Origin of the sequence: Collinsella aerofaciens ATCC 25986 (genome assembly GCF_964239575.1) — a bacterium.
GTDB classification, from domain to species: domain Bacteria; phylum Actinomycetota; class Coriobacteriia; order Coriobacteriales; family Coriobacteriaceae; genus Collinsella; species Collinsella aerofaciens_BQ.
The window spans coordinates 1-57,671 of sequence record NZ_CAXSQQ010000001.1 but is presented as its reverse complement, the minus strand read 5'-3'; the positions used below and the strand labels follow the sequence as shown (position 1 = coordinate 57,671).

46 protein-coding genes and 1 tRNA gene (1 of these 47 running past the window's edge) are annotated in these 57,671 nt (G+C 60.6%); 30 read left to right on the top strand and 17 right to left on the bottom strand.

Features of this window, described 5'->3' with window-relative positions:
• Positions 1 to 800 carry the end of a DUF2130 domain-containing protein gene (locus ACESUZ_RS00235; protein WP_373197937.1) on the top strand. The gene continues 958 nt to the left of window position 1, outside the view, so 800 of the gene's 1,758 nt are visible here — the last part of the coding sequence; the start codon falls outside the window, past its left edge; it ends in the stop codon at positions 798 to 800.
• Between the two features lie 74 nt (positions 801 to 874).
• Here ACESUZ_RS00235 and ACESUZ_RS00230 read toward each other — a convergent pair whose 3' ends face one another.
• From ACESUZ_RS00230 to ACESUZ_RS00220, 3 genes are all read right to left on the bottom strand, one after another.
• Entirely contained in the window at positions 875 to 3,556 is a 2,682-nt protein-coding gene (locus ACESUZ_RS00230; protein WP_373197936.1) for a DEAD/DEAH box helicase, read from the bottom strand.
• Between the two features lie 310 nt (positions 3,557 to 3,866).
• The gene (gene trmB, locus ACESUZ_RS00225) at positions 3,867 to 4,706 is read right to left on the bottom strand and encodes a tRNA (guanine(46)-N(7))-methyltransferase TrmB (protein WP_373197935.1); all 840 of its coding nucleotides are present in this window, start codon (positions 4,704 to 4,706) and stop codon (positions 3,867 to 3,869) included.
• 120 nt (positions 4,707 to 4,826) lie between these two features.
• On the bottom strand, positions 4,827 to 5,699 hold the full coding sequence (locus ACESUZ_RS00220) for a class I SAM-dependent methyltransferase (RefSeq protein ID WP_373197934.1): 873 nt from the start codon (positions 5,697 to 5,699) through the stop codon (positions 4,827 to 4,829).
• Positions 5,700 to 5,966: 267 nt separating this feature from the next.
• Here ACESUZ_RS00220 and ACESUZ_RS00215 point away from each other — a divergent pair, with 267 nt between their 5' ends.
• The 4 genes from ACESUZ_RS00215 (at position 5,967) to ACESUZ_RS00200 (ending at position 10,473) form a co-directional block, all read left to right on the top strand.
• On the top strand, positions 5,967 to 6,689 hold the full coding sequence (locus ACESUZ_RS00215) for a helix-turn-helix domain-containing protein (RefSeq protein WP_373197933.1): 723 nt from the start codon (positions 5,967 to 5,969) through the stop codon (positions 6,687 to 6,689).
• Positions 6,689 to 7,588: a DUF4097 family beta strand repeat-containing protein gene (locus tag ACESUZ_RS00210; RefSeq protein ID WP_373197932.1), complete on the top strand. Its 900-nt coding sequence runs from the start codon at positions 6,689 to 6,691 to the stop codon at positions 7,586 to 7,588. Before ACESUZ_RS00215 ends, ACESUZ_RS00210 begins: the two co-directional genes overlap by 1 nt.
• 98 nt (positions 7,589 to 7,686) lie before the next feature.
• On the top strand, positions 7,687 to 9,594 hold the full coding sequence (locus ACESUZ_RS00205) for an elongator complex protein 3 (protein WP_373197931.1): 1,908 nt from the start codon (positions 7,687 to 7,689) through the stop codon (positions 9,592 to 9,594).
• Positions 9,595 to 10,473 carry a spermidine synthase gene (locus tag ACESUZ_RS00200; protein ID WP_373197930.1) on the top strand — a complete coding sequence of 293 codons (879 nt, stop codon included), beginning with the start codon at positions 9,595 to 9,597 and terminating at the stop codon, positions 10,471 to 10,473.
• Positions 10,474 to 10,500: 27 nt separating this feature from the next.
• Here ACESUZ_RS00200 and ACESUZ_RS00195 read toward each other — a convergent pair whose 3' ends face one another.
• From ACESUZ_RS00195 to ACESUZ_RS00155, 9 genes are all read right to left on the bottom strand, one after another.
• Complete coding sequence (locus tag ACESUZ_RS00195; RefSeq protein WP_373197929.1) at positions 10,501 to 12,945, bottom strand: DEAD/DEAH box helicase; 2,445 nt, start codon at positions 12,943 to 12,945, stop codon at positions 10,501 to 10,503.
• A 116-nt stretch (positions 12,946 to 13,061) separates the two neighbouring features.
• Positions 13,062 to 14,366, bottom strand: coding sequence for an ATP-binding protein (locus tag ACESUZ_RS00190; protein ID WP_161115338.1), 1,305 nt, complete (start codon positions 14,364 to 14,366; stop codon positions 13,062 to 13,064).
• Positions 14,359 to 16,119 carry a TerB N-terminal domain-containing protein gene (locus tag ACESUZ_RS00185; protein ID WP_373197928.1) on the bottom strand — a complete coding sequence of 587 codons (1,761 nt, stop codon included), beginning with the start codon at positions 16,117 to 16,119 and terminating at the stop codon, positions 14,359 to 14,361. The genes ACESUZ_RS00190 and ACESUZ_RS00185 overlap by 8 nt, the downstream gene beginning before the upstream one ends.
• Before the next feature lie 88 nt (positions 16,120 to 16,207).
• Positions 16,208 to 16,993: a DUF554 domain-containing protein gene (locus tag ACESUZ_RS00180; protein ID WP_373197927.1), complete on the bottom strand. Its 786-nt coding sequence runs from the start codon at positions 16,991 to 16,993 to the stop codon at positions 16,208 to 16,210.
• A gap of 49 nt (positions 16,994 to 17,042) precedes the next feature.
• A complete protein-coding gene (locus ACESUZ_RS00175) occupies positions 17,043 to 18,473 on the bottom strand; it encodes a hypothetical protein (protein WP_373197926.1) in 1,431 nt (476 codons plus the stop codon).
• Between the two features lie 18 nt (positions 18,474 to 18,491).
• Positions 18,492 to 18,773, bottom strand: coding sequence for a hypothetical protein (locus ACESUZ_RS00170; RefSeq protein WP_343001315.1), 282 nt, complete (start codon positions 18,771 to 18,773; stop codon positions 18,492 to 18,494).
• A complete protein-coding gene (locus ACESUZ_RS00165; RefSeq protein WP_373197925.1) occupies positions 18,757 to 19,350 on the bottom strand; it encodes a hypothetical protein in 594 nt (197 codons plus the stop codon). Before ACESUZ_RS00165 ends, ACESUZ_RS00170 begins: the two co-directional genes overlap by 17 nt.
• A 90-nt stretch (positions 19,351 to 19,440) precedes the next feature.
• Entirely contained in the window at positions 19,441 to 19,950 is a 510-nt protein-coding gene (locus tag ACESUZ_RS00160) for a hypothetical protein (RefSeq protein ID WP_342995603.1), read from the bottom strand.
• Entirely contained in the window at positions 19,947 to 20,243 is a 297-nt protein-coding gene (locus ACESUZ_RS00155) for a hypothetical protein (protein ID WP_152068378.1), read from the bottom strand. The genes ACESUZ_RS00160 and ACESUZ_RS00155 overlap by 4 nt, the downstream gene beginning before the upstream one ends.
• A 345-nt stretch (positions 20,244 to 20,588) precedes the next feature.
• Between ACESUZ_RS00155 and ACESUZ_RS00150 the strand changes: the two genes are divergently transcribed.
• The 3 genes from ACESUZ_RS00150 to ACESUZ_RS00140 are packed head-to-tail and all read left to right on the top strand — an operon-like array spanning position 20,589 to position 24,214.
• Positions 20,589 to 22,190 carry an FAD-binding oxidoreductase gene (locus tag ACESUZ_RS00150; RefSeq protein ID WP_373197924.1) on the top strand — a complete coding sequence of 534 codons (1,602 nt, stop codon included), beginning with the start codon at positions 20,589 to 20,591 and terminating at the stop codon, positions 22,188 to 22,190.
• 2 nt (positions 22,191 to 22,192) lie between these two features.
• A complete protein-coding gene (locus ACESUZ_RS00145; protein ID WP_347478248.1) occupies positions 22,193 to 23,008 on the top strand; it encodes an electron transfer flavoprotein subunit beta/FixA family protein in 816 nt (271 codons plus the stop codon).
• Entirely contained in the window at positions 23,009 to 24,214 is a 1,206-nt protein-coding gene (locus ACESUZ_RS00140; protein WP_346976850.1) for an FAD-binding protein, read from the top strand. It begins immediately after the preceding gene.
• On the opposite strand, the gene ACESUZ_RS00135 is transcribed toward ACESUZ_RS00140, so the two are convergent.
• Positions 24,211 to 25,023 carry an HD domain-containing protein gene (locus tag ACESUZ_RS00135; protein ID WP_373197922.1) on the bottom strand — a complete coding sequence of 271 codons (813 nt, stop codon included), beginning with the start codon at positions 25,021 to 25,023 and terminating at the stop codon, positions 24,211 to 24,213. The two genes, ACESUZ_RS00140 and ACESUZ_RS00135, sit on opposite strands and share 4 nt — an antisense overlap.
• Before the next feature lie 126 nt (positions 25,024 to 25,149).
• Between ACESUZ_RS00135 and ACESUZ_RS00130 the strand changes: the two genes are divergently transcribed.
• The 4 genes from ACESUZ_RS00130 to ACESUZ_RS00115 all read left to right on the top strand — a co-directional run bounded on the left by ACESUZ_RS00130 (position 25,150) and on the right by ACESUZ_RS00115 (position 28,660).
• Positions 25,150 to 25,842, top strand: coding sequence for an AzlC family ABC transporter permease (locus ACESUZ_RS00130; protein WP_368239790.1), 693 nt, complete (start codon positions 25,150 to 25,152; stop codon positions 25,840 to 25,842).
• Entirely contained in the window at positions 25,832 to 26,155 is a 324-nt protein-coding gene (locus ACESUZ_RS00125) for an AzlD domain-containing protein (RefSeq protein ID WP_373197920.1), read from the top strand. Before ACESUZ_RS00130 ends, ACESUZ_RS00125 begins: the two co-directional genes overlap by 11 nt.
• Positions 26,156 to 26,305: 150 nt before the next feature.
• Complete coding sequence (locus tag ACESUZ_RS00120) at positions 26,306 to 27,328, top strand: 2-keto-3-deoxygluconate permease (RefSeq protein WP_373197918.1); 1,023 nt, start codon at positions 26,306 to 26,308, stop codon at positions 27,326 to 27,328.
• Positions 27,329 to 27,631: 303 nt separating this feature from the next.
• A complete protein-coding gene (locus ACESUZ_RS00115) occupies positions 27,632 to 28,660 on the top strand; it encodes a GGDEF domain-containing protein (protein WP_373197916.1) in 1,029 nt (342 codons plus the stop codon).
• Between the two features lie 190 nt (positions 28,661 to 28,850).
• Here ACESUZ_RS00115 and ACESUZ_RS00110 read toward each other — a convergent pair whose 3' ends face one another.
• Both ACESUZ_RS00110 and ACESUZ_RS00105 read right to left on the bottom strand, forming a co-directional pair.
• Positions 28,851 to 29,786, bottom strand: coding sequence for a DMT family transporter (locus ACESUZ_RS00110; RefSeq protein WP_373197914.1), 936 nt, complete (start codon positions 29,784 to 29,786; stop codon positions 28,851 to 28,853).
• Positions 29,787 to 29,885: 99 nt separating this feature from the next.
• Complete coding sequence (locus ACESUZ_RS00105) at positions 29,886 to 33,632, bottom strand: phosphoribosylformylglycinamidine synthase (protein WP_373197912.1); 3,747 nt, start codon at positions 33,630 to 33,632, stop codon at positions 29,886 to 29,888.
• A gap of 184 nt (positions 33,633 to 33,816) precedes the next feature.
• Here ACESUZ_RS00105 and ACESUZ_RS00100 point away from each other — a divergent pair, with 184 nt between their 5' ends.
• The gene (locus tag ACESUZ_RS00100; protein WP_373197910.1) at positions 33,817 to 35,379 is read left to right on the top strand and encodes a cation:proton antiporter domain-containing protein; all 1,563 of its coding nucleotides are present in this window, start codon (positions 33,817 to 33,819) and stop codon (positions 35,377 to 35,379) included.
• A 112-nt stretch (positions 35,380 to 35,491) separates the two neighbouring features.
• Here the strand turns inward: ACESUZ_RS00100 and ACESUZ_RS00095 are convergent, their stop codons facing one another.
• Positions 35,492 to 36,835: a homoserine dehydrogenase gene (locus tag ACESUZ_RS00095; RefSeq protein ID WP_373197908.1), complete on the bottom strand. Its 1,344-nt coding sequence runs from the start codon at positions 36,833 to 36,835 to the stop codon at positions 35,492 to 35,494.
• A 250-nt stretch (positions 36,836 to 37,085) separates the two neighbouring features.
• Between ACESUZ_RS00095 and ACESUZ_RS00090 the strand changes: the two genes are divergently transcribed.
• The 8 genes from ACESUZ_RS00090 to ACESUZ_RS00055 all read left to right on the top strand — a co-directional run bounded on the left by ACESUZ_RS00090 (position 37,086) and on the right by ACESUZ_RS00055 (position 45,041).
• On the top strand, positions 37,086 to 38,252 hold the full coding sequence (locus tag ACESUZ_RS00090; RefSeq protein ID WP_373197906.1) for an ABC transporter substrate-binding protein: 1,167 nt from the start codon (positions 37,086 to 37,088) through the stop codon (positions 38,250 to 38,252).
• A 270-nt stretch (positions 38,253 to 38,522) separates the two neighbouring features.
• The gene (locus ACESUZ_RS00085) at positions 38,523 to 39,710 is read left to right on the top strand and encodes an ABC transporter substrate-binding protein (RefSeq protein ID WP_373197905.1); all 1,188 of its coding nucleotides are present in this window, start codon (positions 38,523 to 38,525) and stop codon (positions 39,708 to 39,710) included.
• Positions 39,711 to 39,849: 139 nt separating this feature from the next.
• Positions 39,850 to 40,731 carry a branched-chain amino acid ABC transporter permease gene (locus tag ACESUZ_RS00080; protein WP_099432746.1) on the top strand — a complete coding sequence of 294 codons (882 nt, stop codon included), beginning with the start codon at positions 39,850 to 39,852 and terminating at the stop codon, positions 40,729 to 40,731.
• A gap of 9 nt (positions 40,732 to 40,740) precedes the next feature.
• The gene (locus tag ACESUZ_RS00075; RefSeq protein ID WP_117862433.1) at positions 40,741 to 41,820 is read left to right on the top strand and encodes a branched-chain amino acid ABC transporter permease; all 1,080 of its coding nucleotides are present in this window, start codon (positions 40,741 to 40,743) and stop codon (positions 41,818 to 41,820) included.
• Positions 41,810 to 42,670: an ABC transporter ATP-binding protein gene (locus tag ACESUZ_RS00070; RefSeq protein ID WP_373197902.1), complete on the top strand. Its 861-nt coding sequence runs from the start codon at positions 41,810 to 41,812 to the stop codon at positions 42,668 to 42,670. Before ACESUZ_RS00075 ends, ACESUZ_RS00070 begins: the two co-directional genes overlap by 11 nt.
• Positions 42,671 to 43,384: an ABC transporter ATP-binding protein gene (locus ACESUZ_RS00065; protein ID WP_006234438.1), complete on the top strand. Its 714-nt coding sequence runs from the start codon at positions 42,671 to 42,673 to the stop codon at positions 43,382 to 43,384.
• 175 nt (positions 43,385 to 43,559) lie between these two features.
• Entirely contained in the window at positions 43,560 to 44,237 is a 678-nt protein-coding gene (locus ACESUZ_RS00060) for a copper homeostasis protein CutC (RefSeq protein ID WP_271748967.1), read from the top strand.
• Positions 44,238 to 44,240: 3 nt separating this feature from the next.
• On the top strand, positions 44,241 to 45,041 hold the full coding sequence (locus ACESUZ_RS00055) for a DUF4931 domain-containing protein (RefSeq protein ID WP_271748968.1): 801 nt from the start codon (positions 44,241 to 44,243) through the stop codon (positions 45,039 to 45,041).
• Positions 45,042 to 45,068: 27 nt separating this feature from the next.
• Here the strand turns inward: ACESUZ_RS00055 and ACESUZ_RS00050 are convergent, their stop codons facing one another.
• Positions 45,069 to 46,067, bottom strand: coding sequence for a bile acid:sodium symporter family protein (locus ACESUZ_RS00050; RefSeq protein ID WP_373197900.1), 999 nt, complete (start codon positions 46,065 to 46,067; stop codon positions 45,069 to 45,071).
• A 274-nt stretch (positions 46,068 to 46,341) separates the two neighbouring features.
• Here ACESUZ_RS00050 and recJ point away from each other — a divergent pair, with 274 nt between their 5' ends.
• From recJ to rplT, 9 genes are all read left to right on the top strand, one after another.
• Positions 46,342 to 49,629 carry a single-stranded-DNA-specific exonuclease RecJ gene (gene recJ / locus ACESUZ_RS00045; protein ID WP_373197899.1) on the top strand — a complete coding sequence of 1,096 codons (3,288 nt, stop codon included), beginning with the start codon at positions 46,342 to 46,344 and terminating at the stop codon, positions 49,627 to 49,629.
• 15 nt (positions 49,630 to 49,644) lie between these two features.
• Positions 49,645 to 52,005 carry a RelA/SpoT family protein gene (locus ACESUZ_RS00040; RefSeq protein WP_373197897.1) on the top strand — a complete coding sequence of 787 codons (2,361 nt, stop codon included), beginning with the start codon at positions 49,645 to 49,647 and terminating at the stop codon, positions 52,003 to 52,005.
• A gap of 88 nt (positions 52,006 to 52,093) precedes the next feature.
• Positions 52,094 to 52,777 carry an MBL fold metallo-hydrolase gene (locus tag ACESUZ_RS00035; RefSeq protein ID WP_373197895.1) on the top strand — a complete coding sequence of 228 codons (684 nt, stop codon included), beginning with the start codon at positions 52,094 to 52,096 and terminating at the stop codon, positions 52,775 to 52,777.
• 194 nt (positions 52,778 to 52,971) lie between these two features.
• Positions 52,972 to 53,838, top strand: coding sequence for a class II fructose-1,6-bisphosphate aldolase (gene fba, locus ACESUZ_RS00030; RefSeq protein WP_373197893.1), 867 nt, complete (start codon positions 52,972 to 52,974; stop codon positions 53,836 to 53,838).
• Positions 53,839 to 54,094: 256 nt separating this feature from the next.
• Positions 54,095 to 55,528 (top strand): transglutaminase-like domain-containing protein, encoded by a 1,434-nt coding sequence (locus ACESUZ_RS00025; protein WP_373197892.1) that lies wholly within the window; start codon positions 54,095 to 54,097, stop codon positions 55,526 to 55,528.
• 39 nt (positions 55,529 to 55,567) lie between these two features.
• Positions 55,568 to 55,654 (top strand) — tRNA-Leu (locus tag ACESUZ_RS00020).
• 431 nt (positions 55,655 to 56,085) lie between these two features.
• Positions 56,086 to 56,655 (top strand): translation initiation factor IF-3, encoded by a 570-nt coding sequence (gene infC, locus ACESUZ_RS00015; protein WP_006234423.1) that lies wholly within the window; start codon positions 56,086 to 56,088, stop codon positions 56,653 to 56,655.
• Between the two features lie 32 nt (positions 56,656 to 56,687).
• On the top strand, positions 56,688 to 56,879 hold the full coding sequence (gene rpmI, locus ACESUZ_RS00010) for a 50S ribosomal protein L35 (RefSeq protein WP_006234422.1): 192 nt from the start codon (positions 56,688 to 56,690) through the stop codon (positions 56,877 to 56,879).
• 46 nt (positions 56,880 to 56,925) lie between these two features.
• Positions 56,926 to 57,285 (top strand): 50S ribosomal protein L20, encoded by a 360-nt coding sequence (rplT, locus tag ACESUZ_RS00005; RefSeq protein WP_006234421.1) that lies wholly within the window; start codon positions 56,926 to 56,928, stop codon positions 57,283 to 57,285.
• The last annotated feature ends 386 nt before the right edge of the window (positions 57,286 to 57,671 follow it).

Here is a 57,671-nt window from a genome sequence, read left to right as displayed (position 1 = left end):
CCACCAAGATGGTGGGCGAGTCGCTCGAGCAGCACTGCGAGACCGAGTTTAACCGTCTGCGCATGACGGCGTTTCCTAACGCGTACTTCGAGAAGGATAACGATGCGTCCGAGGGCACCAAGGGCGACTTTATCTTCCGCGAGTGCGACGCAAGCGGTAACGAGGTCATTTCGATTATGTTCGAGATGAAAAACGAGAACGACGAGACCGCGACCAAGCACAAAAACGAGGACTTCTTTAAGAAACTCGATCACGATCGTCGCCAGAAAGGCTGTGAGTACGCGGTGCTCTGCACACTGCTCGAGCCCGAAAGCGAGCTCTATAACGCAGGGATAGTCGACGTGAGTTACCGCTATGAGAAGATGTACGTGATCCGCCCGCAGTTCTTCATTCCCATGATCACGCTGCTGCGCAACGCCGCCATGGGTTCGCTGCGCTATAAGCAGGAGCTGGCGGAGTACAAGCAGCAGAACATCGACGTCACGAACTTCGAGGCCAAGATGGAGAAGTTCAAGAACGACTTCGGCCGCAACTATGAGCTTGCGAGCCGTAAGTTCCAGACGGCGATCGAGGAGATTGACAAGACGATTAGCCATCTGCAGAAAACCAAGGAGGCATTGCTGTCCTCCGAGAACAATTTACGTCTAGCCAACAAGAAGGCCGACGATCTTACCATTCGCAAGCTCACCTGGGGCAACAAGACCATGAAGGCGGCGTTTGACGAGGCGCGCGGGGCTGCGACAGGGGCAAACGATGAGCCCGCCGAGGCGGATTCGTATGAGGTCGAGGATGCCGAGTAGGGGATAGCGTATAGTGCAAAAGCGGGGCCGCTGGCGATACTGCCAACGGCCCCGCTTCGTTCCAGTATGTACGGCTAGTCCTCGAGCAGGTCCTCGATAAAGCCGACGCGGTAGTTTTTGAAGATGACCTCGCCGCCGTCTTGCGTGGCATCCAGGTCGACATCGCCCATGATGCCAAAGTCGTGGTCGCCATCCTCGTCGGCAAAAATCTGGTGCACGTGCCACACGTGATCGGTCTTCTCGTCGCTCCCGTCGATGGTAAACATCGCGGCGCTGCGGGCATCTCCGTCGGTGAGGATTTCCTCGTGCTGCTCATGGTAGGCATCGAGCGCCTTTTGCCAGCGGACCTCGCTCATGCCCCAGTCCTCGTCGAGTTCGCCCAGGTCGCGAACGTGCTCGCGGGCGGCAAGGGTCACGCGGCGGAAGAGTGCGTTGCGCGCCAGCAGCGTGCAGCCGCGACGGTCCGCAACGACCTCGTCGATGCCCTGCGGCGGCGCGGCGTCGAGGGCCGCCGGGTTGCCGGCGTTCTCCCACTCGTCCACCAGGCTCGAGTCGACCGAGCGTACCACAAAGCCGAGCCACGAAATGATGTCGCGCAAGCGCTCATCGCGCTTCTCAATGGGCACGGTGCGATCGAGGGAGCGGTAGGCCTCGGCTAGGTAGCGCAGCAGAATGCCCTCGGAGCGGGCGATGCCGAGCTTTTGGATATAGCCCTTAAAGTCGCTCGCGCTCTCCAACATGTCGCGCAGGACGCTCTTGGGCGAGAGCTGGTAGTCGTTGGCCCAAGGTACTTCCTGGCAGTACTTGTCGAAGGCGGCATCGAGCAAATCCTCGAGCGGCTTTTCGTAGGTGACATCCTGGATGCGCTCCAAGCGTTCCTCATATTCGACGCCGCCGGCTTTCATCTCGGCCATAGCGCGGTCGCGCGCGGCGCGCTCCTGCGCGCGCAGCACCTGCTTGGGATCCTCGAGCGTAGCCTCGACCATTGAGATCAGATCCATGGTATAGGTCTCACTCTCGGGGTCGAGCAGCTCCAGCGCGGCAAGCAAAAACGGCGAGAGCGGCTGGTCGAGCGCAAAATCCTCGGGCAGGTCGACCGTTAGCGCATAGTCGATGTCCGGCGCGGCGTCAGCTGGAGCGTCGGGTGCGGGCGGCACCTCGGTGCGCACGACGACGCCGGAGTCGATGAGCGTGGCGAAGATCTCGTCGGCACGAACCTCGAGCTTTGCCTTTTCCTCAGGGGTCTGCAGGCTTGTTTCGATGAGGTCGTGCACGCGGGCGCGGGCGTCGCCGCCCTGCTCGACCACGCTAATCACCATGGAGTGTGTGATGCGCAGGCGCGGCTTGAGCGTTTCGGGCTGCGTCTCGATCAGGCGCTCAAAGGTCTGCTTGTTCCAGGTGACAAAGCCCTCGGGGGCCTTCTTCTTTTTAATCTTGCGGAGCTTCTTGGGGTCGTCGCCCGCCTTGGCCATGAGCTTGGCGTTCTCGATCTCGTGCTCGGGTGCCTCGGCAATCACCATGCCCTCGGTATCAAAGCCCGAGCGGCCGGCGCGACCGGCAATCTGGTGGAACTCGCGGGCGCGCAGACGACGCATCTTGTAGCCATCGAACTTGGTGAGCGCGGTGAGCACCACGGTGTGGATGGGTACGTTGATGCCGACGCCGAGCGTATCGGTGCCGCAGATGACGGGCAGCAGGCCCTGCTGCGCCAAACGCTCGACCAGCAGACGATAACGCGGCAGCATACCGGCGTGGTGCACGCCGACGCCGCAGCCAAGCAGACGCTTGAGGATCTTGCCGAAGGCCGTCGAGAAGCTCGTGCCCTTGGCCGCCTCCTTGATGGCCTCGCGCTGCTCCTTGCTGGCAATGCCAAAGTTGGCGAGCGACTGTGCCGTCGCAAGGGCGGCATCCTGGCTAAAGTGCACGATATAGAGCGGGGCCTCTCCGCCGCGCATCGCGAGCTCGACGGTGCCCTCGAGGGAGGTCGTCACGTAGTCGTAGCTCAGCGGCACGGGGCGTGGGGCATCGACGACCAAGTCGCAGGTAGCGCCGGTGTGTTCCTCGAGTGAGGCGGCGATGGCAGTGACATCGCCGAGCGTGGCGCTCATGAGCATGAATTGCGTGTGAGGCAGGGTGAGCAGTGGCACCTGCCAGGCCCAGCCGCGGTCGGGGTCGGCAAAATAGTGGAACTCGTCCATGGCGACGCAGCCCACGTCGGCGCCCTCGCCCTCGCGCAGTGCATCGTTGGCAAGGATTTCTGCCGTGCAGCAGATGACGGGCGCCTTGGTGTTGATATGCGTGTCGCCGGTGATCATGCCGACGTTATCGCGGCCGAGCACCTGCACAAGGTCGAAAAACTTTTCGCTGACCAGAGCCTTGATGGGGGCCGTGTAATAACAGCGCTTGCCCTGTGCCATGCCCATAAAGAGCATGCCTAGCGCGACAAGCGACTTGCCCGATCCGGTCGGTGTTCCCAAAATGACATGGTCACCGGCGGCTAGATCCATGAGGGCCTCTTCCTGGTGGTCCCACAGCTCAATACCGCGGTCGCTTGTCCATTCAAAGAAGCGTTCGAAGGCCTGATCGGGCGTGAGCCATGGTTCGGGCTCGCTACCATCCTCGGGCTCCCACCAGGTGGGGGAGAGCGCGCCGAGCGAGCCGAATTCGGCTTCGGTTCCCGTGCCGCCCGAGAACGAGCTGGCGGCGCCGGCGCCAGAAACGGTGCTGGCGGAAGTATCTGTCGTGGTCTGTGCCATGTGGTTGCTTTCTCTCGCCGTTTGTCCGCCAACTATTATGGCGTAGCAGCGGCGCGGGGTGCCAGCGCGCGAGAAAATGCAGGAAATGGGCGTTCTGCCCGGCCGTTTGGTGCGGTTGCCAGCTAAGTGAGTAGACTTTTTGCGATGTCGCGAGCACATGGCTTTTGCACAAGGGCTCTACCTGCGGTTTTATTTTTCGCTACGCGGGTTGTGCTTGGCTATTGCAAAAAAGTCTACTCACTTAGGTTTAAGGGCCGTTCGCTGGCGCCTATTTGCGCTTGTTTGCCGACGCCGCGACCATCAGAAGCCCCTAGGACTCTTGCGGTAGACGCTTCTTGCCCTTGCGGGCACGGTTTCTAAAGTTCTCGACGGCCTCTTCCATGCCCAGAGGCACATAGGCGAGCTCATCGAGGTTATCGGGCAGGTAGCAGGCTAGGCTTTGCTCCTGCGCGCGGCCCGCCGCGAGCTGTTCATCGCTGGGCTGCGCGCCGGGTGTGGCGCAAATGCCATAGACGACGGCACCCATCTCGCGCGTGCGGCATTCATATTCGGTCTCGGGATGCTCGGGATGGTCGCGGCGGACGTCGTCACTTACCCAAAGCGTGTCGTAGCCCGCCGCGGCAAACTGTCCCAGGGCGTAGTCGCGCAATGGCTTGCTGTCGGTGCGCAGCGTGACGGTGGCGCTGGCTGAAAAGAGCGGGCGGTAGAGCATCAGATGGTCGACATGGACGAGTCGTTTTTTGGCGTACTTGGCCTTGGGCTGCGGCGTGGGAAAGTTGATGGTGATGGCATCGAGCTCGCCTGCGGCAAACAGCTGTGGCAGCGATGTGGCGCCTCGGGGCAGGACGAGTGCGTTGGATAGCGCCTGCTCGCAGATTTTCTGCGCGGCATAGGCGATGCAGATGGGCTCCTGGTCCATGCCGATAAAGAGGGTGTTTGGCTCGTGGGCCGCGCGTTCTACAAGGTATGTTCCCTTGCCACAACCGAGATCCAGGTGAAGGTGCTCGAAGGGCTTGCTGCCAACTAGCGCGCAAGCCTCGCGCCAATCTCCGGCATAGGCCTCGGGGTTCGTCTCAATCGCATCGGCGTAGCGCTCCAGGCGCTCTTCGAGCACAAAGTTCTTAGGCGTGCGAACGTGGACGGCTCCCATGAGGCTCCTTGGTCATAAGTGGGGAACGCATAGCTGCGCGTTCCGTCAATGGGTTGAAAAAAGGGGTGGGCATACTATGCCCGAAAGACGCGGTGCGGCTCGACGGCGAGTCGTCGGTGCCTACAGGCGCTTGAGGATCACATAGCGGTTGAGATTGCCGCTGCGACCGTCGGCATGGAAGCGCTCGAGCTCGCGCACGGGGACCTCGCCGCTCTTGTAGAACGTACGGACGCCGCGCACCAGGTCGGTGATCTGCTGATCGTCAAAGTGATGACAATAGCGGTAGGCGTGGCGGTCGTTTTGCCAGCCAATGAGGTGGTCACCGGCTTCAAACTGCGCGGAATCGTAACCCTCAAACGGCGGGGTGAGCTCGGCGCGGGCCTCGGCGCGAACGGCCTTGCGCGCCATGCGCTCGTCGTTCATAAACTCCCAAAAGCTGATGGCGATGATGCCGCCTGGGCGCGTCTGGCGCACCAGAGCGTCGAGCACGCGTACGCGGTACTCGCACGACGGCACGTGGTGCATAAATCCAAAGCAGACCGAGATGTCGGCGAGCGGGGCGTCGAAAAGCACGTCGGGTGTCTCGGCGGGGTTGAGCTTCATAAGGGCATCGAGCGCGTCGAGTTCCTGGAAGTGCAGGTTGGGAATGCGCAGGGCGTGACCATGTGCATCGATGGCCAGGTCTTGGCACGAGTCGACGCCATAGAACTCAAACGGGCAGCTGGCATCTGCCGAAGGATTTGCACCGTCGACGCCCTTGGCGGCAAGTGCGCCGCCGGCGGCAAAGTTCTCGAATCGCATATTGCCGCAGGCAAGGTCGAAGACGCGGACGGGATGCTCGATTGTGGCGACGTCGAGCTGCTCGAGCGCGATATCCATGGTGCGTACCCAGCCGGGCCACGGGGCCTGGCGCGTATCGGAGAAGGAGGCGGAGTGCTCGCGATAGAACGTGTTGTTGAGCTGGATGAGCGATGAGGCGAAATCGCGGTTCACGGCGCGGAACTCCCTCCGTTGGCGGTGCGAAATAAACAGTACGACCATACTACCGTTAACGCCGCAACGGGGACAACCGAGCTAGGTGTCATTGCTTTGTTTGGACACATTTCCGCAGCTCATATGCACCCGCAACCGCCGGTTGTCAAAAATCTCACTAGAATAGGTGGCATGCTCTTGGCGGTGGCGGATAGATTTTTAACTGTGCAAGGCGCCTTAAGAACAAAAACGGTCCGGCGGCACGGCTGGCATCACATAGGAGGAACCATGAATGTAGAAACTGCGCAGCGGCTCGCCGACCTTCGTCGCAGGAAGGGTTTTAGCCAAGAAGGGCTGGCACGAAAGCTGGGACTGTCGCGCCAGGCGGTCAGTAAATGGGAGCGCGCGGAGAGCTCGCCCGATACCGAGAACCTGATCTCGCTCGCCAAGCTCTATGGCGTGAGTTTGGACGAGCTCCTCAATCCGAGCGATGAGATCGAGGACGATATCGAGTTTGAGAACGAGGACCGCGCTCGTCAGCGCGAGGCCGAGGCGGCAGAGCGCGCCCGCACCCATGAGGCGGCGGCACGCGCCACCGAGGCGGCAACGCAGGCGAGTGATGCCGCCGCCAAGGCGGCGCAGGCGGCAAGCTGGAGTGCGCAGGCCGCCAATGCCGCTACGGCACAGGCGACGAGTGGCGGCGCAGTTGGCCCGACTCCGGTGAAGGGCCCGTTCCAGTCGTTCCCGTATTGGGCCGTGTGCTGGCTGCTGTTCTTTTTACTGATGTTCCTGTTTGGTGCCTGCCCCTTTGCTGCGCTGATCTTCTTCACGATTCCCATCTATCACTGGGTGGCGCGTGCACTCGATGGTGATTGGGCGCGTGGGGATATTCAGGTTGGTCCGGCACCGGTGGCGGTCAGGGCCCAGGGGAAGGATACTTCTGCGGAACCTGATGCTGACGTGGCTACCGCGGCCACCGCTGAGCCATGTGCCAAAGAAGGTGACGAATGATGAAGCTTTCGCATGAATCCAAGCTGCGCCTGGGCGTCGGCATCGGAGCGTTTGTACTGATTATCGGGCTTGTTTTTGGCGTTTCGCGGACTTTGATTCATTTTGATGGCCCGTGGGATCTCGACGATGTTATACCCGGCTTGTCCGGTATGGACGATGTGGTTGATGACGACGATTTTATGAACGATGGCGGTAACTATTCCGCTCGGCCTCAGCAGCTTTCGTGTACGACCTTTGATGCCGATGAGTTTCGCTACCTCGATTTCGATATCGATGCGGCTACGGTGGACGTCAAGGTTATTGATGGTAACAAGGCTCGCGTTATCGAGCGGGGACGCGTTGCCAATGGTATGGATGCCTCCAAGGCCGCGACGCAGAACATCGCATCCGTCGAGGACTCGACGCTCAAGGTTTCCCAGTTTGGAAGTGATGACGGTAAGGCAATCGATCGCTCAGTTACGGTCGAGCTGCCGCGCCGTGTTGCCGAACATCTGAAGGGAGTCAACGCGCACGTGGGCTCGGGTGATCTGCAGATTGCCGGTGTCACCTGTGATGGTTTCGACCTTTTCCTGGGTGCGGGAGATGTAGAGTTTGCGGGCAGCGTGACTGATGCGCTCAGTGCTGAGGTCGGTTCGGGCGATGTGACGTTCGAGCTCTACCAGGCCCCCGCGAAGTCGATGGACGTGAGTGTGGACTCGGGCGATGTGGAGATGATGGTTCCGAACTCGACGGGCTTTAAGGCGAGCCTTACCTTGGGCAGCGGCGACTTCGAGAGCGATTTCCTTCCGCTTGGCTACGACGGCGAGACCATTTTGAATCTTGAATTCGATAACGGCGATAAGTCTGCTACGTATCGTTTTGAGGTCGGTTCGGGCGACATGTCATTTGATTCAGAGTGACGGGCGGTTATCGAAGACTTATATACCATAGCTGCGCTGTTTGATGGAGGCGCCGGAGCCGTGACGGGCTCCGGCGCCTTTGCCTTTACAATGGGGTCATGGAACAGATTATCTTGAACATACTCGAGGCTCTGCGTCGCGGCGAGACCGTGGACGACAAAGCGCTCGTCAAACTGATACATGCCGAGGCGCGCCGTGAGGGTGCCGACAAACGCGATTTGGCCAAGCGCCGTCTGCTGCCGTTCTACCAGCGGGTAAAACGTGAGGAGCCGGCTCGTTGGGCTGGGTGGAATGTCGATGCCGAGCTGGAACGTCGACTGCTGCAGGTGCTGCGTATGAAGCCTCGTCGCACGGCTTCGGGCGTGGCGACCATTACCGTTATCACCAAGCCCTGGCCATGCTCGGGCGATTGCCTGTTTTGTCCCAACGATCTGCGCATGCCCAAAAGCTACCTGCACGCCGAGCCGGCGTGCGCCCGTGCGGAGCAAAATTGCTTTGACCCGTATCTGCAGGTGAGCGCTCGTCTGACCGCGCTTTCGCAGATGGGGCACGCAACCGATAAGATTGAGCTCATCGTGCTCGGTGGCACCTGGAGCGACTATCCGCAAGGGTATCAGACGTGGTTTATGTCGGAGCTTTTCCGTGCGCTCAATGACGATGCCGTCGCCGGCGTGGCGGCCAACCCCATGCTGGCGCGTCCGGGCATCAGCCGTGCCGAGGCGGGGCGCCTGCTCGATGACGCTCCCGCCGATGCGCTGCCGCCGGTGGTAACAGAGCGCCGCGAGCGCTATCGGGTTGCCGGCATTGCGACAGACAAGGCTGAGCTTGCTGCTGGCGTTGCCGACGAGCAGGAGCGTGTGGATGCTGCCGTGGGCGGCTACAACCGCGCGGTGCGTCGTCTGTACGGCCCTGGTACGCCGTGGGGTGAGGTTGCCGAGTGGCAGACAGCAACGATGGAGGAGCTTGAGCGTCAGCAGCGCATCAACGAGACGGCGAAGCATCGCGTGGTGGGGCTCGTTATCGAGACGCGCCCCGATGCCGTGACGCCGCAGACCCTCACGCTTATCCGCTGCCTGGGCTGCACCAAGATCCAGATGGGTATTCAGAGTCTCGACCAACATTTGCTCGATATCAACGAGCGTCGTATTTCGGTGGCGCAGATCGAGCGGGCGTTTTCGCTTGCGCGCCTGTTTGGCTTTAAGATCCACGCGCATTTTATGCTCAACTTGCTGGGCGCCACGCCCGAGGGGGACAAGCGCGACTACGAACGCTTTATGACCGAAGGGGCCTTTATGCCCGACGAGGTCAAGGTTTACCCGTGTGCGCTCATCGAGGGCTCGCGTCTGGTGGCCTGCTACGAGCGCGGTGAGTGGCGTCCCTATACTGAGGAAGAGCTGCTCGATGTGCTGGCCGACGACATCGTGGTGACGCCGGCGTTCTGCCGCATCAGTCGCATGATCCGTGACTTTAGTTCCGACGACATCATGGTGGGCAACAAGAAACCCAACCTGCGTCAGCTCGTCGAAAACCGCTTGGCCGCTCGGGGTGACGGTGCGACGGTGCGCGAGATTCGCTATCGCGAGATCAGCACGGCGGGTGCCGACTTGGATGAGCTATCTCTTGATGAGGAGGTGGCGTACGAGACGCCGGTGACGCACGAGCGCTTTTTGCAGTGGGTGACGCCGCAGGGCAAGATCGCGGGCTTTTTGCGGTTGTCGCTGCCCGACCATTCGTTTGTTGCCGCGCATGCGGACGAGTTGCTGACGATGCCGGACGAGGCGATGATTCGCGAGGTACACGTGTATGGCATGGCGGCGCGCGTGGGGTATCAAGGCCAGGCAGCCCAGCACCATGGGTTGGGGCGTCTGCTCGTAGAGCGTGCGTGCGAGATTGCCCGGGATGCGGGTTATACGCGCATCAACGTGATCAGCGCGATTGGTACGCGCGAGTACTATCGCCATTTGGGTTTTTACGATCATGGACTCTATCTGCAAAAGGAGCTCTAGATGAACAAGCCGAGTGTTTCTGCCGGCGTCGTTGCCGGCGTTGCTCTGGGAGCCGCGGCGCTTGGTGCGGCCGCTGTCGCTGTTCGTGCTGCCTGTCTGCAGGTTGCGCGAACCCGCAATGGGTTGGCGCGTGTGAAACGCGTGCACGATGGGGACGGCGATGAGATTCGCGTGTTGGTGCAAGGCGGCGTCTACCAAAGCGCAAGCTACGTTGGTGAGCGTTGGGCGGAGCCCGTCTTTGCGTACTATCGTGCGTTTGACGACGTGTTTGAGTCCGAGGATGCGATGCGCGATGCTTATGGTCACGGCATCAACCGCATGCTTGTGCTGGGTGGCGGCGGGTTTGCCTATCCCAAGTTCGCGCTGATGTCGCACGAGGGCTTGCGCATGGACGTCATCGAGTATGACGGAGAGATTACGCGCCTGGCGCGCCGCTGGTTCTACCTAGACGAGCTGGAGCGCGCGGCGGGCGATCGCCTGCGGGTGATAACCGCTGAGGCTCGCTCGTATTTGGGTGTGACGAGCGTGGGCCATCGTCGCTACGACGTGGTCGTGAGCGATTGCTTTGGCGGTGCCGAGCCCGTACGCGAGCTGGCGACGGTTGAGGCATTGCGTTTGGTGCGGGGCAGCCTAAATGTCGGTGGCGTCTACGTTGCCAATATCGTGAGTGCAAACGAGGGGAGCGATGTGACGTTCCTGCGCGACTGTGCCGCCACGGCGCTTGAGGTGTTCGACCATGCTTGGGTGGTCCCATGTGGCGATGCAGAGTTCGGCGGCGAGGAGAATTATCTGCTCATCGCCAGCGACGGCGACTACGCCTTTGCCGAAGCTGTGCCCTTCGACACCGACTTCCTCGGTACCGTCCTTCACGACAAGTAAGTCTCCCCGTCCCAAAAAAGACTGGTCTTAGGCGTGGTCGCGCCAGCTGAGGACGCGCTGCTTCATACCCTCGATGTCGAGCACGCCTTCGGCAAAGCCTTTGCGCACGAGCTCTTCGGGAACAAACTCGTCGTAGCGGTCAAAGTAAGGCACCTCGCCGGGATAGACGAGCTCGATGGGATCGAAGTCCTTCTCGGCCTCGGCGGCGAGCACCTCAAAGAACGTCTCCTCGTCGGCCTTCATCTTAAACTGCATAAAGTACGGACGTGACGGGTCGAGTCCGCGAAGGCCCAGTTCAGCGGCACACTTAATCTTGAGCATGCGCTCGAGCGCCAAAAAGGCGTAGCTGCCCAGCCAGGGGAAGAGCACCCAGGTGTCGCCACCCAGGTTGATGAGCGGCTTAGTTCCCGCGCCCGAAAGCTTGGCCGTATGACGAGCCTGCGCTAAGCGGGCCCGTGCGTTACCCATGAGGTACGGATATGTCGCGTGCTCGTTGAGCGCCTTGCGCATGCGCTCGAGTACGTGTGTATTGATGTCGCCGGGGCAGTCGCCAAAGTAGGCCGGTACCCGGCCCTTGACCTGCGTGGCAAAGACAGTGTGACGCTTCCAGTCCACTTCCTCGACAATCCAGCAGTGTCCGGCGATGGCGATGCGCTCACCGGGCGGGGGCGGATTAACAATCGTGCCCAGCTCGGCCGATTCGCTGCGAACGGTGAACTCCTCGTTTTCCTGGAACACAGCGTAGAACTTAAAGTTGTTGATGATGCGCTCGCCCGCGAGACCCACGATGAGCCCGCCATCTTCGGTGACCTGGATATGGTCGATCTTAATGAGGTGACGTAGCAGCACATGGTAATCGTCTGCCGAGACACGGTGGAAATAACTGAGCGTGAGCACGCGCTGGGCTAGTTCGGCCGGCGTGAGCTCGCCGGTGCTGGCGAGGGTCGACATAGTCTGGTGATAGAGCAGGCTGTAGGGGAGTCGATCGAGCTCGGGCGGCTCGACCCACTTTTCCTCGCGATAGAGTTGTACGAGCGCGATACCCTGCAGGAGCTTCCACGGAATGGTCTCGGGCATCATCGTGCGCGGCTCGGGCTCCTCCTCGCGCATGACGAACCACATCTCGGGCGGAAGATCGCGGCGTCCCGTGCGGCCCATACGCTGCAAAAAGGAGCTGACGGTAAACGGCGCGTCGATCTGAAACGCACGCTCCAAGCGGCCGATATCAATACCGAGTTCCAGCGTAGAGGTGGTGACGGTTGTCTGCGCCTGCTCCTCATTGCGCATGAGTTCCTCGGCCGTCTCGCGTAGCGATGCCGAGAGGTTGCCATGATGGATAAGGAAGCGGTCGGGCTCGTGCCGGCTCTCGCAGTAGCTGCGCAGCATGGAGCACACGGCCTCTGCCTCCTCGCGCGAGTTAGCAAAGACCAGGCATTTGCGGCCGCGGGTGTGTTCGAAGATATAGCCCATGCCGGGGTCGGCGTTGTCTGGTGCTGTGTCGGTGGGGTTGAGTAATGCCTGTTCGGGTGCTTGGGGGATGTCGACTTCGCCCTCGGGGGCTGAGGAAGTTTGGCGGTCCTTGGGAGCGGCCTTGCCCCGTGCCCGCTCACGACGTCGACGGCGCTCCTCCTGTGTGAGCTGTCCGCTGTGGCGCATGTCTTGGGCGCCGGCGGGCAGCGCCGCAGATGCCGCCGCCTCGATGCGCTCGCACGCGAGTACTTCGGCCTCTTGAGGGCCTGTGCCTATGAATCCCCGCTGCTGCGCCTGGGGGCCCGAGTTGTAGAAGTGCTCCATGGAGATACGCCACACGCGGCGTGGTTCTTCAAAGCGGGGGATAACGCAGTCGCGTCCCGTTCCCTGTGAGAGAAAAGCGCCCGTGCGCTCGGGGTCACCGATGGTAGCCGAAAGGCCAATGCGGCGAGGCTGCACGCCGGCCATGCGCGAGAGTCGCTCGATAAGGCAGAGCGTTTGCCCGCCACGGTCGCCGCGCATGAGCGAGTGGACCTCATCGATGACCACGTAGCGCAGGTCGCAAAACATGCGCGGGATCGCCATGTGCTTGTGGATCAGGAGTGCCTCGAGTGATTCGGGCGTAATCTGTAGGATACCGCTCGGCTTTTTGATGAGCTTAGCCTTGTGCGACTGCGAGACATCGCCGTGCCAGTGCCAGACGGGGATATCGGCCTCTTCGCAGAGGTCGTTGAGACGGACGAACTGATCATTGATGAGCGCTTTGAGGGGGCCGATGTAGAGGGCGCCCACGCTCGCGGGCGGGTTCTCCCAAAACTCGGTCAGGATGGGAAAGAAGGCTGCCTCGGTTTTGCCGGAAGCCGTGGATGCCGTTAGGAGCACATTGTCTTGCGTGTTAAAGATGGCATCTGCTGCCGCAACCTGAATGGAGCGCAGGCTTTCCCAATCGTGGGAGTAGATGAAGTCTTGGATAAACGGGGCGTAGCGGTCAAAGGCGTTCACGGGGCCTCCTTTCAAAAGCGGAACTCTCAACGCGGTGGGCAGTGGCTCGCTACATTACTGTCTCGACGTTTGCCCAGATAAAACCTACCAAAATAAACCTGTCCCTTTTTGGCAGGTTAGATGGTGAATTCGGCGAAGTTACGGTCGCCGCCTGCGGTGCCGGTGTCGCCTGTTGCTGCTGCCGGCACCAGCGCGTCGCCGCCGACGCTTTGCAGCAGCTCGGCTACGTTGGCGTCGGGGTTTTGGCATAGGATGTCGAGCAGCTCGATAAAGTCGCGAATGACTTCACGCGGCGTCAGATGTGTGTCGGCTCCCACACGACCGAACTCGATCTTGAGGAAGTCCACCAAGTCGTTCTCGGTAAGCGTGGGCGTCCAGCCAAAGTAGCCGGCGTGAATTTGCATGAGTTTTTCGATCAGCACCAGCAGCTCCTCGTAGGTGAGTGGCTGCAGACGGATGATGGGCGCGAGCATGTCCTTAAGGTCCTCGCGTGCAAAGCGGCCTTGAGCGAGTCGGCTGCGCAGGGCCTCGTAGGAGAACACGCCGCGGCGGCGGTCTTCGATGGAGGTTGGCGTGCCGCCCATGATCATGCCCAGGTACTGCGCCTTGCCCTGGAGTGTGTCGTTGTACATGGTCAGGATCTTCTCGTAGTTGTACTGGCGCGTGATCGCGTTGGGAATCTTATACAGATTCACGAGCTCGTCGATGAGCACCAACATACCCTTGTAGCCGCTGCAGACCAAAAAACGCGCGATGAGCTTAACGTAGTCGTACCAGTCGTCATCGCTGATGATGGTCGAGGAGCCCAGCTCGGCGCGAGCCTCGCTCTTGGTACGGTATTCGCCGCGGATCCATTTGGTCACGCGGCTCATGGCTTCTTCGTCGCCCTCGGATACGGCCGTGCGATAGCGGCGGAGCATGCGGGTGAAGTCGAAGCCGTGGACCATTTCCTCGAGCGGGGCCAGTTGGGCATTGACGACCGACTCGTCGACGTCGGCGTACGAGGCGACCCAGCGATCAAGAATAAGGTTGAGCGCACCGCCCTCGGGGCGCGTCTTGGTCGATATATTGCGTATGAGCTCGCGGTAGGTGGCAAGGCCCTGCCCCTGCCCGCCCTGCAGACGGCGCTCGGGGGATAAGTCTGCATCGGCGACGACGAATCCCTCACCCATGGCGTGCGTGCGGATGGTCTGGAGCAAAAAGCTCTTGCCGGCGCCGTAACGACCGACCAGAAAGCGGAAGCTCGCACCACCGTCGGCGATGAGACTCAGATCGGTGAGCAGGGCGCGGATCTCGACCTCGCGCCCTACGGTAATGTAGGGAAGGCCGATGCGCGGGACCACGCCGCCCTTGAGCGAGTTGAGAATGACGGCAGCGACGCGCTTGGGCACGCGGGGTGCTGCGGATGCGGTATCACTCATGGTCTAGGTATCCTCTCACGTCTGCTTCGTAGTCCTCAATAATCTGCGGCCCTGCCGCGCTAAATTCAATTACGGTGTCGCCCACTAGGTCAAAGAGCGCCTCGTTGATGGTATCGACGAGCATGTCCTCGCTCTGCCCCGATTGCACTACCGCCGATTCCGCCTGTACTGCGTTTTGCTCGAGCAGTGCGCGAAGGAAGGCATCTGCGGCGGGCGCGAGTTCGTTTGTGGCGTCAGCGGGCGCAGCAGCTGCGAACGCGGGCGTCGGCGCGAGAAGCGGTGCCACGACACCAAACTGTTCGGTGGATATGGTCGGCTCGTCGGTCAAGTCCTGCCGAATGGGTGCCACGACCGGTTCGACAATCGCGTCGGTTACGGGCTCGGCTTCCGGTTGCCCTGAGTCCGCTGCCTCGGCTTCTGCGGATGCGTCGTCCTCGCGTTCCTCATCGATCAAAAGCGCTTCGCGCGTTTGCGCGGCGGCGCTCCGAATGTGCCCCAGCTGGCTCAAATCGATATCGATCTTGATGGGCTGGTGTGCGGCGTCCCACGAAAGCCATGCCATGATCTCGTCATCGACGATCTTGGCCAGATATTTGGGGACCTTCTCCTCCTTCAGGGGGTGGGTGGGGTCTAGGGCCAGGCGTAGGCGTTGGTCGCAGGCGCGCATCATCTCACCAAGCTTGCTGCTTTTTTGCCTGCTGCCGTGAATTCGCATGCATTCCCAAAAGCCGTTTTGGCAGCGGTAGATGTGAATGGGGTCCAGGCGATATTCGCAGTCCTCGTGGCGCTCGGGCGCAAAGAATACGGCCGAGGCAAACATGGTGTAGGGCATGGCCGTCTCCTCCCCAAATAAACTCGCCACGATGCCGGTCTTTCGGTGCGTGTCATAGTAGCGCGCCATGCGGACATACACGGCGCATGCTACGTGGCGCAGATCGCGATGGTGGCTGCGATCGAGCCGCGAGTTATTTAGGTTGTACGTGGAGAGGGCGTTGATGGCGGCCATGAGTCGCTCCTCGCGCACCTCATCGGGCGGAAGGGGGAGCGTGGGCTCGGAGGTTTTGCGACGCTTAGGGGTCTGGCCGGACGGTGCCGGTGCTGGTACAAGGTCTCGTGCCGCGCGTCGCAGCTCGATAAGGGCGTTATCGAACATGACGGTTTTAGAGTCACGAAGCAGCTTGGGGTCGAGCCCGTGGAACACGGCGTAATCCTGCAGCCACACGCGCGCAAACCGGTCGATGCCGGGCTCGAAGGCGCGATAGACATCCCAAAAGGCCTTGATCTTGTTAAAACCTTCGAGCGGATCATCTACGCCAATGCCGCAGATCAGCTCATAGAGATACAGAAAGGCAAAGGACGTAGACGTTTCCTCGACGGTTCCGCGGCGCACTTGGGCACGCCAGGTAAAGTAGCCGCGCAACTGCCGGTCGCTCATGGCGTTGTAGGTGGGAAAGTACGACTTAAAGGTGCCGTTGTAGGGACAGTCGTCCTCAAAGTCGGCCATCAGCAGGCCCTGGCGGTAGAAAAGCTCGGCTTCCGAAAGCCAGCGACCCGCGCCGCCTTTGGGGTCATCCTGCCAGCGCGATATCTCGCGCATCTTGCGGTACTGGTCGGGAAGGAAATTCTGCATCTGACGACCGGTTTTGAGAATCGGCTCGTCAGCATAGACTTCGCTTGAGAAGCGGGCGGACTGATGGGTCCGGGCCTCGGCCATAATGCGCTCGATGAGCATCTTAATGTCCTGGTCGGCCACCGTCTCTCCTCTCCTAACGCAGCTTCGGTGACCTCATATCATAGCACAGCATCAAACAGGTGTTCGAGATACTGCTGCGTAGATAGATTTAGAACAGGAGGGCGTAGATGACGGCGATGACGACGGAGGGGAGCATATTGGCCGTGCGGAAGGTCTGAGGACGGATGAGGTTGACGCCGACGCAGAAGATAAGCATGGAGCCTACGAGCGAAAGGCTGTTGAGGGCTGCTGTGGTCATGATGGGGGAGAGCGCGCCGGCAAACAACGTGATCGTCCCCTGGAACACGGCGACGGGCAGGGCCGAGAAGATGCAGCCGCGTCCGAGCGAGGCCGTCATGGTGCAGACGATGATGCAGTCCAGTGCGCCCTTGAGGGCAAGCGTTGACCAGTCGCCGAGCAGGCCGTCCTGGATCGATCCCACAATGGCCATGGCGCCGATACACACGGTGAGTGAAGTCGAGACAAAAGCGTTGGTGAACTCGTTATCGCCCTCACTGCCAGTCTTGCGCTTGAGCCATTCGCCAAGGTTCTCGATGGCGGCTTCCAAGTTGACGGCCTCGCCGATGAGCGAGCCGAGGGCGAACGAGACAATGAGCATGGTGGTACCGGTGGTCGCCAGCGCCTCCCCATCGATAAGGAGCATCTTTTGCATGGTGCCGCCCAGGCCGATAAACAGGACGCACAGCCCCGATGCTTTCATGAGCGTGTCTTGAATGCGCGGTGTAATGAAGCGGCCGCCCGCTAATCCCAAAAGACCGCCCGCAACTAAAAGCACAACGTTGATGATTGTTCCCAAGCCCGGCATGAGCCCTCCTGTATTGATGCCAACGTGGCAATCGTAGCAGAACGAAATGCGAGGTACATCGCGACTCATCTAATACGTTATATAAGTGGTATTAGGAATGATGCGCGGCATTTAAGCCTCAGGTGGTTGTCGGGACATAGGGATAGTAGTCAAAGCGCAGCGTCATAAGCCGCTGTGGGGATTCAATAGCCGCGGCGATGATATTGGCACCGCGGGCACGATCAAACCCTACGAGTTCGATCTGATACGAGACGTCTTGCATAATGTCCAGACGTCGCCAGGCGAGGAGTGTGTCGCCATCGAATTCCAAGGTCTTGCCTCCGTCTGGGGCAACGGCGTATAGACGCAGCTTGGCGGTGGTTGCAGGTTCGACAACCGTGACCTTTTTAATTTCGTTTCGAGTATTCTTGGCGCCCAACAAGGTGAGCAGTGTTGGGGCCACGACCTCGCCCGATGGCAAAAAGACGACTTCGATGGATTCGGGAAATGCGATGATGGCCGACTTGCGGACGGGCTGATTGGCGGCGGCAACTTCGATGTTCGCAGCGTCGATGACCTCTGTGTGGTCGAGCGCGGCAAGCACGCAGCAGTTACCCTCATCAATTTCTTGAGGATCAGCAAGCCCCAGACTGTCCGCGAGCTCGGGGTCGTTTGGAACGGCAGCGGGCTCATTCGATGCTTCGAAAGAAGCTGGGACGCTGTTTGTCGGCGACGGCGTGTCGCCCGCACCTGCTTCTTTGTCCGCGCTCTCTTCTTGTATGGTTGCGTTGATGGGTTCGTCGTTTGAGGGGAGCGTCTTGGCGTCAAGCGCGGAGGGGAGAATTCCGATGGCTCCGGATCCGCTCCACTCCATTTCGAGAAGCGCCGGGTCGGCAAGAATGCGTTGCCTGCTTTGCGCGTGGACATCGATTTCAATAGGGCCTGCCTCTATCCCTCGTGTAAGGCTGAGTGATCCGGCTGGCTTCTCGAAATGAGCGTCTGTGTCTTTGGTGCTGACGGCGTAGAACAGCAGGGACGCTTCTCCCGCCGCGATGGCATCGGTGTCGGCTTTGGTCAGCCGCAACGATGCCGTGAATGAGAGGGTGGGCTGCGTGTCGTCTGCATTCGCGGCGGCGCAGCCCAGACATATACCGCCTCCTTTCTCAAAAAACGTACCGTCGAAGGCGACCTTCGCTCCGTTCGCCGAGTCATCGATCGAAGCGATGTCGATGCGCAGCTCTAAATTGCATGGATCGCCATCTGCGTCGAGCACAACCGAGCGCCACGTGCAGACGGCGTACCCCGCCTGGGAGCCGTTTGCCTTGTTCGAACGATTGATATCCACGACTATCGAACCGTCCGTATTACGACGAAGGCATCCCGAGGTTGAGATTGCAGCCTGTGCGATCGAAAAACGCTTGCACGCAATGGTACTCGACGGATTTGGGGCGGAACTTAGGGCTGCTGGTAAGGAGTCTGCCATGACGGGAGTCGCCCAAGCGGCGACAGGCGTTCCGGTTGCGAGCGCGCCGCAAAGTGCGACGACGGGCAAAAGGTTCTTCGATGCCATGGGGTCTCCTTAGCTAATTTAGTGCGGCCTGTCCGTGTTTTGTTTCTGGCTGCGTTTGATGTGTAGACCGAGGCCGGCGGTTCCCGCGCCTGCTGCTGTGGCGCCTGCTGCCAAGAGCCATCGTCTGTCGCCTGTCTGCGCCAACGGTTCCTCGCGGTCGCGGCGGTCGAGCTCCGAGAGGTCGACCGTCACTTGTGTGGCGGCCTGCGCCTGTTCTTGCTGGGCAAAGGCCATGGCTGGCCCAAACGCCAAGATGCCGATGGCGGCGGCCAGGGCGACGGCCTTATGCCGTGTGCGCACCGGGCTCGACCGTCCAGGTGATCGTTGCAACCTGATCGCCTTCGCCGGTTACGTGGAAGATGTCGCGCGTGACGCGGGCGACGTTTCCGCTTGTCTTGAGCTTGATTTTGTCCGTGCCGCCGGCAATGCCCTGGTAGCCCATGTCGAAGGCTGCATTCTTGGAAAGATCGAGGCCCGTCCCCTGCATTGCGGCGCTGGCGTTCTGGAGCGCGCCGTCGGGGCCGACCTTAAAGTCGATGGAGTTCTGCGCGGTTCCGGCCTTGGCGTCGGCGGCAATGGTCCAGGTGTTCATGGCGTCGATCTTCATGTTGGTGACATGGATGCCGTAGGCCGAATGATTGTCGATGGTGGTCGCGTCTTCTGAGGGGCCCTGAAGCGTGCCGTCGGCCTTGGCGACGAAGGGAATAACCGTCGGAACTTTGAACTCAACGTTGTCGATCTCGGTCCTGACCATTACTTTCGTGGTTCCAACGCGCCCGGCCGCCATAGCTGGCGTCGGGGCAGCGCCCATTGCGAGCGCGAGCCCTGCGCCCACGACGAGCGCTCTGGCTCCGTTCATGTTCCTGGTGATGTCCATGGTCGTTCCTTTCTATTCGCCGCGGGCCGTCCCCGCGATGATTGGACGAATGCTGGTGAATTGCGTGCGGTGCCGCGTCGGCCGGAAAAGCTAGTTCTCGGCTTGCTCAACCCGCACCTTGACACGTGTCGGATTGCCGTGGCTGTCGAGGGTCTTGGCATCGAGTGCCTGGATCTCGATGTACGCCTCGCCTTCTTTGATGTCGCCAGCGGGGCACGTCTCGATTGTCTTGCCGGTCTCGACCACACCGGATTCGTACATGGTCTCGTCGTTTTGGATGACGCGGAATCGCTGGGGAAATTTATTGTCTTGGACGTTTTGCACGTTGACGCGCAGCTTGCCGTCCTCCTGCAGCTGAGCGACCGGCGCGACCGAAATCGTCATCATGTTGTCGCGGACGATAGCGTCGAGCTCATCTTGGATTTCCTGACGCGTTTTGCCCTCGGCCGTCGTAACCGAAGCGCCCGCCTCGGGTACGGGCTGCGACTGCCAAGCGTATAGTCCTACGGCGACAAGGGCGCAGACGATGGCCAAACAGGCAACGATGAGCTTCTTGCGACGACCCAGGCCTACAAAGTGGGGTGGCCTCTTCGCGCTCATGCGGCATCCTTGGTGGTATAGACGCGCGCAAAGGTGGACGGGTCCGCTCCAAAGAGCATGTGAAGCATCAGACGGCGCGAGTAGACGAGCTCGTCGAAGTCGGGAGGGAGCTCGATGTCGTGGATATGCGCGATGTGGTGGGCGAGCGCCGAGAACGACTCGGGGTCGCAGATCACATCGGTGGTAACGTGGTAGACCGTCGTATCGGGGAATGCCTCTTCGTCGAAAGGTAGGAGATGGGGATCGTCGTCGACTTCGATGGCGATGCCGTACTGGGGCCAGTAATATGCCATGGGAACCTCCCTGCTTCTGGGCCAAAACTTCTATCGGTTTTGGCTGTCGACGCCGACCGTATCAGCCGCTACTTGACCAATTTCTGACCAAATGCTTGACGGATTGGCGTCTCCGCAGGTAGAAGGCGGCAAAAAATACTCCAACTTTTTTCGAGCGGCAATCGCGCGGTCGGCGACGGCGGGGCCATAAGTGTCAAAAGCATCGTCTGCCGAGGAAATCAAGCCGCTCGCCGAATTGCACGAACGTAAAAATCGCCAATTATGGAGACGGTCTCGAACACGTCGACGAAACGATGCGGTAACATCTCCCTGCAAACACTGTAGTTAGCTAAAGGGGGAGTTCGCGTGTCTGCAACCATCAAACCCTTCACCGACGAGTTCGAAGAGTATGGTCGCGATGAGTCTCGCGCATCGGGCGAGGCCTCGAGTATCTCGTTTCCGACAACGGAAGACGAGCTCCGTGCCATTTTGGAAAAGCTCCATGCCGAGCGTGTCCCGGTAACGGTTCAGGGCGCCCGAACCGGCCTTGCCGCCGGTGCCGTGCCCCACGGCGGGCATATCCTCAATACTTCCCGTATGAATCGCTACTTGGGCCTTCGCCGCGATGAACAAGGCCAATTTCTGCTGCGCGTGGAGCCGGGCGTTGTGCTCTCGGAGCTGCGCAAGCAGCTGAGCAAGAAGGTGCTGCCGACTGCTGGTTGGGACCAGGCATCGCTTGAGGCCTACGAGGAGTTCCAAGAGGCCCCCGAGCAGTTCTTTCCCACCGATCCCACCGAGGCATCTGCCTGTCTGGGCGGCATGGCGGCATGTAACGCCTCTGGTGCCCGCAGCTACGCCTACGGTCCCATGCGCCCACATATCACGGGACTCCACGTCGCGCTGGCTGATGGCGATTTGCTTGAGCTTCAGCGCGGCGAGGCTTTTGCCCAGGGCCGCCACCTGTCGCTCGTGACGGCAGTGGGCCGTACGCTCGAGCTCGATCTTCCCGGCTATACCATGCCCAAGACAAAAAATGCCTCAGGCTATTTCGTTGCGGACGAAATGGACGCCATCGACCTCTTTATCGGTGCTTGCGGCACGCTCGGCGTTATCACCGAGCTCGAGATTGCCCTGCAGGCGGCGCCTGCGGTCGTTTGGGGTGTGAGCTGCTTTTTCGATAGCGAAGACAAGGCCGTGTCCTTTACCGATTCCGTGCGTCCCGTCCTGTCCCATGCGGCTGCCATCGAGTACTTCGACGCTGGCGCCCTGGATATTCTACGTCGCCAGCGCGAGCAGTCGACGGCGTTTGCCTCGCTGCCGGCGCTCGACAAAGAGGCCAAGGTCTGTGTGTACGTGGAGCTCGACTGCGATGACGAGGCCCAGGCGACCGAGGAACTGTACCACCTGGGATGGGTGCTCGAGTTTGCGGGTGGCCGCGACGATGCGACATGGGTCGCGCGCACCGAGGTTGATCGCGAGTGCCAGCGGTTCTTCCGCCATGCGGTCCCCGAGAGCGTCAATATGCTTATCGACGAGCGTCGCCGCACGGATCCCACCATCACCAAACTGGGTTCGGACATGTCGGTGCCCAATGCACGCCTTGCCGATGTCGTGGTCCTCTATCGCCGCGCACTGGCCGAAAGCGGGCTTGAATCTGCTGCCTGGGGGCACATCGGTAACAACCATCTGCATGTGAACATCCTGCCGCGCGATGCGCAGGACTACCGTCGCGGTGGCGAGCTGTTTGCCCAGTGGGCTGCGGAGGTAACGGCTATGGGCGGTGCCGTTTCTGCCGAGCACGGCGTCGGCAAGATCAAGGCGGGCTTCTTAGAGACGATGTACGGTCACGAGGCCATGGTCGAGTCGGCGCGGCTCAAGCTCCAGCTCGATCCCGACGGGCAGCTGGGTCGCGGCAACCTGTTTTCGGAGAAGCTCTTGGATGAGCTTGTCCAGAAAGGGGGCGCGTGAAGATGAGCGATTTCCATATGGTGGTGTGCGTCAAGGCCGTGCCGGGCAGCACCGAGGTCAAGATGGACCCCAAGACCAATACCATCGTGCGCGATGGCAAGCAGGCGGTCATTAATCCCTTTGATGCGAGCGCTTTGGAATGCGCGCTGGCGCTGAAAGACGACTTTATCGGCTTTGGCATGGACGTGCGCGTAACGGTGGTGTCGATGGGCATCCCCGCGACCGAGTCGCTGCTGCGCGACTGCATCGCCCGCGGTGCCGACGACGCGCTGCTGCTGACCGATCGCGCCTTTGCAGGTGCCGATACCCTGGCGACCACCTACGCCCTCAAGTGCGGCATCGAGGCGCTCGACGAGGACTTCGACCTGCTCATCTGCGGCAAGATGGCAGTGGATGGCGATACGGCCCAGATTGGTCCCGAGCTTGCCGGCGCCTTTGAGATCCCCTGCGTGACCGACGTGAGCTGTGTGCAGAGCGCGGGCTTTACGACGTGTGGTTCGCTGGCGCTCGTTCACGGTTGCGATGCCGGCGAGGAGACGGTCTATCTGGAGATGCCGTGCGCGATGACGACTGCCAAGGAGATTGGCCAGTTGCGTATGCCGAGTATTGCCGGTATTCGCGCGGCGGAGGAGGCGGACGTGCGCGTGGTCAGTGCCGCCGACGTGAACGCCGACCCCGCGCGTTGCGGCCTTGCCGGGTCGCCGACACAGGTCGTGCGCTCGTTTGTGCCCGACCGTGACCAAACGTGCGAGACCGTTGAGGGGACGGCGTCCGAGCAGGCGGCAAAGCTTGCCAAGATTATCGAGGGGATGGCATAGATGAGCGGACTGATTATCGATAGCGAGGCCTGTATCGGCTGCGGTCGCTGCGTTCGCGCCTGTGCCTCGGGCGGCATCGTAGTGGAAGGCGAGCGACCCAGCCGATGCGCCCGCGTAACCGACGGCTGCATCCTATGCGGTGGGTGCGTCGATGCCTGCCCTGTCAACGCTATCTCGATCGAGCGTGACGAGGCCGCTGGTGCGGTTGACCTCGATGCGTATCGAGACATTTGGGTATTCGTGCAGACCGACGAGCACGATACGGTGACTCCCGTTGCCTATGAGCTTATGGGCAAGGGCCGCGAGCTTGCCGATGCGCGCGGCTGCCGTCTGGTGGCACTGGTCGGTATGGGTCCCGAGGGTTCTCTCGGCGACCTGGAGCATCTGGTTTGCGCGGGCGCCGACGAAGTCCTGGCCTGTCGCGACGAGCGCCTGCGCCAAAACGATGCGGAGGTCTACGCCCGTTTGATCTGCGATTTGGTAGCCGAATGCAAACCCGAGGCCATCCTATACGGTGCGACCGCCTTTGGCCGCGAACTGGCACCCGGCGTTGCCGTGCGCTTGCAGACGGGCCTTACGGCTGACTGCACCGTACTTTCGATGGATACGGAGACGGGACTGCTGCAACAGACGCGTCCGGCGTTTGGCGGCAACCTAATGGCCACCATCGTCTGCCCCAATCATCGTCCCCAGATGGCAACGGTTCGTCCCGGCATCTTTAAGGCGCCCGACTTTGACTACAACCGCTCTGGCACGATCACCCAGATATCGCTTGCGGATGATGCTAAGGCCCGTGTCGAGATCTCGATTCCCGCCGAGGAGTGGGGGCGGCAGGCTTCGATCGCCGATGCCGAGCGCCTGGTCGTGGTGGGTCGCGGCATTGGTTCCAAGAAAAACCTGCCGCTGATGCGAAGGCTCGCCGAGGCTCTGGGAGCCGAGCTTGGTTGCACGCGACCTGTCGTGGAGGCCGGCTGGTTGGAGTATCGCCATCAGATTGGCCAGACCGGCGTATCGGTTTCGCCCAAGCTTCTCGTGAGTATCGGTGTTTCGGGCGCCATCCAGCATCTTGCCGGCATCGGTGGGGCGGAGTGCATTATCGCCATCAATGAGGACCCGGATGCCCCCATTTTCGGCGCTGCCCAGTACAAGGTTGTTGGGGACGCCGTCGAGGTCGTCGAGGAGCTGCTGGCCCAGCTTGAGCGCTAGGCGCGCGCCAGCCAGTCGCGCATCTCGTCCTTTAGGCGGCTCCAGGTTGCCTGCGTGGCGGGGTCGGTAAAGGGCTGTGTAATGCCAAAGGGCGCGTCGAGCAGGCGGTGGATATCACCCTGTTCGCGCGCCAGCGCACGGCTTGCCGGATAGACGAGCTCAAACATAAAGCAGATAAGCCCCACCAAGAAGTCGGCGGGCTCATCGCGCTCATCGCGTGCGACGCAGCGGTGCTCGTCAAAGGCGGCAAGTGTCGGCGACGAGAAACGGCTGCCGAGAAACGTCTTCTCGTCCACCTTGAGGATAGTGTCGACGGTGCTGTCGGCGATGGTGCGCATAATGTCGATCTTGTCACCATCGCGCACGATATCGCAGAAGCTTCGCGTGCGCACGTCGAGCTGCGCGGGTAGACGGAAATCGCTGTGATAGGCAATGCTCGCTCGGATGAGCTCATCTTCTGCCGGGTCATCGATAAAGTCGCGGATGCTCGTTACGGCGGGTGCATCGGCGGGATTCTCGCCAAAGAGGGCCTCGATGCCCAGCGCCGCATGGCTCATGCTCTCGGCGTCCTTAAAGGTGTCCCAGCGTCGCAGCTGCTCAAAGCGGCCCATATCGTGTAGCAGGCCGCAAAGCCATGCCAGGTCAATATCTTCTGACGACCAGCCCTGCTCGCGCGCTACGGCATCGCATGCCTCGGCCACGTGGTACATATGCTCGATTTTAAGCGCGATGCGTGGGTTGGTGGCGTCGTAGGCATCGGTGTAGCTTTTGAAGGCCGCGCGCGCCCGGTCTCGATCGATAGCTGTCATAATGACTTCCTAAAAAGTTGTGTCTTTCGATCCGGTGGCAATTGTAGGTGAACTCGGTTGCTGTCGGATGATGATTCTGCCGTGTCGCTACATGCGGTTCGGAGACCTTGTCAGGATGAGAAGCGTATGGTGCTCAAAATCGTTAGAACCGTCTGGCCAGTGATGCTTACCTATGTTGCAATAGGTGCGCCGTGCGGAATGATCATGGGGCAGACGGGAATGGAGCCCTGGATGGTCTTTGCCCTGAGCAGCACGTTTGTGACGGGCAGCGGGCAGTTTATGATCTGCAACCTGTGGCTGGCGGGTGTGCCTGCAGCATCGATCGTCGCGAGCGTTGCCGCAATCTCCTCGCGCTTTGCGCTTTACTCGGCATCGATCGCACCGCATCTGAGGGGTGCCTCGAAGCGTCAGACGCTGGCTGTTGCCGCGACACTTACCGAGGAGGCATACGGCATCTCGCTTGCCAAGTTGGTTGAAGGGGAGGATTGGGGCCCGCGTGAGTCCTTCGTGCTCAACGTGATCCTTATCGCAACATGGGGCGTTTCGTGTACGACGGGCGCCATCGTCGGCGCCGTTGTCGATGTTCCCACCGCCATTGCAGCCTTTGTCTGCACCTCACTCTTTATCTGCCTGCTCTTTTCGCAACGGCTGTCGCGCGGCAACGTTGTCGCGGCGGTTTCGGGCGCGGTGTCCGTCGCCGTATGCAAGTTCTTGGGCCTCACGAATATTGCCGTGCCGGCAAGCGTCGTGGCCGGCATTGCCATTGCGTTGGCGTGCGATGCTGTATTTGACGGAAGAGGTGCCCGCGATGCCCGTTAACGAGTTCTTGGTTCTGTGGCTGTCGTCGTGGGCTGCTATTGCGTTCTTTCGCATCGCGCCGGCGTTCGCCTTGCGCGGGCGGACCCTGTCGCCCCGCATTACCGAGGCCCTGGGCTATATCCCGCCCGCTGCCTTTGCCGCGCTGGTCGCCAACGACTTGGTGAGTCCCGGCGCGTTCGACGCGGGGCTCTGGCCTGCCTTGGTTCCCTGGATTGCGGCCGCCGGCGTCGCGGTCGTGGCGGTCAAGACAAAATCGATGCTGTGGTGCTGCGTCTCGGGCATCGTACTCTATATCGTCTTGAGCCTTATATAGGGGTGGCGTCGCGGGCGCCGAATCTCGTTCCATCCCAACTTGTCGAATTTTTCACCGAGCTGGTCTATTTCTTCTGGTACCATGGTCAAACTTTACTGTAGCAAAGCGTGACGTGGGCTTTTGTACCCCGTCAGCGGAAATGGGGGTTTCATGGCACAGGAAGCAACCGCCAACGAGCAAAAGAAATTCAGGGTCCCGCGCATCCCGGGCGACATCATGATCTATCCGATGATCGTCGGTCTTTTACTCAACACCTTCTGCCCGCAGGTTTTTGAGATCGGCGGCTTCTTTACGGCTGCCTGCCGCGGTGGCTCCAATACCATCGTTGCCGCGATCCTGCTGTTTGTGGGCGCCGGCATCAGCTTTAAGTCCACGCCGGGCGCCATCAAGACCGGCATCGTCGTGCTGATTCCCAAGCTTGTTGTTGCGGCCGCCCTTGGCTTGGGTGTGGCATATTTCTTTAACGACAACTTCCTGGGCCTGAGCTCCGTGTCTATTATCGGCGGCATCACGTTTTGCAACATGGCGCTTTATACGGGCATCATGGGCGAGTTCGGCAATGAGTCCGAGCAGGGCGCCGTCGGTATCCTGTTCTTTACGGCCGGCCCTGCCGTCACCATGATCATCCTCGGTGTTTCCGGCCTTGCCAACATCCCTGTCGGTACCATCATCGGCTCCATTTTGCCGCTCGTTATCGGCATGGTTCTGGGCAACCTGTTCCCGTTTATCAAGAACCTGCTGGTTCCCGGTGCCAATCCCGCGATTGCCGTCATCGGATTTCAGCTCGGTGCGTCCATGAGCCTGTCGAGCTTTATCACCGGCGGTATTTCCGGCATCTTGCTGGGCCTTGTCACGCTGTTTGTCGTCGGTCCCATCACCTTTGCGTTCGAGCGCCTGTGCGGTGGTAACGGCAAGGCTGCCGTGGCTTGTTCCACCATCGCCGGCACGGCCATGACCACGCCGGTTGCTCTTGCCGAGGTCGCGCCGCGCTACGCTGAGCTTGCGCCCACTGCGTACGCCCAGATCGCCACCGCCGTTATCATCACGGCAATCATGGCTCCGATTCTGACCGGCTGGTTCGACAAGAAGTTCTGCCAGGGCAAGGAGGACCTGTCGCCTGCCGGTGTCGAGGCCATCGAGGAGGCCGTCGCGACCGACATCGATGGCGAGTAACGGCCGTTACCGATAATTGATTCCGGCGTGCAATTCGCGCCGTCCGAGCGCCCGAACAGAAACTGTTTTGCAGTGATGTTCGGGCGCTTTGCTATGATTCCCTTTACCCCTGCGGAGTAAAGGGGTGTTTATTGCCCAGATTCGAATTGGGCGATTCTGGCCACTTGGATATTGAAGGGATGGCGTCTAGTGGTTAAGGCGCTCAAGATTGAGATATTCCTGCTATGCATGATTGTTCTTATCGGGCTTGCCGCGCGAAGTCGTCGCTCCTTGTTCTCGAGTACCCAGCAGCTCTTGTTTAGCATGCTCGGCTACACCTCTGCCGCGTACATATTATTCGATATGATCTGGACGCTTTCGGACGGTGCGAGCGGCACGTTGGGCATTGCTGCCAACTGGATTTCCAACGCGGTTTCGTTTTCACTCTTTGCCATCGCGTGTCTCGTTTGGTTTATCTATTCCGAGACGGTGCAGGGCTCTCGCCTTTTGACCGCGCGCTATAGGGTGGCGCTCGTGACGTTGCCCACGGCTCTGGTGGTCGTGCTGGCGTTTACCAGTTACTGGACCCACGCCTTGTTCTACGTCGATGCTCAGGGTGTGTACCGCCGCGGCGTCGCCTATATGATTCAGCCTATCGTGAGCTACTGCTACATCATATATACGTCCTTACACGCTTTTGTGCATTCCCTACGGGTTGAAAGCCTGCAAAAGAAGGCCATTTATCGAACTCTGGCATTTTTCGCCATTCCGGCCCTGGTGGGCGGTACCTTTCAGATCGTATACTCGGTGCCTGGCCTTTGTGTCGGCATAATGATTAGCATGTTGCTGCTCTATATCATCTGCCAGGAGCAACTGATCTCGACTGACCCGTTGACTGGACTCAACAACCGCAACCGTTTTGAGACCTATATGCTGTCGCTCTTTTCAAATGTGGATCAGGCCGAAGATGTATATCTGCTTATGATGGACGCTGACGGCTTTAAGCAGATTAACGATCGCTATGGACATGTGGAGGGCGACCATGCTCTTCAGGTTGTTGCGACGGCGCTCAAGGATGTCTGCTCGGCGTCTGGTGGCTTTATCGCGCGTTATGGTGGCGATGAGTTCGTGGTGCTCCAAAAGGCAGCGGCGGAACAGGACATCATAGACCTGTGTTCGGCGATTAACGACGAGCTCGCGCGCGCCGAGGTTCCGTATCTGTTGCGGATGTCCATCGGCTACGCACGGGTTGGTGATGGCGTCGATACCTGGCAAGACTTGCTTCGCGCTGCCGACGCGGAACTCTACCGCGTCAAGGCCGAGAAAAAGAAAGCCGGCGCCCAGATACGCTAGAAAAAAGGGCGCACGACCGTTGCGATGGTCGTGCGCCCTTTTTGCGTTTGCGGGGGCCACCGGCCATAACGCCCAGGCGCGGTGCGGCAAGACGAGCGTCTGCCGCTGCGGCTCGGTACGAAATCAACGAGAATCAGTGTGCTCCATTGAGCTAAAGTGTGCGAACGCCCTCTCTAAAAAGGTGAGCTCGCTAGGCTTTTTTGGGTTTGTTGACGATGATGATGCCGCCGCAGACCAACAGCAGGGCAACGATGACGGTAATGGGGCTCGTGCCAGCGCCCTCGCCGAGTAGCAGCGCGCTCAGCAGCACACCAAAGACGGGGTTCATAAACCCAAAGACCGAGACGCGGCTGACGGGGTTGACGGCAAGCAGGCGCGACCACAGCGAGTAGGCGACCGCGGAGATAAGCGCCATGTAGATGATGAGCGCGATGGCGGGGGCAATCGCCGTGGGGGAGAGCGCGCCACCCATCAAAAAGCCGATGGCGGTGAGGACCAGGCCGCCGACCAAGAACTGCCACCCGGCAAGCAAGACGCCGTCGTGCTCGCGCGAGAAGATGCCAATCAGGCAGGTCGAAAGGGCACCCGCGACGGTGGAGGCTAGGATAAAGCCCTCGCCATCGAGCCTGAAGCCAAAGGTGCCATCCGCGCCCGAAAGGTTGACGAGCGCGACGCCGGCAAAGCCCAGCGCACAGCCAAGCACCTTGGCCGTATTGAGCTTCTCGGTGCGAAACGCCAGGGCGGCAAAGAGGATTGCGAGGAAGTTGGCGCTGGCCTCGATGATGGAGCTCGACATGGCGCTGGCGCGCGAGAGGCCCAGATAGAAAAAGAAGTACTGCCCGATAGTCTGGAAGAGCGACAAGACAAAGATGGGCTTGATGTCGCGAGCCTGCGGAATGAGGGGGCGGCGTTGGGCCGCACTCATCCCAACGATAACCAGGGCGCCGGCAAGCGTGAAGCGCAAGCCCGCAAAGAGCAGCTGCGAGGCGCTATCGTGCGCCGGGATACCAAAGAGTGCGTAACCGATCTTGATACAGGGAAAGGCCGATCCCCAGAGTGCACAGCAGACGAGGCAGCCCAGGATGAGTCCGGGCAGGGTGGCGAGATGCGGCTTGCGGCTTTCCATGATGTCCTTCCTGCATGCGCGAAGCAAAAAAGAACCCGCCACCGGATGTGTCGGTGGCGGGTGTTGTTACCCGAAGGGATTGTACCCGATGGGAAAGGTTTAAGCGAAGTAGGCCACGCCGCTCTCAAAGATCGGCATGAACTTATCGCCGGGGACATGCTCGGGCACGTTGCGGTACAGGTTGTCGCCGCGACGCTCGGCATGGCCCATCTTGCCCAGGACGCGGCCGTCGGGGCTCGTGATGCCCTCGATGGCGAGTGCGGAGCCGTTGGGGTTGACGGAGAGATCCATGCTGGGCTTACCGTTCTCGCCCACGTACTGCGTGGCGACCTGGCCGTTGGCGATCAGCTGGGCGAGCACTTCATCGTTGGCGACAAAGCGGCCCTCGCCGTGGCTGATGGCGACGGTGTAGGGGTCGTCCAGGCTGCACTGCGACAGCCACGGGGACAAGTTGGACGAGATGCGGGTGCGCACCAGACGGCTCTGGTGGCGACCGATGGTGTTGAACGTCAACGTGGGCGCATCGGGCGTGGCGTCGACGATGTCGCCGTAGGGCACCAGACCGAGCTTGATCAGGGCCTGGAAGCCGTTGCAGATGCCCAGCATCAGGCCATCGCGGGCCTTGAGCAGGTCGCGGACTGCCTCGGTGACCTCGGGAGCGCGGAAGAACGCTGTGATGAACTTGGCGGAGCCGTCGGGCTCGTCGCCGCCCGAGAAGCCGCCGGGGATCATGACGATCTGGCTTGCGCGGATGCGGCGGGCAAGCTCGTGGGTGCTCTCGGCGACGGCCTCGGGCGTGAGGTTGTTGATCACGAAGGTGTCGGCCTCGGCACCGGCGGCGCGGAAGGCACGGGCGCTATCGTACTCGCAGTTGTTGCCGGGGAACACGGGGATAACCACGCGCGGGCGGGCGATCTTGGCGCCGGCGTACACGTGGATGTCCTTGGCGCGGAAGTCGATGGTCTCGACCTCGGGGGTCTCGTCGGCGCTGCGGTAGGCAAAGACACTCTCGATGCCGCTCTCCCAGGCCTCCTGAAGCTTGGAGAGCTCGATGACCTCGGAGCCAGTATCGATGACGTAACCCTCAACGGTGGTGCCCAGGGGCTCGACGACAACGCCGTCGGCGACCTCGGGCAGCTCGGCGTCATCGGCGAGCTCGACGATAAAGCTGCCGTAGAGCGGGGTGAAGAGGCTCTCCACGTCCACATCCTCGGCAAGCTCGATACCGATCTGGTTGCCGACGCACATCTTAAAGAGGCTCTCGGCGCCGCAGCCGTAGCCGGGCGTGGAGACGGCCAGGGCGTCGCCGGTAGCAGTGAGCGCCTCGACGGCGTCAAACGCGGCGAGCAGCTGCTGGGCGTCGGGACGGTAGTCCTCGCCATAGGTGGCGGGGGCGATGCGGACGACTCGGTGCGTGAGGCCCTTGAACTCGGGCGAGACGGCGCGGGCGGCCTTGCCCACGGCGACGGCGAAGCTGATCAGGGTCGGCGGAACGTTGAGCTCGCCGGTCTCGTCCTCAAACGAACCGCTCATGGAGTCCTTGCCGCCGATGGCGCCGGCACCCAGGTCGACCTGGGCCATGAGGGCACCCAGGACGGCAGCCATGGGCTTGCCCCAACGCTCGGCCTCGGTGCGCAGGCGCTCGAAGTACTCCTGGAAGGAGAGGTAGGCGCGCTTGTGCTCAAAGCCGGCGGCAACGAGCTTGGCGATGGACTCGACCACGGACAGGTAGGCGCCCGCAAACTGGTCGGCCTCCATCAGATAGGGGTTGAAGCCCCATGCCATGGCACTCGCCGTGGTGGTCTCGCCGTCCACGGGGAACTTGGCGACCATGGCCGAGCTTGGGGTAAGCTGCATCTTGCCGCCAAAGGGCATGAGCACGGTCGCGGCGCCGATGGTGGAGTCGAAGCGCTCGGAAAGGCCCTTGTTGGAAGCGACGTTGAGGTCGGTGACGAGCGAGGTCATGCGCTCGGCGAGCGTGGTGCCGGCCCAGCTGGGCTGCCACACGCTGCGGGCACAGACGTGGGCGACCTGGTGCTTGGGCGCACCGTTGGAGTTGAGGAACTCGCGGGACAGATCGACGATGGCGACGCCGTTCCATGCCATGCGCATGCGCGGCTCGGCGGTAACCTCGGCGATAACGGTCGCCTCCAGGTTTTCCTCGGCGGCGTAGCCCATGAACTCATCGACGTCACCGTCGGCGACGGCGCAAGCCATGCGCTCCTGGGACTCGGAGATAGCGAGCTCGGTGCCGTCCAGGCCGTCGTACTTCTTGGTCACGGTGTCCAGGTCCACGTACAGGCCGTCGGCAAGCTCGCCCACGGCGACTGAGACGCCGCCGGCGCCAAAGTCGTTGCAGCGCTTGATCAGGCGGCAGGCGTCGCCGCGGCGGAACAGGCGCTGCAGCTTGCGCTCGACCGGGGCGTTGCCCTTCTGGACCTCGGCACCCGAGGTCTCGATGGACTCGGTGTTCTGGGTCTTGGAGGAGCCGGTGGCGCCACCGATGCCATCGCGGCCGGTGCGGCCGCCCAGCTGGATGATCTTGTCGGTGGGGGCGGGGCACTCGCGGCGCACGTGGTTTGCCGGGGTAGCGCCCACGACGGCGCCGACCTCCATGCGCTTGGCCACGTAGCCGGGGTGATAGAGTTCGTTGACCTGGCCGGTGGCAAGGCCGATCTGGTTGCCGTAGCTGGAGTAGCCGGCGGCGGCAGTGGTCACGAGCTTGCGCTGCGGCAGCTTGCCCTCGAGCGTCTCGGAAACCGGGACGGTGGGGTCGCCGGCGCCGGTGACGCGCATGGCCTGGTACACGTAGCTGCGGCCCGAGAGCGGGTCGCGGATGGCGCCGCCCACGCAGGTGGCGGCACCGCCGAAGGGCTCGATCTCGGTCGGGTGGTTGTGGGTCTCGTTCTTAAACAGGAACAGCCAGTCCTGGTCCTCGCCGTCGACATCGACCTTCACCTTGACGGTGCAGGCGTTGATCTCCTCGGACTCGTCGACATCGGTCATGACGCCGGTCTTCTTAAGGTACTTAGCGCCGATGGTGCCCATGTCCATGAGGCAGACGGGCTTGGCGTCGCGGCCGAGTTCGTGGCGCATCTCCATGTAGCGGTCGAAGGCCTGCTGCACCACGGCGTCGTCGATCGTCACGTCATCCAGGACGGTGCCGAAGGTGGTGTGGCGGCAGTGGTCGGACCAATAGGTGTCGATCACGCGGATTTCGGTGATGGTGGGGTCGCGGTCCTCATCGCGGAAGTACTGCTGGCAGAAGGCGATGTCCGCCTCGTCCATGGCAAGGCCGCGCTCGGAAATAAAGGCGGCAAGGCCGGCCTCGTCGAGCTCGCGGAAGCCGTCGAGCACCTCGACGGGCTGGGGCTCGGGGGTCTCCATGTACAGCGTCTCGGGCAGGTCGAGCGAGGCGATGCGCGCCTCGACGGGGTTCACCACGTAGTGCTTGATGGCATCGATGGCGGCCTCGTCCAGAGCGCCCGAGATCATATAGACCTTGGCGGAGCGCACGGCGGGGCGCTCGCCCTGGCTGATGAGCTGCACGCACTCGCTGGCGGAGTCGGCGCGCTGGTCAAACTGGCCAGGCAGGAATTCGACGGCAAAGACGGCGCCATCGCTTGCGGGGAGTTCGTCGTAGGTCACATCGACCTGGGGCTCGCTAAAGACGGTCGGCACGCAGGAGCGGAAAAGCTCCTCGTCGATGCCCTCGACGTCGTAGCGGTTGATGATCCTCAGGGCCTCGATGCCCTTGATGCCGAGAATTTCGGTCAGCTCGCCCTTGAGCTGCTGAGCCTCGACGTCGAACCCGGGTTTCTTCTCCACGTAGATACGAGAGACCATTGGTTCCTGCCTTCCTGATCGGTTGGGCGTACGGTACGGTATGCGGCAGCGGTCGGTTTGCGGGGCAAGCCTCGCGGTCGCCTTGAGCCACATGTTTGTAAACCTCACTATGATACGACAGCTCGTGGCGCGTTGAGGACGGCGAGGGTGCTACAGTGATGCGCAATCAAGAGAAAGGCATCACATGGCATTCGTTTCGCTCGCCATCATCGCACTCGTGGCCTTTGCAAGCCCCTTCATCGCCTCGGCGATTCCTGGAAAACCCGTTCCCGAGACGGTCTTCTTGCTCGTGCTCGGCGCGGTGCTGGGACCCCATATGCTCGGCGTCATCCATGTAGATGCCGAGGTCTCGCTTGTGTCCGAGCTCGGTCTGGCCTTCTTATTCCTGCTTGCCGGCTTTGAGATCGACCCCAAGAGCATCACGGGCGTCGAGGGGCGCTACGGCTTGGCGACGTGGGTCGTCACGTTTGGTATCGCCTGGCTTGCCGTGCGCTTTACCCCGTGGTTCTCGGTTAGTCATTTCGACGGTATCGCCGTGACGCTTGCCCTCACTTCGACGGCGCTCGGCACGCTCGTGCCCATCATGCGTGAGCGCTCGCTCACTGGCACGCGTGTGGGCGACTCGATTCTCGCGTATGGCACTTGGGGCGAGCTCGGCCCTGTGCTCGCCATGTCGGTGCTGCTGTCTGCCCGCACTGGCATCCAAACGCTCGTAATCCTTGGCTTGTTTGCGGTGGTTTGCGTGTTGCTGGCCGTGGTCCCAAGTCGCTCCAAGCGCGTCGGCAGCCGCTTCTTTGCGTTTGTCGAGGAACGCGCCGATACCACGTCGCAGACCTTCGTGCGCCTGACGGTGCTCATCCTGGTCACACTCGTGGCGTTCTCGGCCGTCTTTGATCTCGACATCGTGTTGGGTTCTTTTGCCGCCGGCTTTGTCTTGCGCTACATCATCCCCGAGGGCAACCATACGCTCGAGACCAAGCTCGACGGCCTGGCCTACGGCTTTTTGATTCCGGTGTTCTTTACTGTATCGGGCGCAAAGATCGACCTGACGGCCGTGGCGTCGCGCCCCGGGCTGCTCGCAGGCTTTATCGTGGCGTTGCTGATCATTCGCGCCGTGCCCATTCTCATCTCTATGAGCATTTGTCCTGCGACGCGCGATGTGTCGGCGTATGGTCGCATTACCGTGGCCCTGTACTGCACCACGGCCCTGCCGATCATCGTTGCCGTGACGAGTGTTGCCGTCAACGCGGGCGCGCTGTCGCAAGATATTGCGTCGGTCATGGTTGCCGCCGGTGCCATCACAGTGTTCTTGATGCCATTGCTCGCGCAGCTCTTCTACCGCGTGGTCGACGCCGCGCCGGTCGCCGCCGTGGCAGAGGTTGCCGAGCATCCATCCGATGCGTTCGACATCCTGCGTGCCCATCACGATTTGGCGAGCCTGCTCGCACGCGAGCACGAGCTGCTGACCTCGCATGGTCACGGTCGCGTATTCGAGGGCCTGCCTACGCTCGATACGATTGCCGAGCGTCTTTCCGCCGAGGCGGCGAGCGGCCACATCGATGCCCGCATCGTGGATGCGGCACATCTTCTTGCCGATAAGACCTATGGAGACGAGGTCGACCCGTCCGAGCTGACTCCGCGCGAGCGTCGCCGCCTGGAGCGCGCCAAGCTCGCCGTGCGCGAATACCGCCGCCGCATGCTGGAGCTCTATGCAAGAGAAGAAGCCGAGGACGACGACGGCAAGTAGCAAGGAATGTCGGGATACGGGTTTCGTCCAAATAATAGAAGGCGCGCTGCCTGCGGTTGATGCAGGCAGCGCGCCTTTTGCGTTGAGCTTCGTTGAGGTTTGAAGTAGTGGACTAGTTGGCCATAACGCCTTCGGTCCAGGCCTCGACGTCCTCGATGCGCAGGACGTTGGCGACCTCGGCCACGCAGTCGACGCTGGCAAGCTCGGCGGCGGCAGCCTGGACGTCCTTCTCGAGCGCGCGGTGCGTCAGGAAGATGACCGAGCAGGCATCGCTAACGCCCGACTTGCCGTCCTCGACCTGGTTGATGAGCGAGATCGAGATGTTGTGCTTGGCAAAGATATCGACCGTCTCGGACAGGGCGCCCACGCGGTCGGCGACCTTCAGGCGCACATAGTACTTGGTCTGGAGCTCGTCCATGGGCTTAAAGGCGAGGTTGTGGCCATAGGGCTCAATCTCGGGCAGCGGAGCCACGCCGCGGCTGATCTGCTCGGAGAGCGACAGGATATCGCCCACGACGGCGCTTGCGGTGGGGAAGGAGCCTGCGCCGGCACCGTAGAACATAGTCTCGCCCACGGCGTCGCCTACCACGTAGACAGCGTTCATGGCGCCGTTGACCTTGGCAAGCATGTGGTCGGCGGGGATCAGCGTGGGATGCACGCGGACGTCGACACCGGCGTCGGTGTTGCGGGCGATACCGAGCAGCTTAATGGTGTAGCCGAGCTCGCGGGCCTGGGCGATGTCCTCGGCGCCGATGGTACGGATACCCTGCTGGTACACGTCGTCGGTGGTAACGCGGGTGCCAAAGCCGATGGAGGCGAGGATGGCCGTCTTGCTGGCGGCGTCGAAGCCGTCGACGTCGGCGGACGGGTCGGCCTCGGCATAGCCCTTGGCCTGCGCGTCGGCAAGCACGTCGGCGTAATCGGCGCCCTCGGCGTCCATGCGCGACAGGATATAGTTGGTGGTACCGTTGAGAATGCCGGCGATGGTCAGGATCTTGTTGCCCACCAGGTCGTGCTCGAGCGTGCTCACGATGGGGATGCCGCCGCCGCAGCTGGCCTCGCACTTAATCTGCACGCCGCACGCGCGCGCCTTCTCGGCAAGCGTCTCGACGTGACGGCCCAGCAGGGCCTTGTTGGCAGAGACGACGTGCTTGCCGTGCTCAAAGGCAGTGGTGAAGATTTCGGTTGCGGGATGCTCGCCACCGATCAGCTCGACGACGATATCGACGGCGGGGTCGGTGACGACGTCGTGCCAGTCGCTCGTAAAGGCCTCGCGCTCAATACCGGCGGCTTCGGCCTGCTCCCAGGCAAGCGCGCAGGCGCGGCTCAGCTTAAGGTCGATGCCGTAGGCGGCCAGGTACTCATCGTGGTGGCTCTTGATCAGACGGGCCACGCCGCCGCCGACGGTTCCCAGACCGATGAGGCCGACGTTCACGGTGCGCAGGGGTTCGCTCATAGATAGCTCCTTCGTGCATCTTAAGGATGGATTAACCGCTTAAAGGTTGAGTGCATTCTAGCGTGAAGTGCGGGCGCGTGCTTGCCTGGCAGCGGGAGCAGCATAAAACGTCACCCCCGAAACGCTGCGGAAACATTGGAAACACGCTCGCTACAAACGAACTTCCGTAACAAACTGTCAACGTTTGCACCATAAGGTTTGCCCTGTACCGCAAGACGGCCGCACCACGGCCAGCGAAAAGGGGGACACCATGTTTAGCATCAACAACGTACTTAACCGCAGGAGTTTCTTGGCTGGCGCTGCGGCGCTCGGTAGCACCGCAGCACTCGCTGGTTGCTCGTCGGGTGGCTCGGACGGCGGCTCCGCCGATGACGGCAAGACCTTCAAGATCGGTGTCATCGGCCCTTTGACCGGCGCCGCGGCAACCTATGGCGTCTCGGCCGAGAAGGGTGCCAAGCTCGCCGCCAAGGATTTCTCGACCAAGGACCTCAAGCTCTCGCTTAAGTCCGAGGATGACGTCGCTGACGGCGAGAAGGCCATCAACGCCTTCAATACCCTGTGCGACTGGGGCATGCAGGCTCTCGTCGGCCCCGTCACGACTGGTGCCGCCGTTGCCGTCTCGGGCGAGATTGCCGACGACATGCTTATGGTCACGCCTTCGGCCTCGTCGCTCGATGTCACCAAGGACAAGACCACGGTTTTCCAGGTTTGCTTCACCGATCCCACCATGGGCGCCAGCGCCGCAAAGTTCTTGGCCGAGAAGTACGCGGATGCCAAGATCGCCCTGTTCTACAACTCCGGCGATACGTATAGCTCGGGCGTTGCCGACGCTTTTGCCGAGCAGGCCAAGGCGTCCAAGCTCGACATCGTCGATACCGAGACCTTTAAGGACGACTCTTCCACGAGCTTTACCAACCAGCTCACCAAGGCCAAGGAGTCCGGCGCCACGCTCATCTTTGCGCCGATCTACTACACGCCGGCGTCCGTTTTGCTCAAGAACGCCAAGGACATGGGCTACGACATGACCCTCATGGGTACCGACGGCATGGACGGCCTGCTCTCTGTGGAAGGCTTCGATACCTCTCTTGCCGAGGGCGTACTGCTCATGACCCCGTTTTCGGCTGACGATGAGAAGAATGCCGACTTCGTCAAGGCCTATAAGGATGCCTACGACGAGACGCCCAACCAGTTTGCCGCCGACGCCTACGATTGCGTCCACGCCATCGCCGAGGCCATCGACAAAGCGGGCATCGACATTACGGCCGACGGCGCCGACATTGCCGGCGACCTTGCCCGTGCCATGCGCAAGATTAAGATCGAGGGCCTGACGGGCGAGCTGACGTGGAATGACAAGGGCCAGGTCGAAAAGCCCGCTACGGCTTATGTGATCCAGGACGGCAAGTACATCGCCGCCTAAGTGCATATACATCGAGACCGGCGGGCCGTTTTATTCAGGGCAAGGACGCCTGTAACAGAACGGAAACATTACTTTCACACAATAAAGTGGCTAAACTGCATAAACCGACAGAAATACGCAGAATTATGGATAAATGGGCAAAACAAAAGAAAAGTTGAAATAATCGCCACTTTTCTCAACTAAAGCGTCTACTATTTTGCGAACGCCGAACACGGCGAAGGATGGCCTGTCGGGTAACCGAAACCCGACGAGATTTGAGAGGAGAGCCGCATGTCGAGCCTCACCGGTAAGTCATTGAACCCTGTTATGAATCGCAGGAGCGTTATCGCGAGCGCAGCAGGTCTGGGGGCGATGTCCATTCTAGCTGGCTGCTCCTCCAACGGCGGCGACAGCGGTTCCGCGTCGGGCGACGCTTCGTTTAAGATCGGCACCATCGGCCCGCTGACCGGCGCCAACGCGTCCTACGGCAAGTCCGTTACACAGGCTGTCGAGCTTGGCTGCAAGGATTTCTCGACTAAGGAGCTGCCGCTTGCCAGCAAGGCCGAGGACGACCAGGCCGATGGCGAGAAGGCCGTCAACGCCTTCAACACCCTGCTCGACTGGGGCATGCAGGCCCTCGTCGGTCCGACCACCACGGGTGCGTCGGTCGCCGTTGCCGCAGAGTGCGGTAACGACCCCGAGACGTTCATGATCACCCCGTCCGCGTCTTCCGAGGACGTTACCAAGGGCAAGGATTGCGTCTTCCAGGTTTGCTTTACCGACCCCAACCAGGGTGTCAACGCTGCCAAGTTCCTGGCGCAGAAGTATGCGGACGAGAAGTTCGTGCTGTTCTATAACTCCGGCGACGCCTATTCTTCGGGCATCGCAGATTCCTTTAAGGCCCAGGCCGCTAAGTCCAAGCTCGAGATTGTCGACGAGGAGACCTTTAAGGACGACTCCGCCACGAGCTTTACCAACCAGCTGACCAAGGCCAAGCAGGCAGGCGCCACCATGATCTTTGCGCCGATCTACTACACGCCGGCGTCCGTCCTGCTCAAGAACGCCAAGGACATGGGCTACGACGTCAAGATGATGGGCTGCGACGGCATGGACGGCATCCTGGGCGTTGAGGGTTTCGACACCTCTCTTGCCGAGGGTCTGCTGCTCATGACCCCGTTCTCCGCCGACGACGAGAAGAACGCCGACTTCGTCAACGCTTACAAAGATAAGTACGGCGATACCCCCGACCAGTTTGCCGCCGACGCCTACGACGGCGTGCATGCGGTGGTCGAGGCCCTCAAGGAGGCCGGCCTGGGTGTCGACGCCGACCCCACCGAGGTTGCCGAGAAGCTTCCCGAGGCTATGCGCAACATTACTGTTGACGGTCTGACTGGCAAGCTCTCCTGGAACGACAAGGGCCAGGTCCAGAAGGACCCGACGGCGTACGTCATTACCGACGGCAAGTACGTACAGGCCTAATAGGCCGCCTTACATAGAGCGGTTTTGATCCCAAGCAGGGGAGGTTTTGGCCTTCCCTGCTTGCTTGGTATCTAGGGACGATGTAACGTCCCTGTTTCATACATCAACTGGAAACCTATTCGAAAGGGGGATGTGGAACATGACGGTCTTTATCCAATACCTGGTCAACGGCCTGTCCATGGGCAGCGTCTACGCCATCATCGCGTTGGGCTACACCATGGTCTACGGTATCGCCAAGATGCTCAACTTCGCTCACGGCGACGTCATCATGGTCGGTGCCTATGTCTCGTTCTGTGCCACGTCGTATCTCGGCCTCCCGGGCTGGGCATCTGTAGTTCTCTCTTGTGTGGTCTGCACGGTTCTCGGTGTTCTCATCGAGGGTCTGGCCTATAAGCCGCTGCGCCAAGCAGGCCCTCTGGCCGTTCTGATCACGGCCATCGGCGTGTCTTACTTCCTGCAGAACGCCGCGCAGCTTCTGTGGGGCGCCACGCCCAAGAACTTCACTTCGCTCGTCACCTTCCAGGTACCGGAGTTCTTGGCCAAGTTCAACGTAAGCGCCGTCTCGCTCGTCACCATCGTCGCCTGCCTGGTTATCATGGCCGGCCTGATGTTCTTTACAGGTAAGACCAAGATGGGCAAAGCCATGCGCGCCGTGTCCGAGGACAAAGCCGCCGCTCAGCTCATGGGTATCAACGTCAACCGCACTATTTCGATGACGTTTGCCATCGGCTCCGCCCTTGCCGCCATCGCCGGTGTGCTCCTGTGCTCCTACTCGCCGGTCCTGCAGCCCACCACGGGCGCCATGCCTGGCATCAAGGCCTTCGACGCTGCCGTTTTCGGCGGCATCGGCTCCATCCCCGGTGCCTTTGTCGGTGGCATTCTCATCGGCATCATCGAGGCGATGGCGCAGGCTTACATTTCCACGAGCCTTGCCAACTCCATCGTCTTTGGTGTTTTGATTATCGTCCTGCTCGTCAAGCCTGCCGGCCTCTTGGGCAAGTACGTCCCCGAGAAGGTGTAGGTGAGCGTTATGAAGTTTCTTAAAGACAAGCAGACGCGTCACGACTTTGTTACGTATGCCATGTGCATCGTGGCATTTGCCATCGTGTTCTTTATGCAGTCTAACCACATGATCCCGCGCATGATCGCCGGTCAGCTGGTTCCCATCACGGCCTATATCGTCATGGCCATTTCCCTTAACCTCGTCGTCGGCATCGCGGGTGACTTGTCGCTGGGCCACGCGGGCTTTATGAGTGTCGGTGCCTATACGGGCATCGTTACCGCGGTCGCGCTGGAGAGCGCCGTCCCGTCCGATCCGATGCGCCTGATCATCAGCATCGTGGTCGGCGCCATCGCCGCTGCCATCCTGGGCTTCTTGATCGGCATCCCGGTCCTTCGCCTGAGCGGCGACTATCTGGCCATCGTGACGCTGGCCTTTGGCGAGATCATCAAAGAGATCGTCACCTGCCTCATTGTGGGCGTCGACTCCCGCGGCCTGCACGTGATCTTTAACATCACGGGCAACTCTACGATCGACGACCTGCACCTGCTCGAGGACGGCACCGCCATCATCAAGGGCGCCCAGGGCGCCTCGGGCGTGTCGACGTACTCGACCTTCCTCGCCGGTGCCATCCTGGTCATGGTCGCACTCGTGATCGTGCTCAACCTGGTTCGCAGCCGTACCGGCCGTGCCATCATGGCCGTGCGCGATAACAAGATTGCAGCCGAGTCCGTAGGCATCTCCGTCACCGAGTACCGCATGATCGCCTTCGTGGTTTCCGCTGCCCTCGCCGGTGCTGCCGGAGCCCTCTTCGGCGGTAACTTCTCGCAGCTCTCCGCCACCAAGTTCGACTTCAACACGTCGATCCTTATTCTGGTGTTCGTGGTCCTGGGCGGCCTGGGTAACATGCGCGGTTCCGTCATCGCGGCGGCGTTGCTCACGGTGCTTCCCGAGCTGCTCCGTCAGTTCTCGGACTACCGCATGCTCATCTACGCCATTGTGCTGATCCTGGTCATGATCTTTACCAACAACCCGCAGCTCAAGGCGTTCTTCGGTCGCGTCAAGGACCGCTTTGCTTCCAAGAAGGAGGTGGCAGCCGATGCCCAATAAATTTGAGTTCAACAAGGGCAAGATGGTCCCGTATCCTTCTGGCGCCATCGTTCCCGATCGAGACCTGGGCGAGCGCCCGGCACTCGAGTGCATCCACCTGGGCATTGAGTTCGGTGGCCTTAAGGCAGTCGACGACTTTAGCTTGACTATCGGCAAGACCGAGATCGCCGGTCTGATCGGCCCCAACGGTGCCGGCAAGACCACGGTCTTCAACCTGCTCACCAAGGTGTATCAGCCCACGCACGGTACCATCCTGCTCGACGGCGAGGACACCTCGGGCAAGTCGGTCTATCAGGTCAACCGTATGGGTATCGCTCGTACCTTCCAGAACATCCGCCTGTTCAACACCATGACGGTGGAGGATAACGTTAAGGTCGGCCTGCACAACCAGGAGCGCTACTCCGGCTTTGAGGGCGTGCTGCGCCTGCCGACGTATTGGAAGCACGAGAAGGCTGCTCACGAGCGCGCCATGGAGCTGCTGTCCATCTTTGATATGGAGCACCTGGCAAACGAGCAGGCCGGATCGCTGCCTTACGGCGCCCAGCGTCGTCTGGAGATCGTCCGCGCGCTTGCCACCAACCCCAAGCTGCTGCTGCTCGATGAGCCTGCCGCCGGCATGAACCCGTCCGAGACCGCGGAGCTTATGGAGAACATCGTCAAGATTCGTGACACCTTCGGCATCGCCATCATGCTTATCGAGCATGATATGTCGCTCGTTATGAACATCTGCGAGGGCATCTGCGTGCTCAACTTTGGCAAGGTCATTGCCAAGGGTACGGCCGAGGAGATCCAGAACAACGACGCCGTTATCGAGGCATATCTGGGCAAGCAGGATAAGGGGGAGAACTAAATGGCAGAGCCGATGCTTTCCGTCTACAACATCAACGTCTGGTACGGCGCCATCCACGCCATCAAGGACATCTCCTTTAACGTCAACGAGGGCGAGATCGTGGCCTTGATTGGTGCCAACGGCGCCGGCAAGTCCACGACGCTTAAGACCGTCTCGGGCCTGCTGCGTTCCAAGACCGGCTCCATCAAGTTTATGGGCGAGGACATTACCCATACGCCTGCCGACAAGCTGGTGGGCAAGGGCCTGGCTCAGGTTCCCGAGGGCCGTCGCGCCTTTTTGCAGATGACGGTCGAGGAGAACCTGGAAATGGGTGCCTATACGCAGCCCAAGTCCACGGTGGCTCCGGGCCTCGAGCGCGTCTACGAGCAGTTCCCGCGCCTAAAGGAGCGCCGTCGCCAGGTCGCCGGCACCCTTTCGGGCGGCGAGCAGCAGATGCTCGTTATGGGCCGCGCCCTTATGAGCAACCCTAAGCTGCTCATGCTCGATGAGCCCTCCATGGGTCTGGCGCCGATTCTGATTGAGCAGATCTTCCAGATCGTCGAGGACCTGCACAAGGCCGGCACCACGGTGCTTCTGGTCGAGCAGAACGCGCAGATGGCGCTCTCGATCGCCACGCGCGGCTACGTGCTCGAGACCGGCAAGATCACCATGACCGGCACGGGCCAAGAGCTCCTGCATGACGACAACGTCCGCAAAGCCTATCTGGGCGGTTAATCCATTCAACAAAGGGGGCGCTGACCAACCCGGTCAGCGCCCCCTTTTAAGTTGCGGTGGAATAGGGACTAAATGGGAGTCTAAGAGGCCAAAACAGTCCCTATTCCACCGCAACTTCATGGGGATGTGTGACAATGCCCGTCGGAAAACATCTGCTGTCTTTGGGGGCCTATCTATGCTGTACGAGTTTTGTGCCGAGAACTTTGAGCGGGTGCCGGCGGCTATCGATGCCGGTGCAAGGCGCATCGAGCTGTGCGATAACCTTGCCGTCGGTGGTACCACGCCCTCGGCCGGCGTTATCAGCGCTACGACCAACTATGCCCACGAACACGATGCACGGGTGATGTGCATGATCCGTCCGCGTGGCGGCGACTTTCACTACAACCAGGATGAGCTGCGCATGATGGAGATGGACTTGGGCCTTGCCGTGAGTGCGGGCGTTGACGGCTTGGTCTTTGGCTGCTGCAAACCCTGCGCTGGCGGATGGGCGCTCGACGAACTTACGCTTGGCGCCCTCGTGATGGCTGCGGGCTGCGCGACCGAGGAATGTAAGCGTGATCCCATCGACATCACCTTCCACATGTCATTTGACCAGCTCTCGCCCGAGGCTCAGCTCGATGCGATTGATACACTTGCCGACTGCGGCGTTACGCGCATCCTCACGCATGGCGGCGCTGCCGGTACGTCGATCGAGGATAATTTCGATTACCTGGCTCGTTTAATCGAGTATGCGGGCGATCGTTTGACCATCCTTCCCGGCGGCGGCATCACTACGGCAAATCGCGACGCGGTCGCGGCGGCGCTAGGCGTCTCCGAGCTCCATGGCACCAAGATCGTGCCGCTGGAGGTATAACCCGTGGCGCTGGTATTTGACGTTCAGCAGGCGAGCGGTAAGCCCGACGATAATCGTCGCCCTGGCACCGCGTGCCCTTTTTGCGATACAGAAGGGCTCACCGACATCATTCGCCGTGATGGCGATTGCATTTGGCTCGAGAATAAGTTCAAGACCCTGCGCGCCACCCGTCAAACCGTGCTGATCGAGTCGGCCGATCACGATGCCGACCTGGTGACCTACGAGCCGGATGAACTCCACCATGTGATGCGGTTTGCCCTGGGTTGTTGGCAGCAGATGATCGATTCACAGCAGTATCGAAGCGTGCTCATGTACAAGAACAAGGGTCCGCTCTCGGGCGGTAGTCTCGTGCATCCGCACATGCAGATTGTGGGTTTGGAGCAGGAAGACGGCTACACTTCGCTGACTTCTGCCAATTTCGAAGGCATCAATGTCTGGCAACAGGGGAGGATCTCGGTCAATATCTCAACCGAACCGATCATGGGGTTCTTTGAGATCAACGTTTCAGCCCCGCAGGGAATCGCCGCCAGCGATGACACGAGAGACCAAGCCGAGGCGAATCTCTTCGCCGATGCAATCCAGGTAGCTCTGCGCTATATCTTGCACGAGCACCATGGCGGTCGTGCAGAGTCGTACAACCTGTTCTTCTATCACATGAGCGACCGGACCATTGCCAAAGCGCTGCCGCGTTGGGTGGTTTCGCCCTACTTTGTCGGCTATCGTTTGGCCCAGGTCAATGCTGAGACCACGCTCGATGTCGATGCGGAGCGACTCCGCGCACATCTGGAGGCGCTCACATCGTAAAGTGAGCGCCCGCACACTGCGGACGGTTTAGCGCGCCATTGCATCGCGGCCGGCCTCGACGCGCTTGCGCTGGGCGGCGCGCTCCTCGCCGGTCAGACGCTCAAAGAAGTGCCCGATAAGCGAGGCGAGCACCTGCTGAAACAACGTTCCACACATGACGGGAAACACAACTTCGCCCGGAAAGTATTGCGTGGCGATGACGGCGCCCGAAGAGATATTGCGCATGCCGCAGGTAAAGCACATGGTGGTCGTTTCGCTATATGGCAGATGCAGCGCGCGGGCGACCAGAATGCCCACGACAAAACCGCTGATGGCGAACACCAGAATAAAGAGGGCGACTTCCAGGCGTACCATGTTCATGTGCAGCACGTACTCGCTTATGGCGGTGGAGTTGGACGCGATGACGCCCATCATCATGAACTTGCAGGCGGGCGAAAGCGCGGGGGAGAGTTTCTCATGACCCCAGCCGCGCGTGAGTTCGTTAATGACGATACCGAGCACGGCGGGTATGGCGATCATAAAGGCCATATTCTGCATCATGCTCGGCACGTCGATCGAGACGGTGGCGCCCAGCAGGAGCTTGAGCGTAAGAGGAATCGTCACAGGTGAGATGACCGAGGACGTCAGGATGATGGTGAGCGCGAGCGGGCCGTTGCCGCCGAACATGCTGATCCACATAAAGGCAGTGACTGCCACGGGTACGCTGTACTCGAGCACGATGCCGCAGACAAGGTTGGGGTTGGAACCAAAGAAGAGTGACCCTATGGCATACGCCGCGATGGGAATAAGCACTGCCGAGACCAGCAGCGCCAGAATCAGGTGTAGCGGACGGTGGAACACCTCGGCTACCTGGTGAAAGGTGTTGCTGAGCGCGCCCTGAAACGTCATAAAGGCGAAGAGGGCGGGAACAATGGGCTTGAGCACGCCGATCTGCTGGGGAAAGAGCACGCCGAGCGCCACACAAATCGGAACGATGATCTGCATATGCCCCGCGAGGAACTTTCCCAGTCCAGCCCATTGCTTCATATGTCCCGTGACTCCCTTTATCCGCGAACTCGTTTGTATGGATATGCTAGACGCTCGTATGCGTCCGTGCGGTTGAAACGCTCGATTATTTCGAGGCCATTACCGCCATCGTTTGCCGAAACCGCGGCGCACCGCGGCGTTTTGCGTCCGCGCTGCACGGTATAATAAATCCGTTCAACAGATCTGCCTGCCGAAGCGGGCATACACAGAGGACTCATCGCTATGAACCGTGAGAGGTATCGCGGCGACCTGCCCCTATCGGGGGTGGGCGCCTATGTCATCGCTTAAGACGACGCATCGCTGGGCGGTCGCTCAGCAAAACCCCGGGCTCGAAAAGGAGCTTTCGGCTGGTCTGGGCATTCCCGGACTGGTGGCGCGCATTATGGTCGCGCACGGCATCGGCTCCATCAAAGAGGGCCAATTGTTTTTGACGCCTTCGCTCGATCGCGACTGGGCCGACCCACTCATTATCCCGGGCATGTCGGTCGTTGCCGACCGCGTCGAGCGTGCTATTCGCAACCACGAGCACATTGCAGTCTTTGGCGATTTTGACGTTGACGGCATTACGTCGACCTGCCTGTTGACCGAGGCGCTGCGCACGTTTGGCGCCGATGTCACGCCGTTTATTCCGCATCGCTTTGATGAGGGCTACGGTCTTTCGCGCGCGGCACTCGACCGCGTTAACGAGCTCGCTCGCCCCCAGCTGATCGTGACCGTCGATAACGGCATTGCCGCCAAGGAAGAGGTTTCCTATCTGGAGAGCCTGGGGATCGATTTGGTGGTCACGGACCATCACGAGCCCTCCGACCAGGTGCCGCAGGGTGTGCCCCTGACCGACCCCAAGCTCGAAGACGAGGGCCCCTCGCGCGAGCTTGCCGGTGCTGGTGTGGCGCTCAAGCTGGTGCAAGTCCTGGGTGAGCGCCTGGGCAAGCCGTCGTATTGGCGTTCGCTAATCGAGGTCGCGGCGCTGGGCACCGTGTCCGACATGATGCCGCTCACGCCCGAGAACCGCGCGCTGGTTGCCGAGGGCATCCAGCAGATGCGCGTAACCGCTCGCCCCGGCTATATCGCGCTTGCCGCGCTCGCCAAGGCGGACCTTTCGAGCATTACGGCGGATGGCCTGTCATTCTCGCTCATTCCCCGCTTAAACGCTGCCGGTCGCATGGCCGATCCCAAGCTGGCGCTCGACCTGCTGCTTGCCCGCAATCCCATCGAAGCAAGCGCGCTGGCGGCTGAGCTCGAGGAAATCAACCGCCAGCGCCGTGAGATCGAGGCGGAGCTCACGCGCGATGCCATGGCAAAGGTCGAGGAGACCTATGACGGCGGACGCGCGATCGTCGTGGGCGGTGAAGGCTGGCACGAGGGTGTCAAGGGCATCGTGGCAAGCCGTCTGACCAACCGCTATCACGTGCCGGCGCTGCTGTTCTCGATCGAGGACGGTATCGCGCGCGGCTCTGGTCGCTCGGTGGGCAAAGTTAACCTGTTTGACGCCGTCGAGCGCTGTTCCGACCTGCTGATTCGTCGCGGCGGACATGCCGGTGCGGTGGGAGTGACCATCGAGGCATCCAAGCTCGATGAATTCCGTCGTCGCCTTTCCGCCGTGCTATCGGAGATTCCCGCCGAGGACTTTGAGGACACCGACGAGGTCGCTGCCACCGTCGACCTCTCCGAGCTGAATATTGAGACCATCGAGCAGATCTCCCGTCTTGAGCCGTTTGGCCAGGGCAACAAGGTGCCGCTGCTGGCCGCCGAGGGCGTGACGATGTGCGATCGCGCCGTGGTGGGCAAAACCGGCGAGCACATGCGCTTTGTGGCGACCGATGGCGCCGCGAGTGTGCCGGCCATTATGTTCCGCGTGCCGCAAATCGATAAGCTCATCAACTGCGATAGTGCTGTCGACTTGGTGTTCGAGGCCGTTGCCGAGCATTGGCAGGGACGTGTGAAGCCCAAGCTCATGATCAAGGATGTTCTGGTCCGTGATACCACGCTGCCCAGCGTCGACGATCCGGCATGCGAGCTTCGCCGTGGCGTGCAGCCGGCGGATTCTGGCCTGCGCCTGGAGTCGCGTAAACGCGAGACACTCGCCCAGCTTTCTTATACCGAGCTGACGCGCTCGCTTATCCATAGCTTTATAGGCTCGAACCAGCCGCACCGCGCGCAGGTCGAGGCGCTCGATGCCCTGGCCGATCACCAAAGTGTTCTGGCCGTTATGGGAACGGGGCGCGGCAAGTCGCTCATCTTCCATGTGCATGCCGCGCGCGAGGCGGTTCTTCGCGGGCGTGCGAGCATCTTTGTCTATCCGCTGCGCGCGCTCGTTGCCGACCAGGCCTATCACCTCTCGTCGACGATGGCCGCGCTCGGCATTGGCGTCGGCGTGTTGACCGGCGAGACCGTGGAGGCGGCGCGCGATGACGTGTTCGCCGGTCTAGCTTCGGGCCGCACCGGTATCGTGCTCACGACACCCGAGTTCCTGTCTATCCACCGTGACCGTTTCGCGCGTTCGGGCCGCATCGGCTTTGTCGTTATCGATGAGGCGCACCACGCCGGCCTTGCCAAGGGCGGCGACCGTAGCGCCTATCTCGACATGCCCGATATCCTCAAAGCCCTGGGCGACCCGGTCGTTATGGCTGCGACGGCCACCGCGACGGCTCCGGTCGTGGCCGAGCTTGCCCGCATGTTGCCGATCACTCACACGGTGGTTGACGAGACGGTGCGCGAGAACCTGCAGCTCGAGGACGACCGCGACCTTGCGAGCCGCGAGAACCGTTTGGTGTCGATCGTGGCGACGGGGGAGAAGACCGTCATTTACGTCAATTCGCGTGATCAGTCCGTGGCGCTTGCCAAGACACTACGCAAACGCGTTCCCGACTGTGCGACCCGTATCGCGTTCTATAACGCTGGCCTTACGCGCACCGACCGCCATCGCGTAGAGGAGGCGTTTCGAGACGGCAGCCTCAGCTGCATCGTCTCGACATCCGCCTTTGGCGAGGGCGTCAACCTGCCCGATATTCGCCATGTCGTGCTCTATCACATGCCGTTTGGCGGCATTGAGTTTAACCAGATGAGCGGCCGCGCCGGTCGCGATGGCCAGCCCGCCGTGATCCATCTACTCTATTCGTCGCGCGACGCCCGTATTAACGAGCGCCTACTCGACTGCTATGCGCCCGAGCGCGACGAGCTTGTCACGCTCTATCGCGCGCTGCAGACCATGTGGCGCTCCAACCGCGGCAAGACCGGGGACGATTCCTTTAGTGCGAGCGATATCGACATCGCGCAGATGTGCCTTGCCATCGATGCTCGCACGCCGGTCGACGAGCGCTCGGTGGAAAGTGGCCTGGGAATCTTCGAAGAGCTTGGTTTCTGTCGAGTTTCGGGGTTTGACGACACCCGTCGCATCGCGATGGCCAAAAACCCCGGCCGCGTGCAATTGAGCAGGTCAATTCGCTATTTGGAGGGCTTGCGCTCGCGCATGGAGTTCTCGGCTTTCCGGAGTTGGGCGCTCGATTCGTGCGCTTCTGATATGCTAGCCAAAGTTAACCGCCCGATCGTACCGCGGGCCTAGGGGAAGGGGACCTCGATGGATGCCGCAGCCCGTACCGCCCATGATTCCACCCTCCAGCCGTTTTCGGAGATGGAGCACTATAAGCATGCCGATGAGCTGCCGCCCGAGATTATGGCGGACAGCTACGACAAGCTGGAGCGCTTGTGCCTCAAATATATGAATGAGGACGACTTCTCCAAGGTGGAGCAAGCCTACTGCTTTGCCGCCGAGAAACACTGTAACCAAAAGCGCCGCTCGGGTGAGATGTACATCAACCATCCTGTCGAGGTGGCTATCATTCTGGCCGATCTCAAGATGGATTGTGACGTGGTGTGCGCCGCGCTGTTGCACGATACCGTCGAGGACACCGAGACCTCGCTCGCCGATGTTTCCGGCCTGTTTGGCGAAACCGTTGCCGAACTCGTCGATGGCGTGACCAAGCTCACCAACATCGAAGTCGACAGCATGGACGAGAAGCAGGCGCTCACGCTGCGCAAGATGTTCCTCGCCATGTCCAAGGACATTCGCGTCATCATCGTTAAACTTGCCGACCGTCTGCACAACATGCGTACGCTGGCAGCCCTGCGCGAGGATCGTCGCCTGTTTAAGGCTCGCGAGACCATGGACGTGTACGCGCCCTTGGCCGACCGCCTGGGCATGAGCTCTATTAAGTGGGAGCTCGAGGACCTGTCCTTCTTCTACCTGGAGCCCGATGCCTACCAGCGCATCGCGCGCATGGTGGCGGAGTCGCGCGAGGTCCGTGAGCGCTATCTTGCCGAGACTATCAAGACGCTTACCGATGAGCTCAACCGCATTGGTCTGGAGGACTTCCAGATCAACGGCCGCTCCAAGCACTATTGGTCCATCTACCAAAAGATGAAGCGCAAGGGCAAGGAATTCTCCGAGATCTACGACCTGGTGGCGCTGCGCGTAATTACCCATTCGGTGCGCGATTGCTACTCCACGCTCGGTGCGGTGCATACGCTGTGGCACCCCATGCCTGGTCGCTTTAAAGATTATATCGCCATGCCCAAGGTCAATAACTACCAGTCGCTCCACACGACGGTCATCGGCCCTACGGCTCGTCCGCTCGAGATTCAGATTCGAACCTACGAGATGCATGAGCAGGCCGAGTACGGCATTGCCGCCCACTGGCTATATAAGAAGTCGGGCGGATCGTCTGCGTCTAAGACCAATGATGCCCAGCGTCTGGACGACCAGATTAACTGGCTTAAGCACTCACTCGATTGGGCTGCGTCTGATGAGATTACCGACGCCAAAGAATACCTGCATTCGCTGAAGGTTGACCTCTTCGATCAGGAGATCTTCGTCTTTACGCCCAAGGGCGAGGTCATGGCGCTTCGTGCCGGATCCACGCCGCTCGACTTTGCCTATGCCGTTCACACCGAGGTGGGAAACCATTGCGTCGGCGCCAAAATCAACGGTGCGGTGGCTCCGCTCACGCACGAGATCAAGACGGGCGACCGTGTCGAGATCCTGACGAACAAGAGTTCCAAGCCGTCGCGTGATTGGCTCAAGATCGTCAAGACGCCTTCGGCTAAGTCCAAGATCCGCCGCTATTTTGCCGCTGCGACCAAGGACGACGACGCTGCTGCTGGCCGCGATATGCTGGCCAAGGACCTGCGCAAGCGCGGGTATGGCATCTCCACGCCGCGCTCCACGCGTGCGCTCAACGCCGTGGCGGAGCAGTTTAACTTCAAGCAGCTCGAGGACCTGTTTGCCGCCGTCGGCGCCGGCAAGGTTGCCCCGCGCGCTGTGGGCAATAAGGTCGAGCAAATCTTGGACCCCAAGCCCGAGGAACAGCTCACCAAGGCCGAGGCTATCGCCGAGGTCGTGAAGCAGCCCGCTCGCGGCTCCAACCGCAAGCCGCAAAAGCGCGGCAAGAGCGCCAGTAACGGCATTATCGTCAAGGGCGAGAGCAACAGCGGCCTGCTGGTCCGTCTGGCTCATTGCTGCAACCCCGTGACGGGCGACGACATCGTCGGCTTCATCACGCGCGGTCGTGGCGTTTCGGTGCATCGCGCCAACTGCCCTAACGTCAAGGGTCTTATGGAACATCCCGAGCGCATGATCGATGTGGAGTGGGACGGCGCTGCCGACACCCTCTTCCAGGTCGAGATCGTGGTCGAGTGCCTGGACCGCATGGGTCTGCTCAAGGACGTCACCATTGCCATTGGCGATGCAGGCGGCAATATCCTTTCTGCCGCCACGTCGACCAACCGCGAGGGTATTGCGACCCTGCGCTTTATGGTCGAAATTTCGGATGCGAGCGGCCTGGATCCGCTGCTGGCTTCCATCAGCAGTGTCGATTCGGTCTACGACGCTCGCCGTCTTATGCCCGGCGAGGGCGGAGCGCAACTCAAGCGCCGTGTGTAGGTGCGAGAGCCTCTCAGCATCATAGATATTGGTTACGTTCGAGGCATCGTTTGGTGCCTCGAACGTATTTTAGAAGGAGGGTATGCGCATGGGCGATATGACTTTGGACCTGACACCCCGAGGTTCGGCTTCGATTGAGGCGCTCGTCAACGGCCCCATTCAGACCAACAGTTACGCCGTGATTTCGAATGACGAGTGCTTAATCGTCGATCCGGCGTGGGAGGGCGAGCGTCTTGTGGAGCATATCCGCACCGCGCATCCCGAGGTTCGCGTACTCGGCTCTGTCTGCACGCACGGTCATGCCGACCATGTTGGCGGGGTTGCCGGGGTTCGAGCTGTCGTTGGCGACGGCGCGCTATATGAGTTGTGCGCTAAGGACGTGACGGTACCTCGCGCAAATATCGAGGAGCAGCGCACCATGTGGGGTATCGAGACGCCCGATCCGGGTGAGCCGACGCGGCTGCTTGCCGAGGGCGATACGATTGAATTGGGCGATATCTGCCTGCAGGTGATCGAGACGCCGGGACATACGCCGGGCGGCATCGTCCTGTTCGCCGCGACCGAGCAGGGGAACATCGCCTTTGTGGGCGACACGCTTTTCCCGGGCAGCCACGGTCGTACCGATCTTTCCGGCGGTGACGAGGCGGCGATTATGCGCTCGCTCTCCAAACTTGCCAAGACGCTTCCGCCCGATACCGTTTGCTTGACGGGCCATGGCGATTCGACCACGATGGCGCGCGAACTTATGCAGAATCCGTTTATGCAGATGTAGGCTCGAAGCCGTCTTTCGAACCACGAAGACCGCTCAATCGTCAAGCTATTTTCCCCAGTGGGTCGATTCTGTGGGGCAAACGGTCAAAATTTGTCCAATCGGATGGTATTCGTGAACAAACGAACGTTTATGCTCGGGTATGTCGTGGTAAAATCTCAGGCGTTATCGGAGCAACCTTACAGGAGGTTTCTTTTATGCTCGTCAACGCAGCAGACATGCTCAAGAAGGCCGAGGCCGGCAAGTACGCTCTCGGTGCCTTCAACACCAACAACCTCGAGTGGACCCTGGCTATTCTCCAGGCCGCCGAGGAGGCCAAGTCTCCGCTGATCCTTCAGTGCACCGCTGGTGCCGCTAAGTGGATGGGCGGTTTCAAGGTCTGCGCCGACATGGTCAAGGCTGCCGTCGAGGCAACGGGCGTTACCGTCCCCGTCGCCCTTCACCTCGATCACGGTTCTTACGAGGACTGCTTCAAGTGCATCGAGGCCGGCTTCACGTCCATCATGTATGACGGCTCTCACGAGGAGACCTTCCAGCTTAACCTCGACCGCACCAAGGAGCTCGTTGAGCTCGCCCACTCCAAGGGCATGTCCATCGAGGCCGAGGTCGGCGGCATCGGCGGCACCGAGGACGGCGTGACCTCCAACGGCGAGCTCGCTGACCCCGCTGAGTGCAAGCAGATCGCTGACCTGGGCGTCGACTTCCTCGCCTGCGGTATCGGCAACATCCACGGCGTGTATCCCGCCGACTGGGCTGGCCTTTCCTTCGAGCGTCTGGGCGAGATCAAGGCTCAGACCGGCGACCTGCCCCTCGTTCTGCACGGTGGCACCGGCATCCCCGAGGATCAGATCAAGAAGGCCATCTCCCTGGGTATCTCCAAGATCAACGTCAACACCGACCTGCAGCTCGTCTTCGCCAAGGGCGTTCGCGAGTACATCGAGGCTGGCAAGGATCAGCAGGGCAAGGGCTTTGACCCCCGCAAGCTCCTCAAGCCTGGTCGCGACAACATCGTTGCCCGCACCAAGGATCTCATGGAGGAGTTTGGCTCCGTCAACAAGGCGTAAGTAGCGGTTTAACTTTCCCGTCGGAGGCCCCGTTCACCCTACGCTTTTCCCTTGCGCTCACCTGGCTTTGCCAGAAGTCGCGCAATGGGAAAAGCTTCGGGTGAACGGGGCCTCCTTCGTTAACTCGCCACAGGGTTACTGGGCTGAATTCATTTTTTATAGGTACCGTTTATCGGTGTTGAGGGTTCCTTTATTGGGGCTTTCTTTTTATCTCGCTACAATGGACTTCAATAGTTCTAATGACTTGGAGTTTGGTATGGCTGTTATTAATGTGCTGCCTTCGGATGGGAAGGTTATTGACGAAGGTCCTGTTGGTTGCTCTGTTGATGTTTGTTGTGATGATTTTCGTCATCTCGATATTGGTCTGCCGCCCGAGATTCTTCGACTTAAGGATGCCGGGTATTTGACGCAGGCTGTTGCTGCCTGCGATCGCCTTCTGGAGCAGAACCCTGAGCCTTCGCTGGCTGCTTGTGTTCGTGCCGAGCGGTATCGCATGCTCGAGACGCCGCTTCATTTTTCGGTGTCGCGCGATCGAGCTATTGCGATGATTCGCGAGGAGTGGCCTGAGTTTACCGAGGAGCAGTTTGACGACCTGATTGACCGTGAGCGTATTGACTGGCGCTTTATCGATGGCGAGCTGTTCGTTCTCGATAACTTCCTCGATTCGCTTCGCGTATATCCCAAAGAGGTCCCCGGCATGCGTCCCGATTCTACGGACGGAATAGCACTGCGCAACGAGATGCTCAAGGAGATGGAGTCGCAAAACGGATTGGCTCGCGTCATTACGCTTAAAGCGTCCTTGTCTGTCCCCGGCGCTCTGGAGGGGGAGACCGTTTGCGCTTGGCTTCCCGTCGCGGCTGCCTGTCGTCAGCAGTCTCGGGTCGAGATTCTCGACATGACGCCGGAGGGTGCTGTTGCTCCCGCGAACGCTTCGGCGCGTACCGCCTCGTGGTCTTCTTCGAGTGAGCGCTCATTCTCGGTGACTTATCGTTATCACATCGATGCTGCTTATTGTGATGTCTACGGTGGCACACTTCCGGTTCATCCGCGTATGGACGCGCCTCTGCCCGAGGATATTTCCGAGGACCGTCCGCACATTGCATTCACGCCGTATCTGCAGCAGCTGACGGCCGGTGTTGTTGACGGACTCGAGGATCCGCTCGATCGCGCCCGTGCTATCTATGATTATTTGACGCAGCATATCGACTATCGTTATCAGCCGCCGTACTTGCTTTTGGGATCTATTGCCGATGACTGCGCGCATTCACTCCGCGGCGATTGCGGCGTTATGGCGCTCGCGTTTATCACCATGTGCCGTATCGCGGGCGTGCCTGCCCGTTGGCAGAGCGGCCTGTACGTTGCGCCCGATTCGGTGGGGTCGCACGACTGGGCAGAGTTCTATACGCCGCAGACCGGTTGGCTCAACGCCGACGTGTCATTTGGATCTTCTGCTCGCAGGATGGGGGAGGAGTGGCGCCGCCGTCACTACTTTGGCAATCTCGACCCATGGCGTATGGTGGCCAACAATCGATTCCAGGCAGAGTTTGAGCCCTCTTTCGACGGCATGCGCGAGGACCCTTACGATAACCAGATGGGTGAGGCTTCGGTCGACGGTCGCGGATGCCGTCAGCGCGAGATGCTACGCACGGTCGAACTCATCGAAATGCTCGAAGTTCCATTTTCGGACTAATCGGTAGAAAGCTGTGATAAACTAACTCACGCATTGCGTGCCCGAGTGGCGGAATTGGCAGACGCAGTGGACTCAAAATCCACCGTTGGCAACAACGTGCGAGTTCGAGTCTCGCCTCGGGCACCATACATGCAAGTGAGCGTTCAAGGGGGTTGCGGCCCCCTTTTTCGTGCCGAACTCGCGTGAGCGCGCGAAGCGTTAAGCAAACAGGCCTGTGGCCTGTCTGTAGCGGAGCGTGGCGAGGGCGCCACGCGCCCGAAGCCCGGGGCTTCGCGAAGCGAAGGCCCTTCGAGTCTCGCCTCGGGCACCATACATGCAAGCGAGCGTTCAAGGGGGTCAAGGCCCCTTTTTCGTGTACGTAATGTGATAACGCGCTGTACGTGTTATTATTCGCAAGGCGTTGTTCCCGCAATGCCCTAAAGAGGAACCCGAGGGTTCCCACCTTTTGGCGCCAATGAGCAGCTGACTGGTCATACAACTTAGATTACCTTCCTCAAATCGAGGAAGTCTATGTGTACGACCTGGTTGCTGAGAAGCGCCGGGTTATTTTTTTATGAATGGAGGTAGGGAAAATAGCTAAGTCTGATGACACCCGCATCAACGACGAGATCACTGCATCTTCGTGCCGTTTGATTGGCGTCGATGGCTCTCAGCTCGGCCTGTTCGCCATCCGCGATGCCCAGCGCGTCGCCGACGATCAGGGTCTCGACCTGGTCGAGATCGCTCCCAACGCGGAGCCGCCGGTCTGCAAGGTCATGGACTACGGTAAGTTCAAGTACCAGCAGGCCATGAAGGCCAAGGCTGCTCGTAAGAACCAGTCCAAGGTCGAGGTCAAGGAAATGAAGTTCCGACCCAAGATCGACGTTGGCGACTACGAGACCAAGAAGGGCCACGTTCTGCGTTTCCTCAAGAAGGGCGCACGCGTTAAGATCACCATCATGTTCCGCGGCCGTGAGATGGCTCACCCGGAGCAGGGCCTTAACGTTCTCGAGCGCCTCGCCGAGGATCTCAAGCCTTACGCTACGGTCGAGTCCAAGCCTAAGATGGAAGGCCGTAACATGCTTATGCTGCTCGCCCCGATTAAGGGCGCCTTCGATGAGGATAAAGCGGCAAGCGATACCAAGTAACTAGTGTTCTGTAACCGATTAAGGAGTATTTCATGCCTAAGATGAAGTCCCACAGCGGCACCAAGAAGCGTTTCCGCAAGACTGGTACCGGCAAGCTTATGCGCGCCAAGGCTTTCAAGAGCCACATCCTGAGCAAGAAGTCCACCAAGCGTAAGCGTGGCTTCCGTCAGGAGACCGAGATCGCCGCTGCCGACCGCAAGGTCATCAAGTCGCGTCTCGCCTAAGTTCGCGTTCCCGTTTTTCGTTTTACCGTCTAGGAGTTGATAGAACATGGCACGTATTAAGCGCGCTGTTGCCGCCAAGAAGAAGCGCCGTACCGTTATGCACCGTGCGAAGGGTTACTACGGTGCCGCTTCGCGTACTTACAAGCATGCTAAAGAGCAGGTCCAGCACTCCCTGCAGTATCAGTATCGTGATCGCCGCAACAAGAAGCGCGAGATCCGTTCTCTCTGGATCACTCGTATCAACGCTGCTGCTCGCCTGAACGACATCTCTTACTCTCAGTTCATGCACGGCCTGAAGGTTGCCGGCATCGAGCTCGACCGCAAGGTCCTGGCTCAGATGGCTTACGAGGATATCGAGTCCTTCAACGAGCTGGCTACCATCGCCAAGAAGGCTCTCGAGGCCTAATAGATTCTCTTGAATCGCTAGGGGAGTGTCGCGTTGTGCGCGGCGCTCCCTCTTTTTATCTGAGGCGCGGTTTACATTGCTAAAAGCGCGGGTAGATAAACACTTACAGGTGACCGATCTCTATATATTCCTGAACCAAAGGGTCATCATCTGATACGTGCGGAAGATCCGCACCAGTCTTTCTATTACCTATAGAAAGCAATATGTTGTGTAGGACTTGTGAAGAGTGGAATTGACGTCCCACAGAGCTTCGCGGTCTGGCAATATATCTCCTTGCCGCGCGGCCCGGTGGAACCGGATCAGCCGCGTAGGCGTGCACCTTGAGAACCGGATACTGCGAGGATGGACACATTGAGTGTCGCATCCGGGCAGACATCGAACCATTT

What these genes read in the sequence shown, in the direction of transcription:
- ACESUZ_RS00060 (WP_271748967.1), top strand. Translation starts at nt 43,560, where the DNA reads ATGCTGTACGAGTTTTGTGCCGAGAACTTTGAGCGGGTGCCGGCGGCT.
- ACESUZ_RS00155 (WP_152068378.1), bottom strand. Translation starts at nt 20,243, where the DNA reads ATGGCATATTACTGGCCCCAGTACGGCATCGCCATCGAAGTCGACGAC.
- ACESUZ_RS00205 (WP_373197931.1), top strand. Translation starts at nt 7,687, where the DNA reads ATGGAACAGATTATCTTGAACATACTCGAGGCTCTGCGTCGCGGCGAG.
- infC (WP_006234423.1), top strand. Translation starts at nt 56,086, where the DNA reads ATGGAGGTAGGGAAAATAGCTAAGTCTGATGACACCCGCATCAACGAC.
- ACESUZ_RS00070 (WP_373197902.1), top strand. Translation starts at nt 41,810, where the DNA reads ATGCCCAATAAATTTGAGTTCAACAAGGGCAAGATGGTCCCGTATCCT.
- ACESUZ_RS00125 (WP_373197920.1), top strand. Translation starts at nt 25,832, where the DNA reads ATGCCCGTTAACGAGTTCTTGGTTCTGTGGCTGTCGTCGTGGGCTGCT.
- ACESUZ_RS00115 (WP_373197916.1), top strand. Translation starts at nt 27,632, where the DNA reads ATGCTCGGCTACACCTCTGCCGCGTACATATTATTCGATATGATCTGG.
- ACESUZ_RS00210 (WP_373197932.1), top strand. Translation starts at nt 6,689, where the DNA reads ATGAAGCTTTCGCATGAATCCAAGCTGCGCCTGGGCGTCGGCATCGGA.
- ACESUZ_RS00100 (WP_373197910.1), top strand. Translation starts at nt 33,817, where the DNA reads ATGGCATTCGTTTCGCTCGCCATCATCGCACTCGTGGCCTTTGCAAGC.
- ACESUZ_RS00130 (WP_368239790.1), top strand. Translation starts at nt 25,150, where the DNA reads ATGGTGCTCAAAATCGTTAGAACCGTCTGGCCAGTGATGCTTACCTAT.
- ACESUZ_RS00040 (WP_373197897.1), top strand. Translation starts at nt 49,645, where the DNA reads ATGGATGCCGCAGCCCGTACCGCCCATGATTCCACCCTCCAGCCGTTT.
- ACESUZ_RS00135 (WP_373197922.1), bottom strand. Translation starts at nt 25,023, where the DNA reads ATGACAGCTATCGATCGAGACCGGGCGCGCGCGGCCTTCAAAAGCTAC.
- ACESUZ_RS00075 (WP_117862433.1), top strand. Translation starts at nt 40,741, where the DNA reads ATGAAGTTTCTTAAAGACAAGCAGACGCGTCACGACTTTGTTACGTAT.
- fba (WP_373197893.1), top strand. Translation starts at nt 52,972, where the DNA reads ATGCTCGTCAACGCAGCAGACATGCTCAAGAAGGCCGAGGCCGGCAAG.
- ACESUZ_RS00090 (WP_373197906.1), top strand. Translation starts at nt 37,086, where the DNA reads ATGTTTAGCATCAACAACGTACTTAACCGCAGGAGTTTCTTGGCTGGC.
- ACESUZ_RS00050 (WP_373197900.1), bottom strand. Translation starts at nt 46,067, where the DNA reads ATGAAGCAATGGGCTGGACTGGGAAAGTTCCTCGCGGGGCATATGCAG.
- recJ (WP_373197899.1), top strand. Translation starts at nt 46,342, where the DNA reads ATGTCATCGCTTAAGACGACGCATCGCTGGGCGGTCGCTCAGCAAAAC.
- ACESUZ_RS00160 (WP_342995603.1), bottom strand. Translation starts at nt 19,950, where the DNA reads ATGAGCGCGAAGAGGCCACCCCACTTTGTAGGCCTGGGTCGTCGCAAG.
- rplT (WP_006234421.1), top strand. Translation starts at nt 56,926, where the DNA reads ATGGCACGTATTAAGCGCGCTGTTGCCGCCAAGAAGAAGCGCCGTACC.
- ACESUZ_RS00085 (WP_373197905.1), top strand. Translation starts at nt 38,523, where the DNA reads ATGTCGAGCCTCACCGGTAAGTCATTGAACCCTGTTATGAATCGCAGG.
- ACESUZ_RS00230 (WP_373197936.1), bottom strand. Translation starts at nt 3,556, where the DNA reads ATGGCACAGACCACGACAGATACTTCCGCCAGCACCGTTTCTGGCGCC.
- ACESUZ_RS00035 (WP_373197895.1), top strand. Translation starts at nt 52,094, where the DNA reads ATGGGCGATATGACTTTGGACCTGACACCCCGAGGTTCGGCTTCGATT.
- ACESUZ_RS00095 (WP_373197908.1), bottom strand. Translation starts at nt 36,835, where the DNA reads ATGAGCGAACCCCTGCGCACCGTGAACGTCGGCCTCATCGGTCTGGGA.
- ACESUZ_RS00200 (WP_373197930.1), top strand. Translation starts at nt 9,595, where the DNA reads ATGAACAAGCCGAGTGTTTCTGCCGGCGTCGTTGCCGGCGTTGCTCTG.
- ACESUZ_RS00110 (WP_373197914.1), bottom strand. Translation starts at nt 29,786, where the DNA reads ATGGAAAGCCGCAAGCCGCATCTCGCCACCCTGCCCGGACTCATCCTG.
- ACESUZ_RS00145 (WP_347478248.1), top strand. Translation starts at nt 22,193, where the DNA reads ATGAGCGATTTCCATATGGTGGTGTGCGTCAAGGCCGTGCCGGGCAGC.
- rpmI (WP_006234422.1), top strand. Translation starts at nt 56,688, where the DNA reads ATGCCTAAGATGAAGTCCCACAGCGGCACCAAGAAGCGTTTCCGCAAG.
- ACESUZ_RS00025 (WP_373197892.1), top strand. Translation starts at nt 54,095, where the DNA reads ATGGCTGTTATTAATGTGCTGCCTTCGGATGGGAAGGTTATTGACGAA.
- ACESUZ_RS00165 (WP_373197925.1), bottom strand. Translation starts at nt 19,350, where the DNA reads ATGGACATCACCAGGAACATGAACGGAGCCAGAGCGCTCGTCGTGGGC.
- ACESUZ_RS00175 (WP_373197926.1), bottom strand. Translation starts at nt 18,473, where the DNA reads ATGGCATCGAAGAACCTTTTGCCCGTCGTCGCACTTTGCGGCGCGCTC.
- ACESUZ_RS00120 (WP_373197918.1), top strand. Translation starts at nt 26,306, where the DNA reads ATGGCACAGGAAGCAACCGCCAACGAGCAAAAGAAATTCAGGGTCCCG.
- ACESUZ_RS00080 (WP_099432746.1), top strand. Translation starts at nt 39,850, where the DNA reads ATGACGGTCTTTATCCAATACCTGGTCAACGGCCTGTCCATGGGCAGC.
- ACESUZ_RS00215 (WP_373197933.1), top strand. Translation starts at nt 5,967, where the DNA reads ATGAATGTAGAAACTGCGCAGCGGCTCGCCGACCTTCGTCGCAGGAAG.
- ACESUZ_RS00180 (WP_373197927.1), bottom strand. Translation starts at nt 16,993, where the DNA reads ATGAGTCGCGATGTACCTCGCATTTCGTTCTGCTACGATTGCCACGTT.
- ACESUZ_RS00140 (WP_346976850.1), top strand. Translation starts at nt 23,009, where the DNA reads ATGAGCGGACTGATTATCGATAGCGAGGCCTGTATCGGCTGCGGTCGC.
- ACESUZ_RS00190 (WP_161115338.1), bottom strand. Translation starts at nt 14,366, where the DNA reads ATGAGTGATACCGCATCCGCAGCACCCCGCGTGCCCAAGCGCGTCGCT.
- trmB (WP_373197935.1), bottom strand. Translation starts at nt 4,706, where the DNA reads ATGGGAGCCGTCCACGTTCGCACGCCTAAGAACTTTGTGCTCGAAGAG.
- ACESUZ_RS00065 (WP_006234438.1), top strand. Translation starts at nt 42,671, where the DNA reads ATGGCAGAGCCGATGCTTTCCGTCTACAACATCAACGTCTGGTACGGC.
- ACESUZ_RS00105 (WP_373197912.1), bottom strand. Translation starts at nt 33,632, where the DNA reads ATGGTCTCTCGTATCTACGTGGAGAAGAAACCCGGGTTCGACGTCGAG.